Origin of the sequence: Legionella quinlivanii (genome assembly GCF_003265995.1) — a bacterium.
In the GTDB taxonomy this organism is placed as follows: Bacteria; Pseudomonadota; Gammaproteobacteria; order Legionellales; family Legionellaceae; genus Legionella_C; species Legionella_C quinlivanii_A.
This window is the reverse complement of the sequence record NZ_MVJN01000007.1, coordinates 173,014-230,684: the sequence shown is the minus strand read 5'-3', so window position 1 is coordinate 230,684 and position 57,671 is coordinate 173,014. Positions and strand designations below refer to the sequence as shown.

Below are 57,671 nucleotides of genomic sequence, written 5' to 3'. Positions count from 1 at the left end.
TCTCGCCTCTTTGATGCGCTTTTGCGAGGGCTGTTCCGTCTTTTCCTGCGACTGTTCTTCTTCGGCCATCAGCGTAACATCCCTTTTATGAGTAAAATGCCCTGTTCAATGCTATCGCTCATTTGGTCAAAAAGGCCGGGTAAACTAAAGCGAATCACTATAAATCCCATCAATAAAGTGATAGGAAAGCCAATTGAAAATAAATTAAGCTGTGGCGCCACCCGGCTCATCACACCAAAGGCAAGGCTGACTAATAATAAGGAAAGAATTGCGGGAAGAGAAACCAGAACAGACTCTTTCAGCATCCAGGCAGAAAATCCCAGTATCGAAGCCAACTCAGTCACTCCTACATCAAATTGACCTATTGGCTTTATTTTGAAACTCTCAAGAAATAAGTCGAAAAGCGCCAGATGACCATTTAAAGTCAAAAATAAAAGACTAACCATCATTAGATATAGCTGACTCACCAAAGGCACACTGGCTTTACTGGCCGGATCAACCATTACCGCGAAACCCAATCCGGCCTGCATGGCAATAATCTGGCCACCCACAATAAAAATCTGAAAAACCAATTGCAGCGCGAACCCCATAAGCAATCCGAGCAATATCTCATTCATCAGAAAAAATATATGCTCTAGTCTGAAGTATAAAAAAGACATGGATTCAGGGATAAAGGGCATGGCGATGAACGCCAGAGCGAAAGCAAAAATAATACGAATGCTTCGGGGTAATAATACAGACGAAATTAAAGGCATTGACAGGAATAATCCGGATATGCGAGCCAGCGGCCAGACTATCTGACTTAGATACAGGATAATGGTCTGATGAGAAATGGCCATATCAGTCCAGTAAATAAGGAATATTACCGAATAAACTCTCGGTATAATTCAACATGGTCTTTAAAAGCCAGGGTCCGGCGATAACCATCACCAGAAAGGTAACCAGCAGTTTGGGGATGAAGCTTAAACTGGCTTCATTGATTTGCGTGGCGGCCTGAAACATGGCAACAATCAGGCCCACAACCAATCCAGGAACTATTAGAACCAGCAATAGTAAAATCATTAAATACACCGCTTCACTGAATAAGGATAAAACGGAATCTGCTGTCATGATTTCTCCTAGCTCACCGCAAAACTCGAGGCCAATGAACCTAGCACCAGAGTCCAGCCATCGACCATTACAAACAGCATTATTTTAAATGGTAATGAAATAATTAAGGGGGATAGCATCATCATACCCATTGCCATTAGCACTGAAGCCACCACCATATCGATAATCAAAAAAGGGAGAAATAGAATAAATCCGATTTGAAACGCCGTTTTTAATTCGCTGGTTATGAAAGCAGGAATAACAATTTGCATGGGAATGTCGGATACATTCGCGACCTGGCTGTTGCCAAATTTTTCAAATAAGGCCAAATCGTTTTTACGGGTTTGCCGAAGCATGAACTGTTTTAAGGGCTGCTCTCCCAGATTCAGAGCCTGGGGAAAGTCAATTTGTTCCTTGATATAAGGTTGAATTGCATTTTGGTTTATTTGATTAAAAACAGGCCACATAACAAAAAAAGTGAGAAAAAGAGAGATTCCTATTAATATCTGGTTTGTCGGTGTTTGCCCAAGCCCGATTGCCTGACGCAGCATTGAAAGAACGATGATGATTCGGGTAAATGAAGTCATCGCCATTAACAATCCGGGAATTACGCTCAATAGGGTCATTAACAATATAATCTGTAAATTGACACTATAGGTTTCACCGTTTGCTGATGGACTCACTGTTACGGCTGGAAGCGATAAATTCGCCGCCAGAACAATTGAGGGGAATAACAATAAAATCAGGACATACAACAAACTGCGTCGTTTCATTGAGACTTCGTCCTTAAAGCTTGTTTGAAAAATTCAGTGAACCGCGTCTCGGCCTGCTTCTCAAAGCCCGGAGGCAGCTCTTCGCCAAAGTCACATAATGTCGTGATGTTATGGCTGGTGACCCCTAAAAGCAGATAGCGTGTACCCGCGCGTACCAGTAGAACTCTCTCTCGTGGGCCCAGGTTAGCAGAGTAAATCACTTCCAGATTGATGTGTTTGCCGGTTCCTAATCGGCTTGTCTGCTTCATAAGCCAGAACAAACCCAAAATAAAGATAATAACAAACAATAAACCCATGAGAATTCTGAAGAAATCGCCACCGTTTAGACTTGACCCTTCAGAACCCGCTGCATAAGCCGTATTGCTTAAAAATAAATACAGATACAATCCCTTGTTTGCTAGCTTCATCTTAATCGCTTGATTCTTTCTGCCTTGCTTACTATATCCGTCAGACGGACCCCGAATTTGTCGTTCACCACAACAACTTCACCATGAGCAACCAGAGTTCCATTGACCAGTACATCAAGCGGCTCCCCTGCCATGCGATCCAGAGCGACAATGCCCCCCTGATTAAGTTGTAATAAATTTCGGATTGACATTTTAGTTCGGCCGATTTCTACGGTGACCGTCACTGGAATATCCAGAATCATTTCCATTTTTTCATTCTCAGTATTGCCTGTTGCATCCTGAGTTAACTTGGCTGTGACGACCTCTGTATTCTCACTCATAACCACCTCTAGTAACTTATTTTTTTTGTTATTTTTAAAGCTCGCTTATCATTCACTTTCCCTACAGTAGCAACAAAAGCAGGCGTCCCTTCTATATCGACTGTCACTTCTTCATTCATTTCCAGGGTTAAAAAATCTCCTGCTTTCCACTCCATTACCTTGCCTAAAGTGCTTGTGGTTTGCGCCATAACTGAACTAATAGTTAACTCCACCTCCATTAACTCTTCTTTAAGAGACATAATCCAGTTCGGATCAATATCTTCATCAGGTCTTGCAGCTCCAAGTTCCAGTTGCTGTTTGATAGGCTCCACCATTGAATAAGGTAAAATGAAGGCAAAAGTCCCCTGTTCCTTGCCAAAATCAAGGCTGAACTTGCTGACTAGCAATAATTCATCCGGTTCACCGATGTGCACTAATTGCGGATTGGTTTCGTCATTGACCCGGAGGGGTTCGAGGTGAATAATCGGTGCCCAGGCTTGCTCGATATTGCGCACCAGTTTACCGATCACAATATCCATCACTCGCAATTCTGCGGCTGTGAAATCTGTTTTATCGGTTTGTGCACAAAATTGCGAACTGCCGCCAAAATAATAATCGACCAAATCATACACAAAGGTACTGTCAAAGACGATCAGCGCCTTACCACGTAAAGGCTTAAATCGATAAATAGTCATTAAACTGGGATTGGGCAAAGCACTTAGATATTCACGGTGTTTCACTACCGCCATCGGCTCTTGCTTAATGTGAATTTCTTTGGCCATCAAAAGATAAATATCATTGGCAAAATAACGCGCAGCCCGATCATGGATTTTATCAAGAACCGGAAGCTCACCACGAACGATACGTTCCTGGCTTGCAAAATTGAGGACTTCAATATGCTCAGTTTTAGTAGCGGTTGGCGACGGGGGGAGGTCATTCTCTGTATTGATCTCGTCTTCTGCAGAATCCGAATTATCGCTGTTTACAGCGCCTAACAAGGCATCAATTTCTTCTTGCGATAATACATCCTTCTCAACCATGAGTAATCCTGCATCCAATCTGCTTCAATACGATAAACCATTGCTTAGCAATTTATATGCCAACTTTAATCATGGTGGCAGACGTACCTGAACAGGATTTAATTATTTATCAGTCAAAAAATTGACTAATCATCTGCCTCATCCTGACACTTATCTTCCGCAGCCGACTGGCATTTGTCATTGCAATCCGTATCAGAAGATGTCATACAGACTGAATCCAGGCAGTCCTGAGTATAGCGCTCAATACACATTTGTTTATCGTATTTCTCAGAACCAATAACCACTGTCGGTAAATCAGCTGCATAAATAGAAACTGGAATCATTATCCAAAGTCCCATCAACGCCGATTTCACTATTAACTTTAACAATTCCATGACTTTTCCTTTTGATGTACTTCCAGTATCGATGCAATATCCTTTGATTAAAAATTATAGCATCAGGAGTTCATGATGATCTGCTTGCATTCATTTCGGCTATTTAATACACCAAATTCATTTTGCCAAGGCGCTGATTTCAAAATACAATTGTCAATGCCTGGGAAAGATGACACACTTGAATTTTCGATTGATAAAACTAGCAATGCAGCCTAAATTAATGCCCTTTGGCAACTTTGCCCATAATCTTGAGACCCAATCGAAATGCTATCGTCCGGATAGTGAAAAACAAATAGAAAAAATACTGATACCTGCGAAAGAATCGATTTTGGCACGCGGCGCTGGAACCAGTTATAATGACTGCTGCCTCAATGATCAACAGTCCATTCTTGATACCAGGCGGCTTAATCACTTTCTTTCTTTTGACGCTGCAAGCGGCCTGTTAGTTTGTCAGGGCGGCGTTACTTTTGCCGATTTATTCAAGGTTGACACGCGCTTTATCCCACCAGTAATTCCCGGCACGCTTCGCGCCACTTTAGCGGGAGGCATTGCTAATGATGTTCATGGAAAAAATAATCCGAAAGAAGCGGCTTTGGGGCAGCATATCGAATGGATAGAATTACAATGTCATCAGGAGTCAATACACTGTAGCCCCAGGGACAACGCTGACTTGTTTTATGCAACCATTGCCGGCCTGGGACTGACAGGAATTATCAAACGTGTCGGGCTGAAGCTTAAGAAAGCGTCGCAGTTTGTAAAATCCGAAAATGAGAAATATCAGAGCTGGGATGAACTGGTTGAAAGAATGCTGAAATTGGCAGATAGCAGTGATTATCAAGCCGCCTGGCTCGATTTTCTTAACCCGGAGCATGCCATACTTTCTCATGCCAGCTATCATGAGGGTTTAAACAGGCAGGAAGCGGCTCCTGTTAATATTCCACCGATTCCTTTTCGCCTGATTAACCGTCTGGGAATGAAAGTATTTAATCAGCTTTATTTTCGTTATACCAGCTCTTCTCCACAAGTCAGCCCTATCCAGATATTCAATAATCCGCTAGATAGAATCAGTAACTGGAATCGCCTCTATGGGAAAAAAGGCTTAATTCAATTCCAGGCCGTCGTTGGAGCTGATTTGATTAAGGAATGCCTTGAGCAATGTCTGCTGCTTGGCCGTAAACATCATGCACTGCCTGCGCTGGCAGTCTTAAAATATTTAAATCATACTGGAACGGGCTTGCTGTCATTCACTCAGCCAGGCTTTACCATTGCCATTGATTTTGTGAACCAACCGCAAGCCCGCCAAACAATTAAAAATTTGAATCAATGGATCACGCAGCATCAGGGCAAAGTGTACCTGGCAAAAGATTTGTTATTAACATCAGAGCAGTTCAGATGCCAATACCCTAATAGCGGACAATTCATCAAACTGCTTGAAACCCTGCCTAATCACCCCTGTTCTGATTTAGGTCGACGATTAGGGATTTGTATATGAATAAAACGACCTGGGTCATTAGCGGGGCCAGTTCGGCAATCGCCAGAGAGTTCGGTCATCTAGCAGCAAGTAAGGGGCATCCTTTAATTTTAATTGCACGTGATGCGGCCGAACTTAAAATTATGGCTGCCGATTATGCGCTGCGCTATAAAATCCCTTGCCAGACCATAGTGTTTGACTTCGCCAATGACAGCAAAACCTTGTGCCATCAGTTGTTCTCACGTCAGGAGAATTTGTCGCTATTTTTAGCTCATAGTTTAATTATTGAAAATCACGATCTTAATGAATCAGATATTGGTTTAGTCATTAAAGTCAATATTACAAGCAGCTGTGAACTAATTCATGGGTATCTTAAAAAAGAACAGAGTGACCACCAGCTTATTTTTTTAAGCTCAGTCGCTGCCAGCCGTGGACGCAGTAAAAATAGTTTATATGGTGCCAGCAAATCAGCTATCGAAACTTATCTGCAGGGGCTACAGCAATCTGCTTCACCGACGCAAACACTGACTATCATGCGCCTCGGCTTTATTGATACGACGCAAACGTTCGGAAAGCCCGGTATTTTTTATGCGTCCTCTCCAAAAGACTGCGCCAAAGCCTGCTTTAAAGCATTAGACAGAAAAAAAAGGCTAAGCTACCATCCATTTTTCTGGCGATATATCATGGCAATCATCTCTAATTTGCCCTTTTTTATTTACAAAAAAATGAAAATGTAAAAAGCATCAAATCGTCAACGTCATCCTGAACGCAGTGAAGAATCTCAAACTGCTTAGAGCTGAGCCAGATTCAGGAGATCCTTCACTGCGTTCAGGATGACGTACCAGGGAACAGGATGACGTACCGGGTGAGTTACTCCGAACTTTTATTTGAATTGCGGCCCATCCTGAAGCTGATGACTCCCTGAATTAGCTAATTGCCATAAATGAGTTGCCGCTTTAGCATGCTTCAAACTCTCATTGAAAAAGCCGGGCTTTCTATCTGCGAGTTGCTCCAGATGGTTGTCTGCACGATGTGTTCGATATTCACAGTATGCTTGTCGAAAAAAGGGTTCCTGGATATGTAAACGAAAGTATTTTTTTGCCTCCTCGCTGCCATAACTAACAGCCAGATCAAGCCAATCAAAACCGGCATTCATATCGACTTCAAACTTTTCAGGGAGGTCCACTTTAAGATCCGGATTAATTTGCATTTCCAGCCGCTGTCTGTCACCAAAACCAATTAAAGCGATTTTAAACTGTGCCCCGCTGCATTGCGGTATTCCATTGTGCGTTTCATTGACATGTTTCGCTTCAGCCAACAGCTCTGCACAAAAATGGTCATATGAAATGCTCTGACTTATCTGTTCAGATTTCACAGCAATCGCTGATTTTTTTTTCTGCGACCTAAGATTAAAGTCTCTTTTCTCGCTGGCTCTTTCTGAACTGGGCATGCTCCATCCTTGCTATTGACAGTTAATCCACTCAACTGTCAATTTACTTCAAAATACGAATGGGAGGCAATATCGTATTGATCACTCCAAAGAACTGCAGGATATAAATAATCAAAACAATTAGTACCAGAATGTTCAAAAGAGATTTAATCGCTGCAGGCATTGGAATAAACACATTGATTAACCACATTACCAGTCCGAACACAATAATGACTGCAATTAAATTAAGAAGTTCATGCATGATGGCTGCTCTTTTAGTGCTAATAATTTGATTATAGTATGGTTTTATCATTCTGGCATAATTAGTAATTCTTGTGTTTATTTCTCTTCTGTATCGCCTGTTACTCAGGTTTATCCGGCCCGCCATTGGATGAGCTACACTTATAAAAAGGTGTAAAAACAGGATAACAAAGGTGAGTTAATGGAGAGATCCCCAAAACATATCGGACATCATTCACCGACTAAGCAATCAGCCACTTTCTCGCCCAGATATGCAGCCTTACTTCAAATTGAACGAAGAGTCTTTGAACTGATTCTTAGCACAGCTCCCCTTTCGACATTATTGGAAACGATAGCTTTAGGCATTGAAGAAATCGCTAAAGAAGCAAAGGTATCAATTCTGTTGTTAGACAAAGACGGCGTCCATATCCGTCAGGGTTCTGCTCCTCATTTACCTGCTATCTACACCCAAACTATAGAAGGAATGCAAATTGGTCCCAACCAGCTTTGTTCAGGTGCCGCAATGTATTTAAAGAAGCGAGTCATCGTACCAGATATCAGCAGCAGTGCTTTTTGGGATCATTACGTCGAACTTGCCGAAGAAAATCATTTAAAAGCCTGCTGGTCCACGCCAGTGATTGACAGTCATGGAAAAGTAATTGCTGCTTTCGCTCTTTATTACGAGCATTGCTATGAACCCACAGAGAATGATTTTGAGCTGATTGATCATGCGGGTTATTTAGTAAGAATCTGCATTGAACTGAATGAAAAAAGCAATGCCCTGCAAACAAGCGAGTCAAGATTTCGCCATGCTTTCCAGGATGCCGCAACAGGAATTGCTATTACCGATTTAAACGGTTTTTTTTTACAGGTCAACGCCGCCTACTGCGAGATGCTCGGTTACTCGGAGGAAGAGTTATATAAAATGACATTTATGGATGTCACTCATCCCGATGATAAGAGCCTAAGTTGGGAACACTGCCGCAGCTTGCTCGCCGAACAAAGGGGCCAAACTTTTGAAAAGCGTTATATAACGAAAACTAATCAGGTAATTTGGACACGGTTAAGCATTTCTGCTCCACGTGATGAAACCGGAAAACCTATCAATTTTATCGCAGTATGCGAAGATATCACCCAGAAAAAACTGATGCTGAACGAGCTTGAAAAAAATCAATCCTTTCTTCGTATGGCTTCACTGATTAGCCGTATTGGGGCCTGGTCAGTAAGACTTCCGGAACAAAGTTTTATCTGGTCAGAGGAAGCAGAGCTCATTCATGAAGTGACTGACTCTTTCAACCCTACACTTGGTAATTTAATTACACTGTATCCCGAGGAGTATCGGCAAAAGCTCCTCAATGCATTTGATCAATGCATGAATAAAGGGCTCGCTTTTCAACTCGAATTACCTTTTCTCAGTCCGAAAAAAAATCAGCTCTGGATAAAAATCATGGGCGAATCTGTGCGGGATAAATCAGAACAAATTATTAAAGTTCAGGGTGCTTTCCAAGATATTACTGAACAAAAAAAACTGGAAGAAGTGCGTCAGGAAACTGAACAGCGCTTTCGTCAGCTCACTGAAAATATTCAGGAGGTTTTTTGGTTGACCAATGCGGCTCATGATCAGATTTTATACATCAGTCCGGCCTACGAACGCATTTGGGGGCGATCTTGTCAGGGTCTTTATGAAAACCCCCGACAATGGCTCGAAGCCATATATGAAGAAGATCGATGTAAAATGTTATCCTTACTCGAAGATTTAAACCACGGCTATAATGAGGAATACCGTATTATCAGACCTGACGGCGAAATGCGCTGGATTCTTGATCGTTCGTTTCATATTTATGATAGTAATGGTCAGCTTTACAGGGTTGCGGGAGTCGCTCAGGATATCACGGAAAGAAAAGAAGCAGAACAATCTCTTCGAGAAAGCGAAGAGCGATTTCGTTTACTATCTGATGCGACCAATGATGCCATCTGGGATCTTAATCTTTTAAATAATAAGATCTGGTGGAATGAGGGCTTTGAAATCCTTTTCGGATATCAGCGTAAAGAAATTGTCCCCAATATCAATTCCTGGATGAATTATATTCATCCAGATGATTTCAATCGGGTAATTCAAGGTGTTTTCAAAGTAATTAATGAGGGGAAAACACATTGGAATGCTGAGTATCGCTTCCGCCGGAAAGACGGCACCTATGCTAAAGTATTCGACCGAGGCAATGTAATAAGGGATGATCGCGGCAAAGCAGTACGTATGATTGGAGGCATGACAGACTTAACCGAGCGTTATGAGCTCGAAGAACAACTTCGCCAATCGCAGCGTCTTGAGTCCCTGGGCCAGTTAACCGGTGGAGTTTCGCATGATTTCAATAATATGCTTACCATAATTATGGGTAATGCCGAATTACTGACCGAGCAATTGACTGCTAACCCGATGCTTAATGAAATGGCAGAAATGATATACAGCGCCGCCCAGCGGGGAGCGGAGCTGACTAAACGCTTACTGGCGTTTGCAAGGCGTCAGGCCCTGGAACCCAAAGTGATTGAATTAAATGTTCTTGTGGAAAACATGTTGGGGCTGCTGAAAAGAACAATTGGCGACCACATTGAGTTAAAATTAAAAAAAGAACCTCAATTATGGCCTGCTTTGGTTGACCCGGCGCAACTTGAAAATGCAATTTTAAATCTTTGTTTAAATTCCCGTGATGCCATGCCGAATGGAGGACAGCTAATTATTGAAACTAAAAACTCAGAATTGGATGATACCTATGCGGATACCCATACTGAAATCAGCCCAGGCCCCTATGCTGAAATTTTAATCTCGGATACTGGCTGCGGGATTGCACCCGAACATCTTAAAAAAGTGTTTGAGCCCTTTTTTTCCACGAAGCCCAAAGAAAAAGGCACGGGGCTCGGACTAAGCATGGTATTTGGGTTTATTAAGCAATCAGGCGGACACATCAATATTTATTCAGAGCCAGGAAAAGGCACTACTGTAGGGCTTTATTTACCCAAAGCCGATCATGTCGTTATTCCAGAGGAAGAATCTAAAATTAAACCCATACTCCCAGGACATGAAAAAATCCTTTTGGTCGAGGACAACGAAAAAGTACGTCTTTATGCTTCCGAACAATTGCGCGCCGCCGGCTATAAGGTCGAAGTTGCAGATAATGGACTTAGCGCTCTTGAAATTCTGAAGACAAGAGATGATTTTGAGTTGCTTTTTACGGATATAATAATGGAAGGAGGACTAAGCGGAACAGAGCTAGCCATTTTGGCTCAAAAATTAAGACCCAATTTAAAAGTGCTGTACACCTCGGGTTATCCTGAAGATATTATACTCCATCAAGGGCAATTGACACCCGGCGTTCATTTATTAAACAAGCCATATCGGCGTGTGGATTTATTAAACAAGATCAGGGATACATTGAATAGCGAATGACAAGGAAGACCAGGATGAGTAATCGTTTATTAATTCTGGATGATGATGTAATGATCTGTAAAACCATTCAAAACATTGCACGGTTTACAGACATCGAAGCTGAATATACAACAAATCCAGCGACATTTCTGGATCAGGTTCAGACCTGGGAACCAGAATTTCTCGCTATCGATTTGATTATGCCTGAAATGGACGGTATTCAGGTCATGACTGAGTTGGCAAGACATCACTGCACATCCAAGATACTTATAACCAGCGGAGTGGGCAGTCGGGTATTGGATGCTGCCCAGAGAACAGCTTATGAGCACGGTCTCAATGTAGTGGCAGTACTTCCCAAACCTTTTTCATTAACTGATCTTAGAAAATTATTAACTCAGCTAAACACCTCAGTCAAAAAACCACCGTCACACTACTTCGGTTTAATTGATAAAAATCCAGAACTTCTACTAAAAAGTGATTTATCCAATGCGCTGGAGCAAAAAGAGATTTATGTGGTTTATCAGCCCAAGATCGACTGTAAAACTCAGGAATTAAAAGGATTTGAAGTATTAAGCCGCTGGGTCAACACCCGATTTGGCATTGTACAGCCCGATCGCTTCATACCCTTTGCTGAATCCTGTCACCTGATTGATGGCATTACCTATGAAGTATTGGATCAGGCTTTGCACTGGTTTAGCGAAATCACCTCAGGTCCTGTATATAAACAATACCTTCCAGAAAAAACAATTAAAAACCTAAAGCTATCTGTTAATATTTCGACTTCCTCCCTGAAAAACACCGCACTGTTTGAGCAATTAAGTAAAAACATCAAAAAGCTTGGACTCGAGCCTAATTGTTTGATTCTGGAACTGACAGAAACCGCAGCGATGGAAGATCCGGTTGCGTCTCTGGAAATTCTGACACGTCTGAGAATGCAGGGTTTTGAATTATCCATCGATGATTTCGGAACAGGCTTTTCCTCCATGTTGCAACTGGTTCGCCTGCCTTTCTCGGAAATCAAAATTGATAAATCCTTTGTCATTAATGCAAAACACTCTCTGGAATCCAAAGTTGTGATCAAATCGATAGTGGATTTAGGGAAAAGTCTGGGCTTACAAACCACCGCGGAAGGACTCGAAGATAAGGATACGCTCAGCTATTTATGCGAGATAGGTTGCGATCAGGCCCAGGGTTACTACATTTCCCATCCTTTGGTAGCCAAGGAAATACTTGAATGGATCAAGAGCCGATCAATCCAATTTTCAACAAATTGACCAAATTATGCAAAGATAGCAAAAAATATTGATTTAAATTTAAAAGCTGCTATCTTATACAATACGTTTGAGCCCGAAGGATGACTCAGTGACGAAAACGCCCGATTTTTTTGACTTCTCCCTTCTCTCCAGGGATGATATCGCTCGGCTCCTGAATCAATTTAATATCCGCCTGACTGTCGACGAAGCACTTACCATACAAAACGACTTTTTAAAACGCCCCCCTACTTATGCAGAATGTATCTTGTGGTCCATCCAGGGCTCGGAACATTGCTCTTATAAAAGCAGCAGAATACACCTGAAACAATTTGTCACAGACGGCCCTCATGTCATACTCGGTCCAAAAGAAGATGCCGGTATTATTTCCGTCGCCATCGATAAGCAAGGCAAACGCTATGGCATTGTGATGAGTCATGAATCGCATAATCATCCCTCTCAACTCGTTCCCTATGAAGGTGCTGCAACCGGAGTGGGAGGTAATGTACGGGATGTATGCTGTATGGGGGCTGAAGTGATTGCCGTGGCAGACAGTCTGCGATTCGGGGCCATCGACCGCGCGAAAACCAAATGGATTCAGGAAGGTGTAGTCCGGGGAATTGCAGGCTATGCCAATCCATTGGGGATCCCGAATCTCGCAGGTGATGTCGCTTATGACGAAGGTTATAATGAAAATTGCCTGGTTACCCTGGTGACTTTAGGTGTGGTGCGCGAGGATCAGATCATTCATTCCCACGCTCCTGCTGATGCAAAAGACTACGTGTTTATTCTGGTTGGAAAGCCGACAGATAATAGTGGTTTTGGCGGCGCAGCATTTGCCTCATCGACCTTAGACAGCGAACAGGAAAATGAGAATAAGGGTGCAGTACAAGAGCCTAATGCCTTTTTGCAGCGCCATATTCTGAAAGCCAATTATGCTATGTTTGAACAGTTGAGAAACGATAATCTGATTGCTCATGTCGGATTTAAAGATCTTGGAGCAGGTGGAATTGCCTGTGCCAGTGTTGAGCTGGCTGATGCCGCTGGTTTCGGTGCTGAAATTGATCTTGAAAAAGTCCCCACGAGTATAGCTGATTTACTGCCGGCAGTTATCTTGTGCTCTGAAACACAGGAACGCTTTATGTGGGTGGTTCCCGAGTCTCTCGCTGACCGATTCCTGCAACATTACAATATCCGTTTTGCTCTGCCCGATATTTGCGACGGCGCTCAGGCGACCATCATAGGGAGACTGCGTTCAGACGATCAATATATCGTTAACTATAACAATCAAACGATAGTTCAGGCAAAGGCCGGAGATATCACCCAAGGGATCCTGTACTCAAGACCCTATGAAAAGAAACAACGCGAATTCGATAGTTCTGAAACCACCCCGCCATCTGACTTCAATACCGCGCTGATTGAGCTATTAACGCATGAAAATATCGCATGTCGGGAGCCTGTTTATGAAACTTACGACAAACAGGTTCAGGGTCGCACCTGGCTGGAGCGCGGTGAAGCTGCCGCAGGTGTTTTGACCCCCTTTAACGAAGATAAATACCCGGTTGAAATTCGTAAAACAGGCGTTGCCCTTTCAGTTGCTCAAAACCCTGCCTATTGTAAAATTGATGCCTACTGGGGTGCGGTCAATGCTGTTGTGGAAGCCGCGCGCAACATTGTTGCAACTGGTGCATGGCCTGTTGCTCTGACCGATTGCCTATGCTTTGGCAATCCGGAAAAACCAGAGCAAATGGCAGAGCTTATTGAAGCTATACAAGGTATTGTTGATGCTTCAAAAGCAATTCCAGTTATTGATTATCCTCAGTTTAGCCTGCCGATTATATCGGGGAATGTCTCGCTTTATAACGAATCAACCAAAAGCTCTATCCCACCCAGCCCCATTATCAGTTGCGCCGGCGCCATGCCCGATGCTGGCAAGGCCTTAACACATTCCTTCCAACAAGCCGGTTCGATCCTGATTCTGGTGGGTGCACGGCGTGACGAATGCGGGGGCAGTGTTTACTTTCAAACGCAGCTTAAACTGGGTAATAGTTTACCCAAACCTGATCTGGAAAAAATTGGTCAGGAGTTTATTGCAGTCTATCAGGCTATTCAGCAGAGCCTGATCCTCTCGGCATCGGTAATTTCCCGAGGCGGCATTGCGACTGCATTGGCGCAGATGAGCTTTAGACTTGGCATCGGTGCTGAGGTGCATTTAACAGATCCGCTTGCCGCCGATAAGTTGCTATTTGCAGAAGCCGGTGGTTTTATCCTGGAAGTATCCCCTGATGATCTTGAGGCTATTCTTAATTTATTTGCTGAATATCAAGTTAATCCTCAGGTTATTGGTAAAACTACCCAGGCGTCCTGCATAAAAATTAACTCTCTGATTAATCTGGCTGTCGAAGACGCTCGTTCGGCCTGGACTAATGGTTTACGCAAAAGGCTTTTATCATGACAAGCATCGATTATAAAACAGCAGGTGTGGATGTAGAGGCAGGCAATCAGGCCGTTAAGCGTATCAAAAATGCAGTTGAAAGTACTTTTTCCAAACAGGTTTTAACCGGTATCGGCAATTTCGCCTCCATGTATGATTTAAAATCTCTGCTGGAACATTATAGGCATCCTGTGCTGGTACAAAGCATCGATGGCGTAGGAACCAAAATGATGGTCGCCAGAATGATGCAAAAATTTGACACTATTGGTATGGATTTGGTGAGTGCTACTGCCAACGACATTATTGTTTTAGGCGCCAAACCGCTGACCTTGCTGGATTACATTGCCAACGACAAATTAAATCCTTTAATTATTGAGGATATTATCAAAGGCATGGTGAATGCATGCCGTGATAATGATATTTCACTGGTCGGTGGCGAGATGGCAGAAATGCCGGGAACCTATTGTCCAGGCGAGCTTGATCTTGTGGGTATTATTACTGGCGTTGTAGAAAAAGACAAAGCGATTTTAGGACAAACTATCTGTGAAGGCGATATTGTCGCCTGTTTTGCCTCAAGCGGGCTTCATACGAATGGCTACACTCTGGCCAGGAAATTATTTTTTGATGTCGCCGCTTATGATGTGAACTCTCATTTACAGGATTTTGATCAAAGCCTTGGTGAAGAGCTGCTGACTCCGCATATCAACTATACCAAACCGATTCTGCATCTGCTTGATAATAATATGCCCATAAAAGGAATGGCACATATTACGGGTGGCGGCTTGCTTGAGAATATTCCACGGGTGTTGCCGGCTGGCTGTGCTGCACAAATAAATAAAAATAAGATACCCCAACTCCCCCTGTTCAATCTGTTGCGACGCATTAGCCGTTTAGATGATCGAGAACTCTATCGCACGTTCAACATGGGTGCGGGGATGGTTTTGGTTTTTGCGCCTGAAGCACAAACAGCGATTACCAAAACCTTAAAGGCATTTCCTGATTTCCCCCTGTATGAAATCGGACGTATAACTAACGGTAACAGAGAGGTCACTCTACTATGATCCGCATCGGCCTGATTCAATTCCCTGGTTCAAACTGTGAACGGGAAACTGCTCTGGCAATCAAACGGGCCAAAATGGAGCCCGTAGAATTTTTGTGGAATGAGCCGTTGCATAAGCTGGAAACCCTGGATGGTTATGTATTAATAGGCGGCTTTTCCTATGAAGATCGTTCGCGGGCAGGAATTATCGCAGCACTTGATCCTGTTTTGAATGACATAAAAAAGCAAAGTTTAAAAGGAAAACCCGTTTTAGGAATTTGTAATGGCGCACAAATTCTCGTCGAATCAGGCATGATCCCTGGCTATGGGGAAATCGCGCTTACTGAGAATAAACGTATACAGGAAGGTAAGATTCTTGGCACAGGGTTCTACAACAGCTGGGTCAATATGCGTTTGGCTGATAATTATCAACACAATGCCTTTACCCGTTTTCTCGATTCAAAAACCATCATTCATTTACCAGTTGCACATGCTGAAGGCCGGTTTATCATGCCTGAATCCATATTACAGTATCTGCAGGAAAATGGCTTATGCCTTTTTCGCTACTGCGACGAACAGGGCCAAATCATCGATCATTTCCCCATTAATCCCAATGGCTCACTACACAATATTGCCGCCATTTCAAATGAAGCAGGTAATGTGATGGCAATGATGCCTCATCCCGAGAGAACAGAAAATGGCGATGCAATTTTTCATTCAATGCGTGAATATATCAGCGAAGGCAGTAAACCTAACACAAACTATAGCACGCGGCCTGTTCCTGAAATTTCCATTCAAGCTTATCAGCCTCAAAGAGGCTCTAAAGAATATCTAATCCAGCTGAATATCACAGATAATGAAGCTCTTACTGTTCAAAAAACCCTCGAAAAAATGGGGTTTCCCGTTAAAGTCAGACGCTTTGATCATTGGGAAATTATTAGCGAATCGGCCAGTCAGCTCGAGCGCGTCCAATCAAGCGGTGTTTTATTTTGCGAACGGAAAGAACAAATTTATAAACCTGCGTCCTATACTGAACAAAATAACAGTTTCTCCTGTCTGGTACGAACTAAAGAGGATTTGATAGGTCAGCAAGCCAAACAGACGCTCGATGCTCAACATGATACAGATACAGGACTTAAGATAAGGCATGGAGTAGTCTGGCAGTTTCACAGCGATACACTGCCTGTCAGTCAGTTTGTTAAAGATATTTTATCAACTAACATATTAGGGAACCGGTATGCTCACGAATACTTCAACTATGACTTCCCGTTATCTGGAAGAGATACGCGCTGAACAAGCTTATCTTCTGGATCAGACTAACCTGCCAGTAGGTGAGAAATACACAGGTAAAGTCAGGGATTCTTACGATTTGGGTGAATATCTTTTGCTGATTACCACTGATCGACTGACCGCCTTCGACAGACCTCTCGCTCTTATCCCCTGCAAAGGACAAGTACTCAACCTAACCAGTGCCTGGTGGTTTGAGCAAACCAAAGACATCGTTCCCAACCATCTCGTCGCCATTCCAGATCCCAATGCAGTCATTGCAAAAAAATGCCAGGTATTTCCTATTGAATTTGTAATGCGAGGCTATATTACTGGCACCACCGATACCTCTCTCTGGACTCAATACAACAAAGGAGTCCGAAATTATTGCGGTATATCCTTTCCAGAAGGCCTGAAAAAGAACCAGATATTGGAAGAAGCAGTTCTGACTCCGACCACCAAGGAAAAAGTTCATGATAGGCCAATCTCTCCACAAGAGATTATTTCCGAAGGCTGGATGAAAGAAGAACATTGGCAACAGGCCAGCGTTTTAGCGAAGAAATTATATGCCAGAGGCGTTGAAATTGCGCGCCAGCATGGATTAATACTGGTTGATACCAAATATGAATTTGGTCTGGATTCTTCAGGCAAGGTCATTGTAGTGGATGAAATTCATACCCCGGACTCAAGTCGTTACTGGTTGGCCAATACCTATGAGCAACGTGTTGCTGAGGGTCTTGAGCCGGAAAACATTGATAAGGAATTTTTGCGTCTGTGGTTTGCCAAAAACTGTGATCCTTATAAAGATAATGATTTGCCAAAAGCGCCCCAGGAATTAGTCGAGCAGCTGTCTCTACGATACATCCAATTGTATGAAATGATCACTGGCCGCCCATTTGAGTTCCAAAAACATCATGAAACAGCAGAAAAACGCATATTGCATAATATCGCTGATTATATAAGGTAGTCGATTATGTGTGGGATTGTCGGAATTATCAGCCAGGAACCCGTAGCCAACGAGTTATTTGACAGCCTGATTCACCTGCAGCATCGCGGTCAGGATGCGGCGGGAATTTTAACCTGTGACGAGCGTTTCTATTCACGCCAGGGCTTAGGCCTGGTTCGAGAGATTTTTAATCAGAAAAACGTCAGCAGTCTCCTTGGAAACATTGGCATTGGGCATACCCGCTATCCCACAGCGGGTGGTTATACCAATACCGACATTCAGCCTCTCTGGATTGGCAGCCCGCGCGGCATCGCTATGGCACACAATGGCAATCTCACTAATTACCAGGAATTAGCCGAGCAAATTCGGTTTAAACAAAAACGCCATCTTAATTCATCACTGGATTCGGAAGTACTTCTGCTCACACTGGCTGATCAGTTGGCAAATTCTTATTTTGACGAAGATGATGAGCGCTTTTTTGAAGTGCTTTGCAGAGCGGTGGAATTCATCTCCTATTATGTGAAAGGCGCTTATTCCATTGTTAGCGTGGTCATTGGAAAAGGGCTGGTTTGTTTCCGCGACCCTCATGGCATTAGACCCCTTGTCTGGGGCTCTCGTGAGGGCCTGTTCGGTAAAACCGATTACATCTTCGCTTCTGAAACCACGCCGTTTTATGCGCTGGGTTTTAAAGAGGAAGGCGATGTATTGCCTGGAGAGGTTGTTTACGTCAGTCAATCGGGGCAGATGTTTCGCCGTGTTATCAATAAAAGAGAAACAGAATTCAGGCCCTGCGTCTTTGAATATGTCTATTTCTCCCGACCCGACGCTACAATAAATCATATCAATGTTTACCGCGCCCGCTTACGGATGGGCCAAAATTTATGTAAGCAATGGAAGGCCCAATACCCTGATATTATTCCTGATGTAGTCGTGCCCGTTCCCTTTACTGCGAATACAGCCGCATTGTCTTTCGCCCGGGAGATGGGCGTTCGTTATACCGAGGCACTTTATAAAAATCCTTTTATTGGCCGCACATTCATAATGCCTAATGTGAAAGCACGCAAGCGTAATATTCGCTACAAACTAACTCCTTTACGAACCGAAATACAAAATAAATCGGTCCTCATTGTTGACGATAGTATTGTTCGCGGCGCTACCTCTCGTGAAATTGTAAAAATGATAAAAGAAATGGGGGCAAAGAAAATTTATCTGGTGTCCACTTGCCCTCCGATTAAATATCCCTGTTTTTATGGTATTGATATTCCCAGCTCTCAGGAGCTGATAGCGTCCAACAAATCTGAAGAAGAAATAGCCAATGAAATCGGTGTGGATATTTTACTGTATCAATCATCTGAAGATTTAATAGAGGCAGTCACCCGACGCGGCGATCACAACATCAAAAAACCCTGTATGTCCTGTATGGATGGTGAATACTTTTGCAAATCAATTACACCGGAAAAAATAAAAGCGCTTGAGTTACAACGGGCTAAGGATAAGGCGAAGAAGTGAGCAGGGGAAATTAAAGAGACTGCTTTATTGTCATCCCCGCGCAGGCGGGGATCCATGCCTGAGCAGGCACTGTGCCTAATGAAAAAATGGATTCCCGCCTGCGCGGGAATGAGATTGATAAAGAACATTGTTATAAATATCAAAAAATAGGAAAAAATTGCTGTGAAAATACTGATTATCGGTTCAGGTGCCCGTGAGCACGCTATTGTTAGAGCCTTGCATCGCTCACCCCAACAACCTTTAATATATTGCATTGGTTCTTCAGTCAATGCGGGTATCAGGCAATTGACTCAGGACTATCTGGCAGGCGATATAACTGATTGCGGTCAGGTTACTCATCAGGCACATGAATGGGCCATTGATCTATGTATCATTGGACCAGAGGCCCCTTTGGAAATGGGACTTGCCGATGCGCTCTGGCAGATTGGCATTGCGACTATTGGCCCTAAACAAAGTCTGGCCCGTATTGAAACCAGCAAAGAGTTCGCAAGAAACCTGATGCAAAAATATCATATTCCAGGTTTGCCCGTTTACAGAACATTTAATTCAATGTCAGGTATAGAGTCCTTTCTTGATTCTTTAAACAATAATTATGTCATCAAAGCCAATGGGCTCATGGGTGGTAAAGGGGTCAAGCTCTTTGGAGAGCATCTTCACTCCAAAGAGGAAGCGCTGTCCTTCTGTGACGAAATTCTCGCAAAAAACCAATCCATTATTATTGAGGAGAAACTGGAAGGCCAGGAATTCTCATTTATGTGCTTTGCAGACGGTGTCCGCTTGTTTCCGATGCCGCTGGTTCAGGATCATAAGCGAGCCTTTGCAGGTGACGAAGGCCCCAATACCGGGGGAATGGGAAGCTATTCCGACGCCAATCACAGTCTGCCCTTTCTATCCAAAAACGAAGTTCAAACCGCTCTGGCCATTAATAATGCGGTATATCATGCATTAACATCAGAATGCCAGGATAAATATATTGGCTTTTTGTACGGGAGCTTTATTGCGACAGCAGAAGGGGTCTATGTGATTGAATTCAATGCGCGCATGGGAGATCCTGAGGCCTTAAACGTTTTATCGATACTTGAAAGCGATTTTGTAACCCTTTGCGCCGCTATGGTTACAGGAAGACTGGATCTGACCGATATTCATTTTGCTAATAAAGCGACTGTTTGCAAATACGCGGTACCTGAAGGCTATCCGGATAAGCCTTTAAATAATTTTGAAATTGATATTCATTCCGTCACTAATCCCAATAATCTCTATCTTGGCGCAGTGAATCAGATCAATGATCGAACCGTCGCTACAGGCTCCCGAACAGCCGCTTATGTAGGCATTGCAAATACCATCTATGAGGCAGAAGTTCTTGCTGAAGCTGAAATTTCCCGAGTCGGCGGCTCCCTTTATCACCGCAAAGATATAGGAACTGCAGCCTTGATTGAACAGCGTATCAGTCACATGCAAAGGTTGAAAGCTCAATGATAAACCTGGCAGTCCTCGGTTCAACAAGAGGCAGCAATTTGCTGCCTCTTATCGCTGCCAGTAAAGATGGCCGTATGAAGGCAAAAATCAAATTGGTATTGAGCAATAAAAATGATGCCCTGATTCTTCAAAAAGCAAAGGATAATGGGATACCGAACTATTTTTTAAGCCCGGCGGGGATGAGCCGTGAAACTTATGATGAGCAAATATCTGATTTACTGCAATCCCATTCCATTGATTTAATCGTTTTAACCGGTTACATGCGAATTTTATCGGCTAAATTTGTAAGAGCATGGCCTAATCAAATTATAAACGTACATCCCTCCCTGTTACCCGATTTTTCGGGTTTAATGGATCTGGAGGTACACAAGGCAGTTCTTGCCGCAGGCAAGCGTGTTTCTGGCTGCACTGTCCACTATGTCAGCGAAGAAGTGGATGAGGGACCGATTATTTGTCAGCTCAAATGTCCCGTGCTTCCCTATGATACGCCTGAATTATTGAAAACCAGGCTGCAGACATTGGAAGCAAAGGCATTGATACGAGCTATAAATGCGCATACATTAAATATGCAAGCAGAGTGTTTATAGAACATGCCCTCCCCGCGAAGGCGGGGATCCATCTATAATTTGGCACAGTGCCAAGGTAGAAATGGATTCCCGCCTTCGCGGGAATGACACAGTTCAATAAGCTCTCTGCTAAAATTGTGTTTTAACAATTAAAAAAAGGATCGATATGTCAACTCCACTAGTTGCTGTTCTCATGGGCTCCAAATCGGATTGGACAATTATGGAAGAAGCAAGCAAAACACTTGAAGGCTTGCTTATACCGCATGAAGTCCGGGCGCTCTCCGCGCATCGCACCCCTGATGCCTTGTTCAGTTATCTTAAAGAAGCAGAGGAAAGCGGTGTTGAGGTATTTATTGCTGCGGCCGGAGGAGCTGCCCATTTACCCGGGGTAGTCGCTTCCAAAACGCTATTGCCGGTTTTAGGTGTGCCTATGCCCTCTTCCACCTTCACCGACGGTCTTGACGCCCTGCTTTCTATTGTACAAATGCCAGCGGGTATCCCAGTAGGAACTTTAGCAGTCGGTAAAGCCGGTGCAGTCAATGCGGCCATCCTGGCGGCGTCAATTCTGGGTAATAAATATCCGGAATATCGAAAAGCTGTTCAGAAGCACAGAGATGAGCAAGCGCGAAAAGTATTGGATAACTCAATCATACGTTGATCGAGCTAAGCCCGGTTGCAGAACAACCGGGCTCTGGATTATCCATTCGTTGTTTCATCATCAGAATAAGGAAGAATGGTCACGCCTGTACCTATGGTCATGAATTGCTCGTTCAGCCACTTGGCTGCACTTGGGAACACTCGTACGCAGCCATGACTTGAGTTGCCATAAGGCACTTCATATCCTGCATGAATTGTAAACCCGCGATAGAAGTACATACAGTAAGGCATTTTTGCCCCGCCGGTTGTTTCCACTGGATACTCACCAGAAAGACAATTAATGCCTCGCTTATTATAAACGCGGAATGTACCGGTGACTGTACGGCAAGGCTGGCCGACATCTTCACAGAAGTCTTTACCTCCAGAAGCCGCCCCAGTCATAACCCGATTGCCCTCTTCATCATAAGCGGCCCATGCATAGGCTTTCGGGTCGAAAATAAATTGCTTTCTGCCTGTTGCCGTCGCTTTAACGGGAAAATGATCGCGTCCTCGTTTGTCTTTAGTATAGTGAATCGTATGGTGAACTTTTCCGGCATCATCCGTAATATAGGTTGACTCATCAAATTCAACGCAGCCGGTCAACCCCACGGAGCAGGCTAGCCCCAGCCAAAACAACTTATTCATATTTAGAAATCTCCACACAGGATTCAATTATCAATGTTTCAAACGACGGTATTTGATTCTCGAAGGACGATTGGCCTCATCACCGAGACGCCGCTTTCTGTCAGCCTCGTAATCACTGTAATTTCCTTCTACAAAGACTACCTGAGAATCCCCCTCAAAAGCCATTAAATGCGTACAAATGCGGTCCAAGAACCAGCGATCATGGGAAATAACAATGGCACAACCCGGGAAGTTAAGGATAGCTTCCTCCAGCGAGCGCAGGGTTTCAACATCCAGGTCATTACTGGGTTCGTCAAGAAGCAGGACGTTGCCGCCGCTTTTCAATAGTTTGGCCAGATGAACCCGATTTCGTTCTCCACCAGAAAGCTGCGATAAGCGCTTTTGCTGATCAGTACCTTTGAAATTAAAGCGCCCCACATAGGCACGGGAAGGCATTTGGAAAGATCCGACCTGCATGATATCCAAACCGTCTGAAATTTCTTCCCATACAGTCTTGCTGTCATCTAAATGATCACGGAACTGATCCACATGCGCAAGATTAACCGTCTCGCCAATACGTATCTCACCGCTGTCCGGCTGCTCTTGTCCTGTAACCATTTTAAGAAATGTGGATTTACCTGCGCCATTAGGACCAATAATACCGAGAATACCGCCTTTTGGTAGTTGGAAACTCAAGTTATCAATCAATAAACGATCGCTGTAAGCTTTTGAAATGTTATTGGCTTCAATCACCAGATCACCCAAGCGACCGCCGGGCGGAATATAAAGTTCGTTGGTTTCATTACGTTTTTGAAATTCTCTGGAGCGCATTTCTTCATAACGGGCAAGTCTTGCCTTACTTTTGGCATGTCTTCCCTTAGGTGACGTTCTGACCCATTCCAGCTCGGCTTTCAATGCACGCTCATGGCCAGCCTGCTGTTTTTCTTCCATAGCCAGTCGAGCTTCTTTCTGCTCAAGCCAGGCGCTGTAATTTCCTTTATAAGGGATACCCTCTCCTCTATCGAGCTCGAGGATCCATTCAGCCGCATTGTCGAGAAAATAACGATCATGGGTAACAGCGACTACTGTTCCCGGGAATTCTTCCAGATAGCGCTCAAGCCAGGCGACACTTTCAGCATCCAGATGGTTGGTAGGCTCATCCAGTAATAACATATCGGGACTTGAAAGCAATAATCTGCAGAGCGCTACACGTCGACGCTCACCTCCGGAAAGATTCTGGATTTTGGCATCCCAATCAGGCAAACGCAGGGCATCAGCTGCAATTTCAAGCTTTCTATCCAGATCCCAACCGCCGCAGGCTTCAATTTCGTCTTGCAGCACACCTTGCTTCTCGAGAAGACTATTCATCTCGTCATCACTCATTGGCTCGGCGAAACGCATACTGATCTCATCAAACTGAGTCAGTTTATCTTTAATAGAGGCAACCCCTTCCTCAACAACCGCCTTGACGGTTTTTTCAGGATCGAGTTCGGGCTCCTGAGCCAGATAGCCGATACGGATCCCTGGTTGCGGCCTTGCTTCTCCATCAAAATTCTGATCCTCACCAGCCATGATTTTTAGTAAGGTTGACTTTCCCGAACCATTTAAGCCCAAAACACCAATTTTGGCGCCGGGATAAAAGCTAAGGGAAATATCTTTGAGAATGGCTCGTTGATTATCTACAATCTTACTGACCCGATTCATTGTAAAAATATATTGCGACATTGTGCTCTCGTTATTATCAATTCAACTTATGACCAATCCAGAATAACCTTGCCTGATTGCCCGGAAGCCATTATCTGGAAAGCATCCTGATAAGCATCTACTGGGAAATGATGGGTTATTACCGGAGAAATATTCAGGCCGCTTTGCAACATGGCAATCATCTTATACCAGGTTTCAAACATTTCACGTCCATAGATCCCCTTGATCACAAGACCTTTGAAAATCACCTGATTCCAGTCAATGGCTGTTTCCTGAGGCGGAATCCCCAGCATGGCCACATGACCGCCATGATTCATTGCTTTCATCATGTCATTCAAAGCCATAGGGTTTCCTGACATTTCAAGGCCCACATCAAAACCTTCCTGCATCCCCAACTCTTCCATTACATCTTTAATGGCACGGTATTTCACGTTCACCGCAGCGGTAGCACCCATTTGACGAGCCAGCTCAAGACGGTGATCATTGACGTCAGTAATCACCACATGCCTTGCACCAATATGGCGTACAATAGCCACAGCCATAATTCCGATAGGACCGGCACCGGTAATCAGCACGTCCTCCCCAACGACATCAAAGGCAAGAGCACAATGCGTCGCATTCCCGAAAGGATCAAGAATAGAAGCCTGATCAGCGCTTATATCATCCGGTAAAACCAGCACATTGCTGGCAGGCATTGACAGATACTCAGCAAAACAACCCGGACGATTTACACCAACGCCCAGAGTATTACGACAGAGGTGACGCTTACCAGCACGACAATTACGGCACATCCCGCAGGTAATATGTCCTTCCCCGGATACTCTTTGTCCTGGTTTTAAACCTTGAACTTCCCGCCCTACCTCGACAATTTCGCCATAAAACTCGTGACCTATTGTCATTGGAACAGGAATAGTCGCCTGCGCCCAATCGTCCCAGGAATAAATATGGATATCAGTTCCGCAAATCGCAGTTTTATGGATTTTAATTAAAACGTCATTTACACCGTATTCTGGAACAGGAACATCCTGCATCCATATGCCAGGTTCACGCTTGGCTTTTACCAGTGATTTCATAGTTCTCCCATCGATTTGTCTTTATTTTTAAAAGTCCTCTCTCCCCTCAGGGGAGAGTTAGAGACTGCTATTAAGTTTAAGCTCAATTGTATATTAAGCTGTCCTCCCCGCGAAGGCGGGGATCCATCTCTGAACTCGCTATAATGCCAATTGAGGAATGGATTCCCGCCTGCGCGGGAATGACATAATTCCCGTAACTTAATGGCAGTGCCCCTACTCTTCTCCAACTTGGGGAGAGATGTCTTCTCTTTATTGAATGACTCCAAGCTGCTTTCCAACCTTGGCAAAGGCTTCTACGGCTCGATCCAAATGATGAGTCTCATGAGCTGCTGACATTTGCGTTCTGATTCGGGCCTTGCCTTTTGGTACAACCGGAAAAGAGAAACCAATGACATAGATTCCTTCAGCCAATAATAAATCCGCCATTTTTCCAGCGAGCGCGGCATCCCCAAGCATTACGGGAATGATTGGATGTTCGCCAGGAACCAGATCAAAACCAAGCGCCGTCATTGCCTTTCGAAAATATTGGCCATTTTGTTTTACCTTATTCGCCAATTCATTACTTCGCTCTAATTGCTCAAGAACCGCAATAGAAGAATGAGCGATTACCGGAGCAAGAGTATTTGAGAATAAATAAGGTCTTGAACGCTGTCTTAACCAGTCTATGATTACAGCATTGGCAGAAGTATAGCCGCCTGAAGCACCTCCAAGCGCTTTCCCCAGCGTGCCGGTAATGATGTCAATGCGATCAGCTACGCCGCAATACTCAGGAGTACCTCGTCCGGTTTCCCCCATGAATCCCACCGCATGAGAGTCATCCACCATGACCATGGCATCATATTTTTCGGCAAGATCGCAAATAGCAGGAAGATTGGCAATAATACCATCCATAGAGAAAACGCCATCTGTCGCAATTAACCTGAAACGGGCATTTTTGGCAGCAATCAGCTGTTGCTCCAAATCCTTCATATCATTGTTGGCATAGCGATAACGACTCGCCTTGCATAAACGCACGCCGTCGATAATGCTGGCATGATTTAAGGCATCGCTGATAATTGCGTCGTCTTCTCCGAGCATCGTTTCAAATAAGCCTGTATTCGCATCAAAACAGGATGAGTAAAGAATGGTATCTTCCATTCCGAGAAACTCACTGATTTTAGCTTCCAGCATCTTATGAGGCGTTTGCGTTCCGCAAATGAAACGAACAGAGGCCATTCCGTATCCATAGGTTTGCAGGGCTTTTTGCCCCTCTGCAATCAGCTCGGGACTGTTTGCCAGACCCAGATAGTTATTTGCGCAAAGATTAATGACCTCTTTGCCATTCACTTCGATCGCTGCTTGCTGTTGACTGCTAATGATTCGCTCGGACTTATATAAACCTTCTTTTTTCAGGTTATTTATTTCGGAATGCAAATGATCCAAAAATCGCTCAAGCACGCTGTTCTCCCAGATTTAAAAAACTGATGCAATCATAACAAATTCTCTCTTTGTTCACTAGAAGTGAAGAAAATCGATGCAGCACTCGGGGATTCTGCAAAAAAGAATGAATTATTATGCGGATAATAATCGCGCCCGCTGGTAAATCTTGCTAAAATGCCAGTAACGTTTTAACCTAGGAGCTTCTGAAATTTCAGGCGCGGCATTGTATCACGCCAAATCTCAGCAAGGCCTAAGTCACTTAAGTAGATGGTAAGATTCAATGATTAGTCAAAACGCTCGAATAAATATGGTCAAACAGCAATTAAGAACAGGTGATGTCTTAAATGAAAACATCCTGGCTCTGTATGACAAATTTCCTCGTCATGAATTTGTACCTAAAAATATGCAGGAATTTGCCTACTCCGATATGCAAATCCCATTGCCTCATGGTCAGCGCATGCTCACGCCGCTCGAAGAGGGCAAAATTTTACAGACTTTAAAGCTGAGCGGAAATGAGACCGTTCTTGAAGTCGGAACAGGCACTGGTTTCTTCAGCGCCTTGCTGAGCCAGCTTTGTAAAAAAGTAATTTCAATTGATTATTATGCAGACTTTACCAATATGGCTAAAAAAAACCTGCAAACACATCATGTGAAAAATGTCGAGTTAATCACTGGCGATGCGAGCCGCGGCTGGTTGGATAAAGCGCCCTATGAAGTGATTGTATTTACAGGCGCTATCGAAAAAATAACTGAGACCCTGCGTCTTCAGCTCCTGCCAGGTGGAAAGTTAATTACTATTGTAGGAAGAGATCCGGTAATGCAATGTCAGTTACATACTCTTGATCACAATAATCAATGGCATGAAACCTTCCTGTTTGATACTAATATTCCTCCATTGGTAGACAGATTAAAACCCAAAGAATTTGTTTTCTAGGACTTGCTCAATGAAAAAAACGCTTCTAAGCTGTCTTTTGAGTGTGGGTTTATGCACAATATCCTATTCTGCTGATTTGATGGATATTTACCATCAGGCATTGGAAAATGATCCCATTTTCAAAGAAGCCTACAGCACTTACATGTCCAGTAATGAAGCGCTTCCCCAGGCGCGCGCAGCTCTTTACCCTCAGTTGACAACGACTGCTCAGCTTGCCAGGAACGTGGAAGATGTAAGGAGCCAGAGCGCGAACATTGAGCAAACTTATAACAGTAATCAATGGCAGGTCACTGCATCTCAGGCGGTATTCAATTATCAGGCCTGGGCCAAAGTTCAGCAGGCGAAAGCATCCGTTAAAGCAGCGCAAGCAACTTTTAATAATGCAGCTCAGGATTTAATTCTGCGTACCGCTAAAGCTTATTTTGATGTGCTGTTGGCCAAAGATACGCTTAATTTTGCGGAAGCTAAAAAGCGGGCCAACAAGAGACAGCTTGATCAGGCTGAGCAGCGATTTAAGGTAGGTCTGGATGCTATCACTTCGGTATATGAGGCTAAAGCTGCTTATGATCAGTCCGTGGCAGAAGTAATCAGTGCGCGAAATAATCAAATTAACCAGAATGAGAATTTACGCAAACTGACCAACCATGTTTATGAATTTCTTGCTCCACTGCGCGACAGCCGCATTCCACTGATTAAACCTGAACCGGATAATGTGAATGAATGGATCAATCTGGGTCTGAATCAGAACTATAATTTATTTGCTGCCAAATATAATCTGCTCTCATCACGTGAGAATATTAAAGCTCAGGCTGCAGGTAATTGGCCTACGCTTACTATCCAGGGTAACAGCAGTCAAACACATAATGCAGCAGGCAATGGTTCTTTTTTCATTCCAGCACGGCAAAGCAATTCAAATCTTGCGCTGGCCTTGAATTTCCCTGCTTTTCAAGGTGGTCTGGTTCAGTCTCAAACCCGCCAGGCGCAATTTGACTTCCAAACAGCCAGTGAGCAGCTAGAAAGAACGTATCGCGATGTAGAAGTTAATAGCCGTATTGCATTTAATACGATTGTTGACGGAATCAGTAAAGTTAAGGCCGACCGACAAACGGTGATTTCAACCCAGAACTCTCTGGAAAGTACTGAAGCACAGTTTCAGGTGGGAACCCGTACAATGGTTGACGTGGTGAATGCACAGCAACGTCTGTTTGAAGCGCAGCGGCAGCTTGCCAGTGATCAGTATGATTTGATCAACGCCTTACTGAATTTAAAGTATCTTGCTGGTACTTTGAACGCCAACGACATTGAGGAAGTTAATGCCTGGCTGGCCACAACACGAATAAGCACATTTCCCCCTAACCCGGGGCCAGTTCGACGCCATCCTTAGTTTGGAAGCATTAAGCTTTATTTAATTACTAGTTCGACAGGCTATGATGCGCTTAGCCTTCAACAAAACTTGACTTTAGGTTGTATATTATTATGTCATCGACACCCACATTTATCGAAAAAAAACTCTTACATTACACTGGTAAGGCAATTGCAGACTTCAACATGATTCAGCGTGGCGATCGAGTCATGGTATGTTTATCAGGTGGCAAAGATTCTTTCACCTTATTAACTTTACTGCACAGTTTAAAACGCCGTTCAAATCATAAATTTGATCTTTTCGCCTTTACACTTGACCAGGCCCAGCCGGGCTGGGATGATCGGGCGCTACATGCCTGGCTTCAAGAAAAAGAGATCCCCTATGAAATTTTAACCCGTGATACTTACAGCATCGTCAAAGAGAAAATACCAGAAGGCAAAACTTACTGTTCTCTTTGTTCAAGACTGAGACGGGGTATTATTTATCGTTATGCCGAAGAGAATGGCTTTACTAAAATCGCTCTGGGCCATCACCGCGATGATTTGATTCGCACCTTAATGATGTCCATATTGTACAATGGCGACATACGTTCCATGCCGCCAAAGCTTTTAAGTGATAATAAGAAACATATTGTCATAAGACCCTTAGCCTATGTTCAGGAAAAAGATATCATCACTTTTGCCAATGAGCAGGCTTTCCCGATTATCCCCTGCACGCTTTGCGGTTCTCAGGAAAATCTGGCAAGAAAAAAAATAGGCAGATTGATTGATCAGCTTGCTGAAGAAAACCCGAAAATTCCCAGTAACATTTTGCATGCCCTGCAAAGCGTTAAACCCAGTCAATTGATGGATCAGGATTTATGGCAATTCAAGAATCTTGAATCGGAACTGCTAACAGCTCATTCAACAGGGGAAACGGTAATTGATGAGGAAGCGATTGCTGAGTTGGAGAGTATTTAGTAATGGTTTTGTCATTCCTGCGAAGATGGATCCCGCCTTTGCGGGGAGTTGTTGCGTAAATGAAAATGGGTACATAAAAAATCGTCTTTGCGAGCGTCAGCGAAGCAATCCAGCTCCTTGCTTTGTTCAAGCCTCGAGCTGGATTGCTTCACTTTGTTCGCAAAGACAACAGGTTTGCTGCTTGGTTCTGTTACACAACAATGCCTCGCGGGGATGACAGTGTGATATACAATCGAAACTAACTTAATGCAGGTCCCCCCTCCTCAATCTTCTGCTCTAAAAACTGATTCGCTGAGTCCCATACTGAATAGAAAAAACCAAAGATACAATCAGAAACTGACCAGAGCTTTGCCCGCATGGCAAAATTATTGAGAAGCGCCTGATCCTTTTCTAATAACTCCAATATTGGCAACTGATATAAGCCAGCCATAAAAGCCTCAATATTGAATACCACTCCACTCGCGAGAGAATCATTATACAATCCAAGCATCGTCGAATCTAAATTGACTATTTGCTTATTCTCATGTGTTTGCAACTGTCCGGCACAGCTGCGAATTATTTGCTGGTAAAACGGGCAATTCTGCTCCTCACGTAATAACCATAACATAAGACGATAGTAAGCAATTTTTACATCCGGCTCCGAGATGCTGCATTGCAAATTCCAAAAGCCCTCAATAATCTCAAATCTGGTATCAGACGATAAATCACTGGCTTTCAGTTGAGAGAACAGTGTGGCCATTTTCAAAATATCTCTGTTTCCCATGGCATTCTCAACTTCAGGCCAGAGCTGTCTGATACGCTGGTCACGTTTGAGGTGTACAGCCATTGTTCTGTAGCATTCTAAAGTATCCTCATCCTCATTAATCAGAAGTTGATGCAAATTCTCAGAGGCCAGCGACGCTCCATTAATTTCAATATCGATTAAGTTATTATTTTGAGTTACCACCCTGGTCAACATGGAGAGACACATCTTATCCATTCGGCAGTTATACAAAGAGAGATTTTGAATTCCTGAGCGTTCAGACAACATCTCTGCAAGTTTTTCTCCAGACTGCATGTGAAAATTTGTATGCCTGAATTCCAGATCCGTAATGGTATTTGAACTTTTGAAAAAAGCAGTCAAAACAATAATACTTCGTTCACTCAGAGAGCCCAGAATTACTTTTTTCAGATTCCGAGCGTTTTTAATGACTCGAATTATGGCTAAGGCTGTCTCGTATTCAATTGCGGGTTGACCCTGTAAAACCAGCGTCTTGAGCTGGGGAGATCTTTTTTCAAGGCATCGGAGGCTATTAGCATTAACGATGTCACCTGTCAGATGTAGCTCCGTATTTTTTCTGGTGAAGAACTCAGCCAGCTCCTCAAACAAATCCCCCTCAATATGACAATGTTCAATGATAAGTGAATTAATATTGCGGTTTTTTCCGAGAAAATATGCAATATGCCTGACATGATTTTTCGTAAGATAAAGTTGAGATAATTTAATATGAGTGCCAGACTGAATCAGCAAGTCCTGGAAATGGCTTAAAGGCAACAACTGCATAGCGGAAACCAAATGTGTAAAGCAGAGCCTAAACTCTCAAACGTCTAAATTTATGTCAAGTTAAGAAATATTTCTTTTTTGTAAAGAAAAGGGTTAACAAAATGTGCAAACTGCGCTAACATTGGGGAAAATCACTAAATCTCTGTAGCATTATGACTGAAAACATTATCAACAACATGAGAAAACTACGGGTTTATCGATCTCGAAGTTTTAAATTTGATGTGGTTGCCGCCATCGTAGTGTTCCTGGTAGCAATTCCACTTTGCCTTGGAATTGCCCTTGCATCAGGGGCCCCTCTTTTTGCGGGACTGTTAAGCGGAATAATCGGGGGAGTTGTAGTTGGCAGCCTGAGCGGCTCTCAGGTGAGCGTGAGCGGTCCGGCGGCTGGTATGGCCGCGGTGGTGCTGGCAGCCATCACACAGCTGGGTGATTATAATATTTTCCTGTTAGCACTGGTTCTTGCCGGCATGTTACAAGTGTTAGTAGGCACTTTTAAAGCTGGATTTGTTGCAGATTATGTGCCGTCCAATGTGGTTCAAGGCCTGCTTTGTGCAATTGGTATCTTGCTCATTGTCAAGCAAATCCCTTTTACATTTACTTTATCTACTGAGTCAAAGGAATTACAGGCCCATTTACTGGAAACAACAGAAAGCCTTTCATTTAGCCCCCTGTCAGACTTAAGTTATCATATTAATACCGGCGCCATCATCATCTCTGTGATTTCTCTGGCTATAATGTTCTATTTTGAAAAAACTAAAACCCAATGGCTTAAGGGAATTCCAGCTCCGATTGTTGTCGTTCTGGCCGGTATTTTACTCAATGAACTGTTCATTACGCTTGGCTCTACCCTTGCTCAAAATAATCCTCATCTGGTAAACATACCCAAACATGATGGCTTTGCAGATTTCTTCAATCAATTGCAATTTCCTGATTGGTCTGCTTGGAAGAATCCAAAGGTTTACCTTTATGCTTTTATTATTGCAACTGTTGCCTCTCTGGAAAGTCTTCTTAATGTCAAGGCAGGTGAAAAGCTTGATACCAAGCATCGCTATTGCTCAAAAGATCAGGAGTTAATTGCCCAGGGTGTTGGTAATTTTACCGCAGGCCTGGTCGGAGCAATTCCAATTACTTCCGTTATCGTTCGCACCTCGGTTAATGTGCAGGCCGGTTCAAAAACCAAAATGTCGGCAATTCTCCATGGTGTGTTCCTGTTGCTGGCTGTGATGCTTATTCCAGGATGGTTAAACAAGATTCCTCTATCCTCTTTAGCAGTTATATTGATTTATACTGGCTATAAACTCACTAAACCCGCTATTTATAAATCGATCTATGAGCAGGGAATGGATCGCTTTATTCCTTTCATCGCGACAGTAATCAGTATCGTCGCATTTAACTTACTGGCAGGAATAAGCATTGGTCTTGCAATAAGCTTATTCTATATTCTTAAAACTAACAGCCAGGCCAGACTGGACATCGTGAAAGAAAACTATCCTAACGGCGTAGTCAACCGTCTGGTACTTCCTCAGCAGATTTCTTTCCTGAATAAGGCCTCGCTGATAAGTGAGCTCAATTCTATTCCACGCAACTCTCAGTTGATTATCGATGCTCGCTATACCAATTATATCGATAAAGAAATTATTGAGCAGATTAAAGAGTTTAAGGATGAGCAAGCGCCTCTGAAACAGATATCGCTCAATCTTATGGGGTTCAAGGAGCATTATGATATTCACAATTACATCGATTTCATCAATGTAACTACCTATGACGTGCTGGCCACACTTGAACCAGTCGAAGTCTTGAACCTGCTGCGTGAAGGAAACCAGCGCTTTCTTAAAGACACGCGTATTCACCGTAATCCTAAAATTGACATCAAACAAACAGCCAAAACGCAGCATCCAATGGCCGTTGTTCTCGGCTGTATTGACTCACGTGTTCCGGTTGAAACAATCTTTGATATGAGTTTTGGAGATCTCTTCTGCGTTCGTGTCGCAGGGAATGTGGTTAATGATGACGTGCTGGCAAGTATTGAGTACGCTTGTCACGTAGTAGGCGCCAAACTGATTGTTGTTCTTGGCCACACACGCTGCGGAGCGATTGGGGCTGCCTGTGATAATGTCGAAAAAGGACATATTACCGAATTGCTCGCAAAAATTAAACCAGCGGTAAATGCTGAAACTGAAACGACAGAAAATCGTACGAGTCAGAATGAGCAATTTGTAGGCCATGTCACATCGCTTAATATTGCGAACACCCTGCAGCAAATTTATCAGGATAGCGAAATCCTAAGAATTATGCTGGATCAAAATGAAATTGGCATTGTGGGTGCTCTTTACGATGTTGAAAGCGGCCGTGCAAGTTTCGGAGATTATACTCATGAATTATCGCAAGTGTGCCGAAATACCGCGAATGCTCTCGGCGATAAGATGAAAAACCTGGTGAACAGTAAGTAATTAAATTAGCAGGCCGCTTCGTAGAACCGGCCTGCTGAGTCAAGCAGTTTCAGAAAACCCGGTTTCAACCGGGTTTTGCTTTAGATGCTGCCAAGCCATTTCAGGCCAATATAAGGTCCATTAAACGCGACATTGGTTTCCTCGGCAAGATCAACAGAATGCTGGGCATTAAAATAATTAACCCACATATAACCTGCATCGGCAGTCAATACACCACTTCCGCATAAATGATTGTATTTAATACCTGTTTTGGCTTCCAGTTCAGGAACTGTAGTCCATTTACTGGATGAAATATACAGCCTTGTTGCTGCTGACTGTCCGTTGGCGTCACTATCACCAACTAATAAAGCAGCTGCTCCATTGGCGTAAATGGCAAACGCATCATTGAAGTTGTAGGCCATGTCCATACCGATCCGAGGTCCAAATCCTTTAAACTCTAAATTGAATGGATGGACTGCTCCGGTCACGCCATTAGAATTCCGTATGTCATGCTCAAGACGCAAGTACTGAAAACCAGCATGAAAACGAATATCTTTATATTCTCCAAAATCAACATGTTGGCCAAATTCAAAGTTCACTGCATCCCATTTCGGCTCAATCCATGTAGAGTAAGGGATATTGGCTTCAAACGTTGAACTATACACGGTGAAAGAACGGCGAGTGCTTTGATTATAATGATACCAGTTCACATTGATATCATTACCGGTGTTAAAATGGTAAGAGCCTTCAAGTTTAAAACCCCAATCCCATTCCGGTTCAAATTCATTCCGAATTTGACGATCGCCATTTAGTGAATAGCCGACATAAACAGCATTGGCGCTATAACTTGGTTTTAAATACAAGGCCTGAACCCCAAAATCCCAGGCGCTGGATGGGCAGGGCACGGTCACATTACCTGGTTGGCAGACAGGCCCCATTGTCCCCGCAAACCCTGCACTGCTTACTGACACTAAAACCGCTAAAGCAGTTTTTTTTAAATCTAACATGCATTTCTCCATATGACATTTTTATCAATTCGTTCTGATTTCTTTAAAAAAATCGGAAGCATGTTAGCATATTTTTCAAAAAATTAATGGTGAATTAGCGAACACCGAAAAACTACGGTTATTTTTTGATCAATTGACTTGTATAATTGCGTTATCTTAATAAGCAGAGACACCATGAAATATATTATCAGTGAATCAAAGCATGCTATCAGCCTGAATGAAATTAATCATCTGACTGAACTGGTAGGCTGGGGCAAGAATTTCTTTTCATCACCTGACAAATGGCAGGTTGTACTTAGTGCTTCCAGCCATATCGCTTATATCAAAGAGCAGAACGAGTTGATCGCTTTTGGACGAATTTTGGAAGACGGACAAATGTGTATGTTTTATGACATATGCGTTCATCCCCAGTATCAAAGACAGAAAATTGGCAGTCTAATTATGAACCATCTGATTAATAAAATTAAAGGACGCGATTTTGTCTCTGTCGGTTTATTTGTTTGGCAAGGCAATGCCAGCGCTAAGGATTTTTATCGGACCTTTGGATTTGAATTATCAACGGCTATGGAACTTAAAAGCGAGATGAAGCCGGTATGATTAAAGAGAGTAAAACCATGAATAGCATGATAAAACAGCTCAAAAAACACCCTCTTGTTTCGCATTCTGAAAAAATACAGACATTATGCAAGCCATTGCAGCACCTCAATATCAGCACTTTTTCACACATCAGAAGTTACAATGAAAATGATTTTTCTTTACTCTGTAATCATCCTGATTTTGTACAGAACTATGCAAAAAAAGAGTATTACAAAGGAGATCCCTGCGTGCAGATCAAGTCTGAATCCATTGATTTTGGGCAGTATATCGTCTGGGATATGCTTGATTGCCGCGGCCTAACTGACGCCATGCTGCAGGATTCAGCTCATTATAATTTCAGACATGTCTTTACCCTGGTCAAACAATCTACTGAGTATTCCGACTATTATCATTTTGGCACTCATCTGAGCAATATCGGTATTCATCAAACCTATATCAATAATCTGGATCTGCTTGAGCGTTTTACTCAGTATTTTGAGGTAAAAGTTCGTGAGGATGAAGATTTGTGTAGTGCCTATAACCAGCGTTTTTCTTTTGAAAAAAACAATACAGAAGTTGACAGGATTCCTGACTGCCATAGAGCATTTTTTCTAGACTCCCTCTCCGGTGCTGATAACATGCCTTTGAGTTTGAAAGAAATCGAATGCGCTCAATTGCTGATTAACGGAAAAACTACAAAGGAAATCGCCTTTGCCATGAACCTTTCACCAAGAACCATAGAAGACAAGATTGAATCATTGAAATCCAAATACAGAGTAAGAAATAAAACCGAGCTGATTATAAAGCTGCTGGACAATCGAAGTTACTAAGGTTTTCCGTAAGTCTTCATCAAACTGTGTCATGCCATGTCATCTCGAACGCAGTGAGAGATCTCCGAATGCTGGCACAAACCAAGATTGAGGAGATCTCTCACTGTGTTCGAGTTGACGGCGCTCCTGTGAGTAATGACACAGTTTATGAACTCTCTCGGTTTTCCCAGCTATTTCGGGAAAACCTTGTGATGAGAATAACAACTAACGCAGTGCAATTCTGATTTGACCCAATCTTGAATTTTCATCCGCATTATCAATAGCTTCCTGCGCTTGGTCAGAATTCAATTTAGCTCCATTCTTGGTTCGGCTGAAAAATCCGCTACGATCGAGAGAGTATTGATGTAGCTCTCGAACCAATTTGATGTTGTTGATGTCATCCTTGTATGTTTCAGCCAACTCTGCCGCTTTTTTAGATCGACAATTAGGTTTTGCTCTGATGTGCTGCTCAATCAACTCACGGGTCAATGTCGCGTGCTGCTCAAGAAAGCTTGCAGATTTAAGCCATGAGGATTGGCCTTTATATAAAGCCTGATAAATCTTTTTGAATGCTTCAACAAAACGTGCATCTTCTTCCTGTTTGCCTTGGCTGCTATCGGCAGATTTTTCACCTAATGGATTATCTTTCTTTTCAGGCTCAGGAGCTAACTCTTTTGGTACTTTTGCTGCCTCACGCAGAACTTCCAGATCGTCTGGTTTTAATCGATTGGCCTCTTTTGCAGCTTCATAAGCCGCCACATAACCGCAGGCCTCGGGATTGGCTGGCTTAATTTTGGCAAATAAAGGCAATAAATCCCATCGATCACAATGGATGGCCAGTTCAATGGGGGTACGACCCTGGTATTTGTGTCGTAATGCCCAGGTATCGTCCGCCCTTCTATTAATTTGATTTGCAATTAGCGCTGTGAGAAAGTCATCCTGTTTTTTTAGAATGGCAATATGAAATGAGTTAAGCTTATCTTCTTTTGGTCCAAAATGCCAAGCGAGCTGTGCTCCTTTTTGTGCCAAATCGATAGCTAGTTGCCACTTTTCATTATCTGCAGCATAAAGCATTGCTATACCGTATTGAAAGCTGTCTTCTGGATCAGTGCTATGCTGTGTCAGTAATTCTACAGTACTCAAATCTTTACAATGAACGGCAAGCTGTAACGCAGTCATTCCGTCATCATCCTGTCTGGCTGTTCTAACTCGCAAGTTGGCTTCTTGCGCCAGCTTAGCGATTTCTTCTTGTCTATTTCTAAGAATTGCCAAATGTAAAAGACTTATCTCTCTGCTGCCGTCTTCATTGCTTATTAACCATTGAGTCTTTGGGTGTACTGTATTGAGTATTTTGTGTGCCAGTTCAACCTGACCCGCAGTGCGTGCACGAATAATGACTTCTGCCAATTGCTGAGGATCATTGGGAGTATTGAACTCATTCAATAATGCATCAACCAGATACCATTTTTGACTCATTGCAGCGAGGAAAATAGGACTGCTTTCACGAAGTGTAGCCTGATTACAGTTTTGTTCTACAACACCCAGCTGATTAAGTGTTTGAATTTGTTGTATTGCTTCTGCCTGTGCCTCCAGATCGTCGCTATCAGTCGCATCTGCAACGGCACAATGCAGAATAGTCCAGCCTTTTTCCTGCTCTGAACGTGATACATTGTCAATTTTTAAAAGATTAATAGCCAAATCCATATTGCCGGTTCGGGCTGCAAGAATTGCCTCACGTCCCAATAGCTTCGCGTCCTCTGCGCTAATTGCGGCAACGGCTAACAAAGCTCGGACTTTATCCCATTCCCTTCTTGAAGCAAAATAAACAATAGGCGTTTGATTTTCTGAATTTTTCTGGATGAGTTCTGTTTTATCAACCAGACCTTGCAGCATAATCTGCAACTCTTCAATTGTTTGTGCATCAAATAAACTCATTAATTTCTCCGCTAAATAGAAACGCTTGTTTATCTCTCAAGGAATGGGTAAGAGACTATTTTGTGCCTCATTTTTACACACAGCCAACATTTAATCAACACGGAGTAAATTAATTAGAACCCTTAATCCGCTACGCGCCTTGTACGAGGCATCCACAAGCTTCTCAATCAAGAACTAAGATCTTTAATAATTTGGCTGGACTCCATGGTTAAATAGATGCGATAGCCCTCCGAATCCGACTCTAGTTCAAGCATTTCCTGGATGCCTCGGACAAGCCCTGAGGAATCCCTCATTTTTTATATAGTCAGCGGATGACTTAACAATTGCCCAAACAGGTCTATTATCGTGTCGTTCCCGCGTAGGCGGGAATCTATTTCTCAAGGTAATTCCTAACTTTGTTTGCAAGATGGATTTCCGCCTACGCGGAAACGACACTATTTAAAGTCATTTTGACCTGATAAGCTACGTATTTTTAGAATGAAAAAACGAGGGGAGCCCTCAGGGACAAGCCGAGGCACGTAGGGGAGAGAGGGTATGAATTAATTGGTAGGAAGACTCAGATCTATCTATACCCAAATCTCAAAGAGTGTTATGGTTTTAGCATGTAGTTATGGATGAAGTTTTCACAAGGAGTGAATGTGTTTTCTCAGGCTGCAAGGAGTGACTCCGCCATTTTAGATACACGCCAGCAACAGACCAATAACATCGTGCTCATTACCTTCTGGAGCCAGTTTGCTGTCTATGCTTTAAATACCATTCTGATTTTATTCCTCACCCGACCCTTTCTCGAGCATGGTCTCGGATACAGCCATGCCCAGGCTTATGCCTTTATCGGTGTATCGCAGGCTACGGGTTATCTGATGCCTATATTAGGCGGATTTATGGCGGATCAGGTATTAGGGATCAGGCGCTCAATTTTATTAGGTGGTTTTTTACTTGCTTTAGCCTATTTATTTGTAATGCTCAGCGGATACTCACTCAACGAACATGGGGATAAGCTGTTCATCATGGCTTATGCCCTTGTACCAGTAACTAATTCCCTATTAATGGGCACTGCTTCAAGCATGGTTTCTCATATTTACAGCGATAATGCCATTAAGGCCAAATCGGCAATGACCTATTACTATATGGCAATCAATGTCGGCGCCTTGCTGGCAACGATGATTGCGCCTGCGCTGCTTGATAGCCGCTATGGGCCCTTGTCGGTACTCACTTTGGCTTTCGCTGGAAAATCGATTGCTGCATTGAATTTTGCTAAAAAGTACAGGCTCTATGATAACGTGATTTATGGTCAGGACGCCAAACCCTTCAGCCGAAAAATGGCGGGACGATTAGCAGCCTATATCGCGGGTATCTATTTATTCACCCTCTTTGCTTATTCGCATGTTCAATTATCAATAATTCTGATTAGTATCGGCTGCGGCTTAGGCATTCTCTGGTTTTTAATCAAGACCCTGAAATTGTCATCTACTGCGCGCATAAAACAAATGGTCGCCGTTTTGCTGATTATAGAAGCAATCATATTTTTTGTAATTTACAATCAGATGAACAGCACGCTGGTACTTTTTGCCAAGAGTAACTCTGATCTTCAGCTGCTGGGCCTTAAAATATCGCCTGCTCATTATCAAATACTTAATCCCCTGCTGATCATTTTGCTGGGCACTCAGCTCCCGCGTTTTTACCGCCGCATTCCGCGATTTACAATCCCCTATCAATTTGCCAGCGGAACCATACTTGCTGGAATCGCGCTGTTAATTATGGCATTGGCAGGTAGCGTGTCCTCTAATGGGCTTGTAAATGGTAATTTTATTGGTTTGACTTATGTTCTTATCACATTAGCAGAGCTTTGGGTAAGCGCTATTGGACTTAGTATGATAGGACTCTATTGTGACAGCAAGGATCTGGCATTTGCGATGGGCGTCTGGTATCTGGCCAGTTCGCTGTCAAATACCATTGCAGGAAAACTGGCAGGTTTTGTCGCAGTGCCTAAGGATATCCTGGCAATCGACTCACTGCCCATTTATCAAAACTACTATCTCGGCTTTGGAATATCCGCCATTATTCTTGGATTAGTCATGTGGTTCCTGGCGCATCTGATCCAGGGAAATTTAAAGCGGCGGAATATTGAATTGCTGTGATTTTTTGTTTTTAATCAAAATCTCAAAGACAGGCAACTCAAACCACCATCCAGCTTGCGGAATTCACTGCAGTCGATTTCCACAAGCTTGTAACCAAGACTTTTTAAGCGGAGATTAATCATTGAAAATCCGCTGGGTATCAGTACATAGTCGTTCACTACAATGCAATTAGCGGCATAGGCCTCGGAGGGGTCAATAATAATTTGCTTTAAAGACTCCCACTCCGGGTGATTTATTAACTCCCCACTGACTAATAAATTTCCCTTGCCCAGATAGGATACCCCGGTTTTCAGATGTAAAAACTCGGTTAAGGGTATGACTGAAGCAGTGTACCCATGATTGTGTAAGAGGGTAATTAATTGCCTGGCCCCTTCCATATTGGTCCGCTTCGATAATCCAATATAGAAATGATCTTCAACTCTAAGCACATCACCGGCATCCAATGTTCCCGGAGCCTGAATTTTAACAATATTGGCAGCGTAAAAGCGGCGGATACTCTCTTCGAGAAGACTAACCTCCCCTTGCCGACTCTCGGCTCCGGGCCTCGCCAACACAGCGATACGTTCGGTTAATAACGCAGGATCTTCCACAAAGCAGGAATCAGGAAATCCCTCTTCAGGAGGCAAAACCAGCACTTCAACACCGCAGTTTTCGAGTGCATTGATATATTGCTGATGCTGAAGAAGTGCCAGATGGTAATCAGGAAGGCCTAAATCTGCGCTTGAAATACCTTGAACCATCGATTTGGCAGGAGTGCGAACAATTGCTCGTCTGAACATGGAATTCCCTTTCTTGTGATAAATCTATAATCCCAGGTTATCTTTTTTAAATACGCGATCTGCGCGATAACTGGAGCGAACCATAGGACCCGAGGCGACTTCAAAAAACCCTTTAGCCAGCCCAATTTCTCGAAACTCTAAAAATTTTTCAGGAGTAACGTATCGAATAACAGGCAAATGGTTTTTAGTTGGTTGCAGATATTGACCCAAAGTTAAGATATCGACATTTTGTGCCCGTAAATCATCCATCGCTTGAATGATTTCCTCATCGGTTTCCCCTAAACCCAGCATGAGACTGGTTTTGGTTAGCACATCGGGTCGATAGCGCTTTGCAAAAGCAAGCACATCCAGAGTCTGCCAGTAGCCCGCACGAATATCACGTACCGGATGAGTTAAGCGCTCTACCGTTTCAACATTCTGCGCGAACACATCCACACCACTGTCCAGTAGTATGGCGACATGCTCTTCGACCCCCTGAAAATCAGGGGTAAGTGCTTCTACCTTCGTTCTGGGGCAACGCTGTTTAATGGCGCGGATAGTGTCCGCGTAATGTCTGGCTCCGCCATCAGGAAGATCGTCACGATCTACAGAGGTCAAAACAACATAATCCAGATTCATCAGTGCGACGGTATTGGCCGAATTTTCAGGCTCCTGAGCATCAAGCCAGCCACGCGGGTTCCCCGTATCCACAGAACAAAAACGACAGGCGCGGGTACAAACAGCTCCCATGAGCATGATAGTAGCCGTTCCATGAGACCAGCATTCCGCAATATTAGGACATTTGGCTTCTTCGCAGACAGTCGCTAAACGGTGTTTTTCAACCTGTTGTTTTACCTGATGGTAGGCAGGACTGGTATTATTAACAATCCGAAGCCATTTGGGTTTAGGTAACCGGGGCGCTTCCTCTTCAGCCGATTTGATGCCGTCTTTAATCGCGACGATACCTTGAGAGGTTTTGTATTTTTTGCCGCTCTCTATAACAACAGGAATATCCTTCAGTTTACTCATACCACCGCTACCTGAAAATTAAATCTTCTGATAATCCCAAATCACCAGGCGCAGATCAAGTGAATTTTTGCTTTCCAGCAAATATCAAACGCTTTATAAAAACTGCCGGCTATTCCTGGTTGTTTCTTTTCTTTATAAATTCACGTAATAATCTGGCGTGAGAACCATCACAAAATGGAGGATCTTTTGTTTCTTTACAATGACAAAAGTACACTGTATCCGTAAGCGGCGCCTGGTAGAGCACTCTTTCCTTACAATCCCCTTTATCACAAAATGGTGGCGTCTTTGTTTCCTTGCAACCACACCATTCATATGTCTGCCCCTCTTCTACATCCCAGGCAATGGGGAAATAAGGAGGAGGCCCTGCATCTTCAGCATCCATTTAGCGCACTCTATAGTATTTTAAGATTTGGGCCACAATAACTGCCAATACTACTGCAGCCAGCATATAAACTGCACTCGCTATGATATAAGGATAGACAATCAGGGTAATACCGACCAGCGATAAGAAGGAATAAGCAAAATATTTAATAAATTGCTCATAACGCAAAGCACGCTTCATGCGGGTTACTCCATACATAAAAATTGTGGAAAGCCCCAGGAAAAACAGATAAAGGAAGTTATAAAGAACAAGCAGTAACTGTTGCTTAATGCTATCGTATCCTTGTGCTCCGAGCCATTGTTTAAAAATCAAACCGATGTTGGGAGAACATCCCAGTTGATAGACTTGCGCCACTAAAGCGGTGAAAAATACCACCCCGAACAAGGCCACGGCTTCAATTGATTTATTCGTATATTTATAATACGCAAACCCGATTAATGCTCCACCCACTAATATCACGGGAATCCTTAACCAGGGCAACAGGCTATAAAAATGGAGGATATGGCTTTGCTGAATAAAATGCACCACTCCGGCAGTCAATAAAAATAATCCGGCAATTGTTAATCTCTGATAGGTATCTTTACTTGCTACCAGGAATGCAAACAATAGCATCACCAGAATAGAGGCACAGGGATTTAAGGCATCGATTGCAGCCATTAAGGGAATCAATATGCGGGGTGAAGACGATGCTCCCTGTTCGATACTGGCTTCCATCATACTGGTGGTCGCCATAGTACCCAGAATCGAAGAGGTGTTTTTAGTCAGCTGGCCCCGCTTTTCAATCTGTTGTCGGCAAAGCTCCAAACCCTGCATAATCGCTTTTCCGCTGTTAGCCGCTTCGTTAAATCCAACCCATTTTGAATTACAGAAGAAAACCGCTGGTACGGAAAAGTCAGTTGAATCTTGCTGACTAAGGTATTGATTGAAAAGCTCAAGGGATGCTTTGTCCCGATCAATATAATGTCGCTCCACCTTCAACCATTTGTTTTGGGGCTCAATTGATTTGAAGTAGGCATCTTCTTTCTGACAGTGAGGACAGGTGGAAGACAAAAAGAGGTCGACCTTGATTGTCACCTTATTATTCGCATCCAGTTCGTACCACTGGCTATCGCTATCTTTGGCCCATGCAAGTGTAATAAAAAAGGAGAAGATGAAGCTGAGTATCCACTGACAGTGCTTAGGCATTGGCTCTTCCATTATCAATTAAAGGTTACTGTATTAACAGTGCCTTAAAAGTGTAATGGAGAGAAGTTTGAGTTTCAATTAATACGTATGAATATAATTTTCCAGGTGCTCAATAGTTCTTGCTTTATCTTCGAGCAAGTGAAATAGCAAATCACCAATTGACAAAATAGCGGTTAGTTCACCATTTTCGGTGATTAACACATGCCTTCGCTTGGTTTCTGTGATCACTTCCATCGCTTTTTCGATCGGATCATTAACAGTAAGGATACTCACGTTTTTCCAGGCGACATCAATCGCAGGCGTTTTATCAGGAGGCAAATTTCTAAACAGGCATTCGCGGATAATATCGCGCTCACTCACCAGACCCAACAGGCTTTGATCATCGCGAACCACCAAAGCACCAATATCCCCTGTGGTCATCATGTCCACGCACTGTGTCACCGTTAAATCCGGTTTAATAAATATAATTTCTCGTCTCGGATGCGGCAAAGCCGAGTATATAAGATGAGCCATAGCAAACTCCCTGCAGAACCTTGTTAAGGGGGCATATGTTCAAATATAGCACAGGAAATTATGGTTTTTTTTAAATTAGTGAAACTTTAGATTAGGGCAGCCTGATTGGCTTGCAATAAAGCTACCCTTAAACAGAAGCAATTTTGGATTAGCTAACCACTCGCCATGAACCATCGGCTTGACGGCATGCTCTGCCGTAAATTTCCTGAGTTTTGCCGCCAATTAAAGCGCGGGTTGTATATTCACGACAAGGTTGTGAGTTCGTGTAATAGGTTTTCTGCGGGGTAACGGTGTAAGTGTTACCGCTGTCAGGATTACGCCATACCACTGCTTTTCCGCTCGGAGAACTTTCCAGAGCACGTTGCATTTCCAGACGATCAAGCCTATCCATAGTACGGCCAATATTCCCGCCCAAATAAGCACCTAACAAAGCACCGCCTGCAGCTGCTGCGACCTTACCTGAACCACCGCCAAACTGGCTGCCGATCAGTCCGCCCACTACACCGCCGGTCACTGTGCCTACACCTTCATTTGTGACTTGAGCACAGCCTGAAAGCAGGACAGATAAAGATAATGAGGCTAACATAATTTTTTTCATGTATTCACCTTTGATAGGTTGTAAAAACGATGGCCATTTTACCCTAGATTCGTCCATAGGTCTATTTGTTTCCGATTTGTTACAGCTTATCCCTTCGCACCCGCGGCGAAAGCTGGCAAATTAGCTCATAGGGAATAGTTCCGGCTGCATCGGCAATGGTTTCAACCGGAATATGGATCCCCCATAATTCCACAGCGTCACCAACGGCGGCCTCTGGTACATGAGTTAAATCAACCGTCAACATATCCATCGATACACGTCCAACGATCGGTGCCTGATAACCATTGATCCAAACCGGAGTGTTAGCGGCAATGTGGCGAGGATATCCATCCCCGTAACCGACGGCCACCACACCGATCACAGAAGGCTTTGCAGTTTCCCACTCCCCGCCATAGCCTACCCGCACGCCTGCTGGGTAATGCTGGACCGCGGTGAGGGAAGACAGGAAACGCATCACCGGTATCAGCCCCAACTCCTGCCCCGAGGAATGTTTGAACGGAGAAATACCGTAAAGCATGATGCCTGGCCGCACGACCTCTGCGTGACTATCAGGTATAGAGAGAATCGCTGCTGAATTGCCAATGCTTTTTACCAGTGGAAATTCAGGCAAACGCAAATCAAAAAATCGCCCTAATTGCTCCTGGTTCGCCGGATTATTTAACTCATCGGCACAGGCAAGATGGGTTATAAGACCAATTTGTCGATCAACCCAGGGGCAGGCGTGCAAAGCATTTAATACGCCATACACATCGCCCATTGCAAAACCCAGACGATGCATTCCGGTATTGACTTTTACCCATACACGCACTGGTTTGGGCAGCGCCTGAGCCAGCAGCCATTCCAACTGATAAGGCTGGTGTATAACCACCTGCAAATTATGCTCAACCACCAGCGCCAGCTCATCCTGATTAAAAAAACCCTGAAATAAAATACAATCGGTACAGGCACCTAGCGCCTTAATCGCTAAAGCTTCTTCAATGCAAGCCACTCCAAAACCATCCACATGGCCCTCAAGCACAGGAATGACCGATGGCAGCCCGCAACCATAGGCATTCGCTTTCACCATTGCGATAATTTGTCTGCCGGGAGCATGGCGTTTGACTTGCTGTACATTATGCAGCAGGGCTGTCGCATCAATTTGTACTTTTGTCGGCCTTGTCACTAGTCCATCCCCTGATAACCGGTATACGCCAGATCTTCAAAGCGAGTGTATTTACCAAGAAAGGCTACTCTCACCTTACCAATTGGACCGTTTCTTTGCTTGGCGATAATAATTTCGGCCGTTCCTTTATCCGGGCTGTCTTCGTTGTAAACTTCATCCCGATAAATGAAACAGATTAAGTCCGCGTCCTGCTCAATCGCACCCGACTCCCGCAAGTCAGACATAACCGGACGTTTATCCTGACGCTGCTCAAGGCTTCGGTTTAACTGGGATAAAGCAATAACCGGCACATTCAATTCTTTTGCCAGCGCTTTTAAGCTTCGCGAAATTTCTGAAATTTCTGCTGTTCTGTTTTCCGCCTTGAATCCTGGCACTTTCATCAACTGAAGATAATCCACAACAATTAATCCAAGCTGGCCATGCTCTTTTGCCAGGCGTCTTGCTCTCGCTCTCATTTCGGAAGGGCTAAGCGCCGCCGTATCATCGATAAATAAGGGGGCTTCAGATAGTAAGTGAACTGCGGAGGTCACTCGCGGCCAATCATCCTCTTCCAGTTTTCCGGTCCGGATTCGATGCTGATCAATTCGGCCAAGCGAGGACATCATCCTCATAGCCAGTGAATCCGAGGGCATTTCCATTGAAAACACCAGAACATTTTTCTTTCCCTGGATTGCGATATTTTCAGCCATATTCATAACCAGAGTGGTTTTACCCATGGAAGGGCGTCCCGCAACAATGATCAGATCAGAGGGCTGAAGACCGGATGTCATTTCATCCAGATCACTCAAACCAGTTGCCATCCCGGTGATTGCATCGCCATTGTGATAAAGCGCATCAATTTTTTCAATCGCTTTGGTAATGATCGTTTTAATGCTCTCTGGTCCGCCATTGCCCCCTGTCTGCTCAGCAATAGCGAACACCCTGGTCTCAGCCAGATCCAGAAGTTCACTGACTTCACGACCAACGGGATTGTATGCAGAGTCCGCTATTTCACCCGCGATATTAATCAATTGTCTTTGAACTGACTTCTCTCTGACAATATCAGCATAGGCAGAGATATTGGCCACGCTGGGCGTATTGTTGGCTAATTCAAAAAGATAGGTTTCACCGCCTGCATTATCCAGTTCATTTCGGGATTTTAAATTATCGAGCAAGGTAACTACATCAAAAGGCTGTTCGCGTTTGGAGAGTTCAACAATGCTGCGAAATAAAATTCGATGTTCGGAACGGTAGAAATCTTCTTCACATAATTTGGTACTGACCTTATCCCAGGCCTGATTATCAAGCATCAGCCCACCAATAATAGACTGCTCAGCCTCTGCTGAGTGTGGCGGCCTCTTCAAGGTATCGACAGGAGGAGTATTTTTGCGAGATTTTGCCTCAAGCATATCAAAACCTGATAATAAAAAATCCCTATTGTAATCCCCAAAATAAAAAAAGGCACACAATTGTGTGCCTTTTATGCAAAAAAGTTCAGGTTATCTGACCCAAACCTGAGTGCGTCCCAAAGCAGAAACCCCTACATAACCACGAACATAGAGTTTATTGCCTTGTAATGTCATTTTGGCACGATATACTTTTCCAGATTTGGGATCAAGAATCGAACCGCCACTCCACTCACCATTACCCTGATCTTTTAAGCCCCATACAAAGGTCAAACCTTTAATGGGTTTTCCTTTAAATCCACCTGGGCATTTTGAGCAAATACCAGTATCACCAGCTTGTGGATAAACTTTCACTATGGTGCCGCTTAATGTTCCACCAGAAACATTAATCCGCACAACCGCTCTTTTTTGGCCTGTCGCATCATCGATAGTGGTCCATGTTCCCGCTGGAGTTGCACCGGCAAAGGCAAGAGGAGCAAGCAGGGTTAATAAGGCAGAGGTAAGCAACACTTTCCATTGTTTCATTTGGGATTTCTCCTTAGGTTCTGACATAAAAAGCATAGGCCATGATTTGTCAGTTTTCAATTATTGTTTGAAAAATCAATTTGCAAACGATTCACTATTCCGCCAAAGGGGCAAAAAACTGCTCAATATCGTTTACGGTAAGATGCTGTAGAGAACCTGTTTGCTCTCCTAAAACCCCTTCAATCAGCTGCTTTTTCTTTTCCTGCATGGCCAAAATCACTTCCTCAACTGTGCCAGCAGAAATCAGCTTGTAGACGAAAACCGGATTTTTCTGACCTATACGATGACTTCGATCGGTAGCCTGCTCCTCAGCTGCCGGATTCCACCAGGGATCATAGTGGATAACCGTATCCGCGCGCGTCAGATTTAAACCGGTTCCTCCCGCCTTCAAACTAATGAGAAACAAGGGAATGTTACCTTCCTGAAATGTATTAACCAATTGATGACGATTGACCGTTTGTCCGGTTAATTTCAAATACTGAAGTTGATTGGCTTTGAGCCTTTCCTCAATTAACTCAAGCATTGATGTGAATTGGGAAAAAATTAAAATACGTCGCCCTTCCTCAATAAGATTAACCACCAAATCCATCAGAACATCCAGTTTGGCTGAAGTTCCATGCGCAATTTTTGCCTCAGGAATCGATAACAAGCGCGGATCACAGCAAACCTGACGCAGTTTCAATAAAGCATCCAGCAATACGATATGGCTTTTTCCCATTCCCTGACGAGCAATAGCTTCTCTGACTTTCTGCTCCATAGTAATACGAATGGCCTCATATAAATCCCGCTGAGCATCTGCCAGTTCAATTAACTGTACTACTTCAGTTTTATCAGGTAATTCACGAGCAACCTGATTTTTACTGCGGCGCAGCATGAAGGGCTGTACACGATTAGCCAGCAAGATTCTCCGCTCCTGATCCGCATTCTTTTCAATAGGAATTTTAAAAAATCGACGAAACTGACGAGCATCCCCCAATAATCCTGGCATCAGAAAATGAAACAGCGACCATAATTCGCCCAAATGATTCTCCAGTGGAGTACCGGATAAACAGAGTCTATGCCGGGCTTGAATTTGCTGAATAATCTGAGTCGTCTTGGTTTTAGCGTTCTTGATAAATTGAGCTTCATCAAGAATCAGATAATAAAAAGGATAATTGACGAAACGTGCTTTATCCCGTTGAATTAAACCGTAAGTGGAAACGATGACATCGTATTGATCAAACTCGTCCTGATGTCGGTTGGATCCATGAAACACCAGAACTTTAAGTTCCGGGGTAAACCGTTTGGCTTCTGCTTCCCAGTTGCCCATAAGACTGGTTGGCGCCACGATCAGACTGGCGTGCTGCAACCGTCCCTGTTCTTTCTCCAGCTGCAAATGAGCCAGAGTCTGCACTGTTTTACCAAGCCCCATATCATCAGCCAAAATCCCGCCAAATCGGGATTCCCGCAAAAACTGCAGCCAGCCTAAGCCTTCTGCCTGATAGTCCCGAAGCTGGGCATTCAAGCCTTTAGGAGGTGATATTTCAGGAATCGATTGCTGACCCAGTAACTGAGTCAGCTGGGAACGAAGCTGCTCTCCCCCCTTCCAGCGCAATGCTGTGGCAGCCAGCGCCAGCTCTGTTTCCTGCATCAGAATCAGCTGGTAGCGTTTTATCTGTAACTGATTCTGGTTGTCTATAAATCGGGAACCATATTGCATAATAAAGCGAATAAGCGGCTTAATTCTTCCCATTGGCAACTGAAGTTTCTTTCCTTGGGCCAGAGGGAGTCTTATCAGACGCTCATCCGGGATGTTCTCAAGTTCACTGAGATTTAAGCCGGAAATTAATTCGACAACCAGGGGCACAATATTAACTGACTTGCCTTCAACCAGAATACCCAACTGGTAGGAAAAAAAATCTTCTCCTGATTCCTGTAATTCCGAATACCATTCGACATCATCAGCTGAAACCAGTTCCTCATAAACAAAATGCCTGAACTCTACTGTCCAGCCTTTTGACTTTAACAGGGGAATCACCTGGGTGAACAAACGTCCTAAATCTTGCTCTGACTGGAAATGAACTAAAATATTGCTGATTTCAAGCGCCTGCTCGCAATTTAATTTTTCCCAAACGCTCGCATGACGAGTGGGCAATATCTGACTGATTTCCTGAGTATATTGTTTTTCCTGCAACAGATTTCTTGAAAGATCTATCAGCTTGCCGGAATCCTCATAGATTAAACTGGTATTGGTCGCACTGCCATGAACCCTGAGCGCATTGTCGTATTCAAAGAAGATTTCCCTGATAAACAGAAAATGCGAATCCTCCTCTGATAAACTCGTTGAGTCCGTGCTTCGCGGCATATCTAATGGAAGCGCATCAAACTGGATGACAGGTTTGGGTGTGCCTTTTCTCTGAATACGTTCAGCAAAAGCAAGGGGGGCTGGCAGCATGGGAGTAAACTGATGTCTTATTTCATCTATCCTGTCGACTTCATCCATGGCAAGCGGCCCAATCTCAAGAATAGTTTTTAGCTGGCTTGGTTGATAGGGAGTATGTAAGACACCCAGCTCGGCTTCTGCATTCAAAAAATACCAGGGCTTGTCGAGCAGCAATGGGGATAACAAATGAGCGTTTTTGTCCTCCATTACAAGATGCTGCTGTCCCTGTTGATTTAAATGCCAACGCAAAACCAGTTCCCGCGGCTCACCAAGACTCAAGGACTGGGCGAGAGACTCCTGAAAGAGATAGGCGCGGTTAGTCCGCAGGATCTGCTCAAGGAGTTCGCTATTTCGCAGCGAAAGTTTGTCAAATGAGCCTGCAATGGTGGATTTCGACAGCAAAGTATTGATGATATTTTCATCCTCTGCCCTGCAATATTGTTTTTTGCTTTGGGTAAAACTGTTAAATACAGTGAATTTACCATAGGTTCCATGTCGTTTCAGGCGTTTGGCTAAAGCCAGATGGATTAAAACACGATGATCCCATTGCTTTTTTTGTATCTCAAGAAGATACAAAATGTCATGGGTGTATGAGCGAGGCTTACTATCAACCTCCTGTGCTCTGATAGTTTGAAGCCAACTGGAAAGTGATTGTTCTTTCTGTCCATTGACCTGGGGCGCCAAAATTTTCAGATTTTCTTTAATTTGCAAGGCAAAAAAGCTGGCAGCAGCATGTTTGCAATTGTTGGCTTGTGCACAATTGCAACGAGCAGGCTTATGGGGCCAGGCCTTTAAATCAGCATACACATCATAAATCTGACCGCTTTTTCCTTTAACCCGGGCTTTTAGCAAACCATCGCTGAGCCGAATATTCAGAACATAATTTTTTTGCTGATATTCTTCGCCTTGCATTAGCACGGCAGGAGAAAAAATTTCAGCCATCCGTGATAAAGCATCTTTCAGCATAATTGGGTATACTTAGGAGTAAACGTTAAATTATAGCAAATAGATTCACAGCTGAATATCTATCCCATTAACTTATTTAATATGTACATCAATGAACAATTCCATAACAATACTGATGGCGCAAATTAATCCAACGGTGGGTTCTATCGCCGCTAATGCAAAAAAAATAATAGCTATTATTGAGAAGTATCAGGACAGTCATGATCTGATTCTTTTTCCTGAATTGTGCCTGACAGGCTATCCCCCGGAAGATTTACTCTTGAGGCCCGCCTTTCTCGAGGAAATTAATCAGGCGGTCAGTGAAATTTCAAAGCAGGTAACTGACTGCCATGTGATTCTCGGTTTTCCCAGTCTAATCGATAACTATTGCTACAATTCCGCAGGGGTTTTTTATCAGGGCAAACAAAAAGCGCTTTATCATAAACAAATATTACCTAATTACGGCGTATTCGATGAAAAGCGCTATTTCAAAGCAGGCCCATCTCAGCGCTGTCTTTTTGAAATCAGAGATTACCGGTTCGGTTTATGTATTTGTGAAGATTTATGGCAGCCAGGCCCGGTTGAACAATTAGTTAATAGCGAAATTGATGCGCTTCTGTGCATTAATGCCTCCCCTTTTGATTATACCAAGCAGGAAAAGCGTGAAAAGTTATTGAGCAGCCATGTTCAGCATGGCTTTCCCATTTTCTATGTGAATCTGGTCGGCGGCCAGGATGAACTTGTTTTTGATGGTCAATCCCTTGTGATGGGTACGGATGGCTCTACCTGCGTCCGTCTTCCCGCCTTTCTCGAAACAGTAAGTACCGTTGAGTTTTCAAAGCAACAAATTAAAGGTGAACTTAACCCGCTGCAAGCGAAAGAAGAGCAAATTTATAATGCTTTAAAACTGGGCACAAAGGACTATATTGAAAAAAATGGTTTCCCCGGTGTTTTGCTTGGTCTTTCTGGCGGAATCGATTCCGCACTGACGCTGGCTATTGCTGTAGACGCATTAGGCGCTGACCGGGTCACAGCAATTCTGATGCCTTCTCGTTACACGGCAGACATGAGTAATCAGGATGCCTTAATTCAATTGCAGGCTATGAAGGTCAAAGGTGAAACACTTTCCATTGAACCTGTATTTAACAGCTTCCTGCAAACGCTAGACCCCTTGTTTGCTAATAAGCCGAAAGACACGACAGAAGAAAACATTCAGGCAAGAATTCGGGGCGTTCTGTTAATGGCTTTATCTAATAAAACCGGCAATATGGTATTAACCACCAGCAATAAAAGCGAAAGCGCCGTGGGTTATGCCACACTTTATGGCGACATGGCAGGTGGATTTTCAGTTTTGAAAGATGTATTAAAAACTCAAGTCTATGATTTGGCACGTTACCGCAACAGTATTTCTCCGGTAATACCTCAGCGTGTTCTGGAAAGAGCGCCATCAGCGGAGCTAGCGCCCAATCAGACTGATCAGGACAGCTTGCCTGATTATCCCACCCTGGATGGAATCATTCAGGGCTATATGGAGAATAATTTGTCGGCTGCCGATCTGATACAACAAGGTTATCCAGAAGCGGATGTACGCAGAGTGATTCGTCTTATCAAAAGAAATGAGTACAAAAGACGACAGGCAGCACCAGGAGTCAAAGTGAGCATTCGCTCGTTTGGCCGAGACTGGCGCTACCCGATTACCTCAGGATATTAAATATACCTGGCTTTGCCAGCAATCTAGTGCCCCGGACATAAGCCCGAGGCAGACAGAGGGAGGAATGAGCCTAACAGGTTCTCTCTATTTTTGAGTTATTGTCAGCATTTTCGTCCTCTGAACCAGGAGCTTTCTCGCCTTTAGATAATAGAAAATTAAACTGGGATACTCTTGCCGGCTTCAGCTTTTCTGGAGGTGGTGGCGGAGGTGGCGGTGGAGCTAATTTTATTGCTTCATCTGATTTAGAGGATTCTATAGAAACGGTTATAACCTCATTGGGCTCAAGAGATTGCTCAGATATTTCTGAACTTGCAGCCTGTTCTTTTTTAAACAAGCCGAAGTTAATCTTGGAAACTCTTGCCGGATCCAGCTTTTTGGGAAGGGATGGCGGTCGAGCCAATGTTGCTGCTTCATCGTTCTGAGAAACCTCATCAGGAACTGCGGCTTCCTGCTTGATTTCAGCGGAAGTTCCAGCTTGTTTTGACTTGTTTAAAAACCATTTTTCAACCTCCAAATAGTCTTCTCGCTTTAAAGCCTTTTTGACAGATACTTTCGCTAAAAGCAGTTCAAAATTATCCTGCTCTTCCTTTGTAACCACATGATCACTTGTTTGCCAGGATTCAATAATCTCTTTGATATCGGGATAAGTCGACCAGTCCACAGGAAAACAACGGTTGAAAGTATCGAAGTAAAATAACTTCCAATCTGTTTTCGATAAAACGAAAGAACAAATTGGAAACTCCGTGTAAATACTATTTTCTTCTCCGATAAATTGATCCATTAATTTACAAGAACTGGTTTTAGCGGCATTGGCAACTTTGCGTGACTTGTCTGCCTTGCTATCGACAACCGCTGATTCAACCGTTGAACTCACTACACCCTTCAATGCTTCAGGCGAATGCCTTAGATTGCGAATTTGATTTTCCAGTATTGATTGCACAGTTTTGCTTTTACTCGCTTCAACTAAACGACGAATCTTGACTGCTTGCAAAAACACTTTAATTTTCTGAGGATCGGAGGCGCTTGAATCACTCTCTTTTTTTAAACAATCTTCCAGGAGAGGATGTTGTGCCAAAGGAACACTATGCGGTTCTAATGCCAATGTATCGTACCAGTCAATTGCAGCCTCAGAAGTCAGTTTTTTACCAATAATATTCCCAATGGTTTGCAGTTGATTGCTGGATAACTTAGCGATTAGCAAGCCTTTTTTAAATGTGCTTGAAGCACCGGGATTTAATGATTCAATCAGGGTTGAAGCCGCAGGATACTCTTGTAAAGACTCACCCCGACGATGATACAGCAGTTTTCCTGAGCCAGTAATGATGCAGGCGGTATGAAGTCTTTGTAAAAATTGCTCCGTTACCGAGGCCTCATCTGGAAATAAGTACAATGGAATACCATTATGAAAAACATAGGTGGTCGATAAATTTTTTGTATCGGTAAGATCTGGATTAATCTGTAAATTAATTTTCTCCAGCTGTTCCTGAACCAACCGGTTCACTGCCATTTTCAAATGATAAAATTTGGAAGTATTCATTGGAGGAATTTCGGCCACTCTGGGTCCTGTAATTTCTCTCAGCATTTCATTAGTCAATGCCCGATAGCTGGCGTGTCCCTGGTTATCATAAGAGCTGAGCTGCCACTTGGCAGGAATCAGCACCGTATGTCTTTTCTTAACAGCCGTAAATTCCAGCAAATTATTTAAAATTTCCTTCTGTGGATCTTCAGGTAAATTGTCCTGTTCCAATGCCGTGCATAATAATTCCCAGTTGCTGTCTGAATTAAAATCTTTCCTGGTAATAACCGCTTTCATCATAGGCACTTCAGGAATAAAATTGGTCACTGACTCCAGGATATCTTTCTCAGATCGACGCAGCTCATCAAGAAGTACACGGCTTTTTTCTTTAGGCTCCAGGTTAATGCGCTCAAGAGCGTTCCCTTTTATTACAAGTTCGCTCTTTAATCTTTCCAGTCCATTTTTTATAAATTCCAATCGTTTTATTTCAAGCCTGCCATCCTGCTGGCGCTGCAAATAAAACAACCGGTTATCCGCTGTCAAAATGTAGGCGAAATTTAAGTTTTCATACGCTGAGTCTTCAGGAGTCGGTCTTGATGATTGCAGAATCAGACAGCATTCACTGTTTTTTCTACTGACCGTATAGTGAATCGTGTCATTTTCAGCTTTCTTCAGATAGAGACAACGATACTCAGGCTTCAAATCAGCTGATTGAATACCCAGGGTATAGTTTTTAGCAGGTGTGGCCTGTGCCAGACGTTTTAAACAGAAACTATGTTTATCAGGATGCTTACTGGCAAACTCCTTTGCCTCACCCTGCTCTTTAAACAGGTAAATGTTAATACTGTCATCCAGGCTTTGTTTGCAACACATGTTTATTTTATTGTAAGCATCTCCGCGCTCAGGCACTTTTCCTTTTAAACTATTTAAAATATCGGAAAAATCTTTGGTGATTGGTAAGAAATTCAGAGAGCCCTGCAGGTCCATCCAGAATAGTTGCCAGGTAGGGTCCGGTTTAATTAAAAAGATATGATGTAGAGGATTTTTTAATTGATATTCCCGTGCTTTAATCAGAACCTCATCAGTCTTCTTAGCTGTATCCCAAAATACCATCACATCGGGTACTTGCGAAGAAGTGATCTCTTTCTTTTTCTCGAGTTCTTTTCGTGCTGCAGACGCTTTTTGCTCGGCCGCTTTTTTTATCTCCGTTGCACTTTCAATATACTCATTTAAGCCCTTCCTTAAGGGAACAAGAACATGGTCTCGCAAATCATCATTACTTACATCCTGGTATTCATCATTTTTTGCCATGTAACAGCGAATGGCAGCAATAAGCAAACGGGTATTTGCAGAGTTTTTCTCCCAGGATCCTGTGCCAATGAATTTATAAAAGTTTTCAAGATAAGAACTCATATCATTGAAAACTGCGGCCTCAGCAACCGCATTATCAAAATCCTTTTCTCTATCTTTTAATTTTCCCTTTGCCAGATATTCCTTTTTAGCTTCAAGTAAAATGCTGTCTAAGTTATGCGAAATGAAGGGTATTAATTTCTTTGCAAGCCTGTCAGGGTTCCTTTGTATGTCCTTTTTTTCCATTTTTGTTTTCATTTCTGTCCCTAAAATTTTCGATCATCCATCTAGCATCTTAACGCAATATATAATGATTACAAGGAGAACTTTCGTTCAGTTTGGCTCCTATTTTGAACAATCTGCTATCGAATTTAACCCGCTCAAGATTCAACTGATAAAGTTAATTGCTTACTACTTGCAAAATAAAAGTAAAGCGCTAACATGTGGTTGCTTCAAAACAATAATAACAAGGGAAGCCATGAGAACTGTATTTTTTTCGGCCGCATTAATGGCCTCCGGCGCAGCCTGCGCAGCTGTTCCTATTGATGGCTGGTATGCAAGTGTATTTGGCGGTTTTACCAGTGTTCAGGACAACATCAGCGTCAGCAGTCAAGGCTGGCACCGCTCCAAAGCGGGCTATGACAATAATTATAATGTCGGAGGCCGCCTTGGCTATAAATGTACGCCTTTACGATACGAAGGCGAGCTCACATATCTGACGGCTGACCTCGATCATTTCTATATTGATGACATCCGCCAGACCGGTATTACCGGTGATACCAATGCGATTCTCGCTATGGCCAATGTGTATTATGACTTCCCAGACATGGTTCCCGGCATACAACCTTTCCTTGGAGTGGGCATTGGCTATGCTTATGTTAATGTCGATTTAAACAGCACAGGTCCCTTGGGCGTTACTCGTTATAGCGGCTCAAATAGTGTATTTGCCTATCAGGGAACTGGCGGTTTTACCTATAATTTCAGTGAGATCTACTCTGTTGACATCGCTTACCGCTACATTGGCACCCAAAGACCGGATGAACTTGGCAAAGTCTATCAGGCCCATCTTGGTACAGTCGGTGTGACTTACCGCTTTGACGGCTCCAGATATAAATAGTAAGGATTTCTCATGAATCATTTTTGTCGATTAAGTCTGGCTGGATTATTACTGTCTGGCAGTACGGGATTTGCGGCTGTAAATCCTTTACCTGGTTGGTATGTGGGTTTGTTTGGCGGCGGCGGGTATACTCAGCCCATTAAATTCAATGTAGCGCCCAATTTATTGCTGACTGGAACTTATCCCTACTATATTAGCCCGACTAATCTCGATCTTAGCTATAAAGGAATGGGGAACGCGGGTGGCCAGGTAGGATACCGCTGCAGCAAATTTCGATTTGAAGGCGAGGTGGTATACAACTATAGCGGCTATAAAAAATTGCAGGTACAAAATGCTACTTTTGGAACCTATACAGTTCCCAGCTACAGCCACAGCTATGTCTTTCATCTGAATGGGCAAACCTCGATGGTCTCCGGCCTGGTAAATGTCTACTATGATTTCTTCACACCCGATGGCGATGTCACCTGGATGCCTTATGTTGGATTAGGTATTGGCTATTCCTATATTGAAAATAACATCAAGTTTTATTATAACAATCAGCAGGTGTTTCCTGTCACTGGCTCGGAATTAGGCAAAGAGAATGGCTCATCCTCTATTGCACAGGCTATTCTCGGGGTGAGTTATCTGTTGGATGACTATACCAGCGTAGGTACTGATCTTCGTTACATGCGCACCGGAAATGTCACCCTGATTCCTAAAGGCCGCTTTGGCGTGGCCAATGCAGTGGAAGAGCGTATGACCATGGTCGCCTGGAATGTTAACTTCAACTTTACTTTTGACCAACCCTCTAGCTGATAACTTGATATTGGGACATATACAGGATTCATTATGCGCTATCTGATTGCTCCTTCCATTCTCTCCGCTGATATGACACGCCTCGGCGATGAAGTATCGG

At 43.5% G+C, this 57,671-nt stretch carries 51 protein-coding genes (2 of these 51 only partly in view); 23 read left to right on the top strand and 28 right to left on the bottom strand.

Annotated elements, in window-relative coordinates:
- The 8 genes from flhB to B1207_RS10780 form a co-directional block, all read right to left on the bottom strand.
- Positions 1-69, bottom strand: the 5' portion of a protein-coding gene (flhB, locus tag B1207_RS10815; protein ID WP_112219983.1) for a flagellar biosynthesis protein FlhB. Its footprint begins 1,074 nt before the window's first position; only the first 69 of its 1,143 coding nucleotides appear in the window; the start codon lies at positions 67-69; the stop codon falls past the left edge of the window.
- A complete protein-coding gene (gene fliR / locus B1207_RS10810) occupies positions 69-839 on the bottom strand; it encodes a flagellar biosynthetic protein FliR (RefSeq protein WP_112219982.1) in 771 nt (256 codons plus the stop codon). Before fliR ends, flhB begins: the two co-directional genes overlap by 1 nt.
- 1 nt (position 840) lies before the next feature.
- Positions 841-1,110 carry a flagellar biosynthesis protein FliQ gene (gene fliQ / locus B1207_RS10805; RefSeq protein WP_112219981.1) on the bottom strand — a complete coding sequence of 90 codons (270 nt, stop codon included), beginning with the start codon at positions 1,108-1,110 and terminating at the stop codon, positions 841-843.
- An 8-nt stretch (positions 1,111-1,118) separates the two neighbouring features.
- Positions 1,119-1,862 (bottom strand): flagellar type III secretion system pore protein FliP, encoded by a 744-nt coding sequence (gene fliP, locus B1207_RS10800; RefSeq protein ID WP_112219980.1) that lies wholly within the window; start codon positions 1,860-1,862, stop codon positions 1,119-1,121.
- Entirely contained in the window at positions 1,859-2,269 is a 411-nt protein-coding gene (fliO, locus tag B1207_RS10795; protein ID WP_112219979.1) for a flagellar biosynthetic protein FliO, read from the bottom strand. The genes fliP and fliO overlap by 4 nt, the downstream gene beginning before the upstream one ends.
- Positions 2,266-2,589: a flagellar motor switch protein FliN gene (gene fliN / locus B1207_RS10790; RefSeq protein ID WP_058508704.1), complete on the bottom strand. Its 324-nt coding sequence runs from the start codon at positions 2,587-2,589 to the stop codon at positions 2,266-2,268. The genes fliO and fliN overlap by 4 nt, the downstream gene beginning before the upstream one ends.
- Positions 2,590-2,597: 8 nt before the next feature.
- The gene (gene fliM / locus B1207_RS10785; protein WP_112219978.1) at positions 2,598-3,608 is read right to left on the bottom strand and encodes a flagellar motor switch protein FliM; all 1,011 of its coding nucleotides are present in this window, start codon (positions 3,606-3,608) and stop codon (positions 2,598-2,600) included.
- Between the two features lie 125 nt (positions 3,609-3,733).
- Positions 3,734-3,982 (bottom strand): hypothetical protein, encoded by a 249-nt coding sequence (locus tag B1207_RS10780; RefSeq protein WP_112219977.1) that lies wholly within the window; start codon positions 3,980-3,982, stop codon positions 3,734-3,736.
- Positions 3,983-4,187: 205 nt separating this feature from the next.
- Between B1207_RS10780 and B1207_RS10775 the strand changes: the two genes are divergently transcribed.
- Both B1207_RS10775 and B1207_RS10770 read left to right on the top strand, forming a co-directional pair.
- A complete protein-coding gene (locus tag B1207_RS10775; protein WP_112219976.1) occupies positions 4,188-5,474 on the top strand; it encodes an FAD-binding oxidoreductase in 1,287 nt (428 codons plus the stop codon).
- The gene (locus B1207_RS10770; protein ID WP_112219975.1) at positions 5,471-6,190 is read left to right on the top strand and encodes an SDR family NAD(P)-dependent oxidoreductase; all 720 of its coding nucleotides are present in this window, start codon (positions 5,471-5,473) and stop codon (positions 6,188-6,190) included. Before B1207_RS10775 ends, B1207_RS10770 begins: the two co-directional genes overlap by 4 nt.
- 146 nt (positions 6,191-6,336) lie before the next feature.
- Here B1207_RS10770 and B1207_RS10765 read toward each other — a convergent pair whose 3' ends face one another.
- Entirely contained in the window at positions 6,337-6,903 is a 567-nt protein-coding gene (locus B1207_RS10765) for a hypothetical protein (RefSeq protein WP_112219974.1), read from the bottom strand.
- Positions 6,904-6,946: 43 nt separating this feature from the next.
- Complete coding sequence (locus B1207_RS10760; RefSeq protein ID WP_058508722.1) at positions 6,947-7,144, bottom strand: Thivi_2564 family membrane protein; 198 nt, start codon at positions 7,142-7,144, stop codon at positions 6,947-6,949.
- A gap of 180 nt (positions 7,145-7,324) precedes the next feature.
- On the opposite strand from B1207_RS10760, the gene B1207_RS10755 reads away from it, so the two are divergent.
- From B1207_RS10755 to purE, 10 genes are all read left to right on the top strand, one after another.
- Positions 7,325-10,564, top strand: a complete 3,240-nt coding sequence (locus B1207_RS10755) for a PAS domain S-box protein (protein ID WP_112219973.1) — start codon at positions 7,325-7,327, stop codon at positions 10,562-10,564.
- Positions 10,565-10,578: 14 nt separating this feature from the next.
- Complete coding sequence (locus B1207_RS10750) at positions 10,579-11,817, top strand: EAL domain-containing response regulator (protein WP_172458280.1); 1,239 nt, start codon at positions 10,579-10,581, stop codon at positions 11,815-11,817.
- An 88-nt stretch (positions 11,818-11,905) separates the two neighbouring features.
- Positions 11,906-14,248: a phosphoribosylformylglycinamidine synthase subunit PurL gene (gene purL, locus B1207_RS10745; protein ID WP_112219971.1), complete on the top strand. Its 2,343-nt coding sequence runs from the start codon at positions 11,906-11,908 to the stop codon at positions 14,246-14,248.
- Positions 14,245-15,288: a phosphoribosylformylglycinamidine cyclo-ligase gene (purM, locus tag B1207_RS10740; protein WP_112219970.1), complete on the top strand. Its 1,044-nt coding sequence runs from the start codon at positions 14,245-14,247 to the stop codon at positions 15,286-15,288. Before purL ends, purM begins: the two co-directional genes overlap by 4 nt.
- Entirely contained in the window at positions 15,285-16,559 is a 1,275-nt protein-coding gene (purQ, locus tag B1207_RS10735) for a phosphoribosylformylglycinamidine synthase I (RefSeq protein WP_112219969.1), read from the top strand. The genes purM and purQ overlap by 4 nt, the downstream gene beginning before the upstream one ends.
- On the top strand, positions 16,504-17,499 hold the full coding sequence (locus B1207_RS10730) for a phosphoribosylaminoimidazolesuccinocarboxamide synthase (RefSeq protein WP_112219968.1): 996 nt from the start codon (positions 16,504-16,506) through the stop codon (positions 17,497-17,499). The genes purQ and B1207_RS10730 overlap by 56 nt, the downstream gene beginning before the upstream one ends.
- Positions 17,500-17,505: 6 nt before the next feature.
- Positions 17,506-18,987 (top strand): amidophosphoribosyltransferase, encoded by a 1,482-nt coding sequence (gene purF, locus B1207_RS10725; RefSeq protein WP_112219967.1) that lies wholly within the window; start codon positions 17,506-17,508, stop codon positions 18,985-18,987.
- A 162-nt stretch (positions 18,988-19,149) separates the two neighbouring features.
- A complete protein-coding gene (gene purD / locus B1207_RS10720; protein WP_112219966.1) occupies positions 19,150-20,463 on the top strand; it encodes a phosphoribosylamine--glycine ligase in 1,314 nt (437 codons plus the stop codon).
- Positions 20,460-21,050, top strand: coding sequence for a phosphoribosylglycinamide formyltransferase (purN, locus tag B1207_RS10715; RefSeq protein ID WP_112219965.1), 591 nt, complete (start codon positions 20,460-20,462; stop codon positions 21,048-21,050). The genes purD and purN overlap by 4 nt, the downstream gene beginning before the upstream one ends.
- Before the next feature lie 145 nt (positions 21,051-21,195).
- A complete protein-coding gene (gene purE / locus B1207_RS10710) occupies positions 21,196-21,687 on the top strand; it encodes a 5-(carboxyamino)imidazole ribonucleotide mutase (RefSeq protein WP_112219964.1) in 492 nt (163 codons plus the stop codon).
- Between the two features lie 38 nt (positions 21,688-21,725).
- Here purE and B1207_RS10705 read toward each other — a convergent pair whose 3' ends face one another.
- The 4 genes from B1207_RS10705 to B1207_RS10685 all read right to left on the bottom strand — a co-directional run bounded on the left by B1207_RS10705 (position 21,726) and on the right by B1207_RS10685 (position 26,503).
- Complete coding sequence (locus B1207_RS10705) at positions 21,726-22,310, bottom strand: L,D-transpeptidase (RefSeq protein ID WP_112219963.1); 585 nt, start codon at positions 22,308-22,310, stop codon at positions 21,726-21,728.
- A 30-nt stretch (positions 22,311-22,340) separates the two neighbouring features.
- Positions 22,341-24,014, bottom strand: a complete 1,674-nt coding sequence (gene ettA, locus B1207_RS10700) for an energy-dependent translational throttle protein EttA (RefSeq protein ID WP_112219962.1) — start codon at positions 24,012-24,014, stop codon at positions 22,341-22,343.
- A 26-nt stretch (positions 24,015-24,040) separates the two neighbouring features.
- Positions 24,041-25,066, bottom strand: a complete 1,026-nt coding sequence (gene tdh, locus B1207_RS10695; RefSeq protein ID WP_112219961.1) for an L-threonine 3-dehydrogenase — start codon at positions 25,064-25,066, stop codon at positions 24,041-24,043.
- 249 nt (positions 25,067-25,315) lie between these two features.
- The gene (locus B1207_RS10685; RefSeq protein ID WP_112219959.1) at positions 25,316-26,503 is read right to left on the bottom strand and encodes a glycine C-acetyltransferase; all 1,188 of its coding nucleotides are present in this window, start codon (positions 26,501-26,503) and stop codon (positions 25,316-25,318) included.
- A gap of 262 nt (positions 26,504-26,765) precedes the next feature.
- Here B1207_RS10685 and B1207_RS10680 point away from each other — a divergent pair, with 262 nt between their 5' ends.
- The 3 genes from B1207_RS10680 to ttcA all read left to right on the top strand — a co-directional run bounded on the left by B1207_RS10680 (position 26,766) and on the right by ttcA (position 29,741).
- Positions 26,766-27,419 (top strand): protein-L-isoaspartate O-methyltransferase family protein, encoded by a 654-nt coding sequence (locus tag B1207_RS10680; protein WP_112219958.1) that lies wholly within the window; start codon positions 26,766-26,768, stop codon positions 27,417-27,419.
- Between the two features lie 10 nt (positions 27,420-27,429).
- The gene (locus B1207_RS10675) at positions 27,430-28,803 is read left to right on the top strand and encodes a TolC family outer membrane protein (protein ID WP_112219957.1); all 1,374 of its coding nucleotides are present in this window, start codon (positions 27,430-27,432) and stop codon (positions 28,801-28,803) included.
- Positions 28,804-28,895: 92 nt separating this feature from the next.
- Positions 28,896-29,741 carry a tRNA 2-thiocytidine(32) synthetase TtcA gene (gene ttcA / locus B1207_RS10670; RefSeq protein WP_112219956.1) on the top strand — a complete coding sequence of 282 codons (846 nt, stop codon included), beginning with the start codon at positions 28,896-28,898 and terminating at the stop codon, positions 29,739-29,741.
- Positions 29,742-29,979: 238 nt separating this feature from the next.
- Here ttcA and B1207_RS10665 read toward each other — a convergent pair whose 3' ends face one another.
- The gene (locus tag B1207_RS10665) at positions 29,980-31,284 is read right to left on the bottom strand and encodes a hypothetical protein (RefSeq protein ID WP_112219955.1); all 1,305 of its coding nucleotides are present in this window, start codon (positions 31,282-31,284) and stop codon (positions 29,980-29,982) included.
- A 152-nt stretch (positions 31,285-31,436) separates the two neighbouring features.
- Here B1207_RS10665 and B1207_RS10660 point away from each other — a divergent pair, with 152 nt between their 5' ends.
- A complete protein-coding gene (locus B1207_RS10660) occupies positions 31,437-33,734 on the top strand; it encodes a bifunctional SulP family inorganic anion transporter/carbonic anhydrase (RefSeq protein ID WP_112219954.1) in 2,298 nt (765 codons plus the stop codon).
- An 80-nt stretch (positions 33,735-33,814) separates the two neighbouring features.
- On the opposite strand, the gene B1207_RS10655 is transcribed toward B1207_RS10660, so the two are convergent.
- Positions 33,815-34,720, bottom strand: coding sequence for an Lpg1974 family pore-forming outer membrane protein (locus tag B1207_RS10655; RefSeq protein ID WP_112219953.1), 906 nt, complete (start codon positions 34,718-34,720; stop codon positions 33,815-33,817).
- 174 nt (positions 34,721-34,894) lie between these two features.
- Here B1207_RS10655 and B1207_RS10650 point away from each other — a divergent pair, with 174 nt between their 5' ends.
- Both B1207_RS10650 and B1207_RS10645 read left to right on the top strand, forming a co-directional pair.
- Entirely contained in the window at positions 34,895-35,317 is a 423-nt protein-coding gene (locus tag B1207_RS10650; RefSeq protein WP_112219952.1) for a GNAT family N-acetyltransferase, read from the top strand.
- On the top strand, positions 35,314-36,126 hold the full coding sequence (locus B1207_RS10645; protein ID WP_112219951.1) for a helix-turn-helix transcriptional regulator: 813 nt from the start codon (positions 35,314-35,316) through the stop codon (positions 36,124-36,126). The genes B1207_RS10650 and B1207_RS10645 overlap by 4 nt, the downstream gene beginning before the upstream one ends.
- A 204-nt stretch (positions 36,127-36,330) precedes the next feature.
- Here the strand turns inward: B1207_RS10645 and B1207_RS10640 are convergent, their stop codons facing one another.
- Positions 36,331-38,040, bottom strand: coding sequence for an ankyrin repeat domain-containing protein (locus B1207_RS10640; RefSeq protein WP_112219950.1), 1,710 nt, complete (start codon positions 38,038-38,040; stop codon positions 36,331-36,333).
- Between the two features lie 614 nt (positions 38,041-38,654).
- On the opposite strand from B1207_RS10640, the gene B1207_RS10635 reads away from it, so the two are divergent.
- Complete coding sequence (locus B1207_RS10635) at positions 38,655-40,178, top strand: peptide MFS transporter (RefSeq protein ID WP_112219949.1); 1,524 nt, start codon at positions 38,655-38,657, stop codon at positions 40,176-40,178.
- A gap of 14 nt (positions 40,179-40,192) precedes the next feature.
- Here B1207_RS10635 and B1207_RS10630 read toward each other — a convergent pair whose 3' ends face one another.
- The 10 genes from B1207_RS10630 to B1207_RS10585 all read right to left on the bottom strand — a co-directional run bounded on the left by B1207_RS10630 (position 40,193) and on the right by B1207_RS10585 (position 51,103).
- Positions 40,193-40,957, bottom strand: a complete 765-nt coding sequence (locus B1207_RS10630) for a dimethylarginine dimethylaminohydrolase family protein (RefSeq protein WP_112219948.1) — start codon at positions 40,955-40,957, stop codon at positions 40,193-40,195.
- Positions 40,958-40,981: 24 nt separating this feature from the next.
- Positions 40,982-41,965 carry a lipoyl synthase gene (gene lipA, locus B1207_RS10625; protein ID WP_112219947.1) on the bottom strand — a complete coding sequence of 328 codons (984 nt, stop codon included), beginning with the start codon at positions 41,963-41,965 and terminating at the stop codon, positions 40,982-40,984.
- 109 nt (positions 41,966-42,074) lie between these two features.
- Positions 42,075-42,347, bottom strand: a complete 273-nt coding sequence (locus B1207_RS10620) for a CDGSH iron-sulfur domain-containing protein (RefSeq protein WP_112219946.1) — start codon at positions 42,345-42,347, stop codon at positions 42,075-42,077.
- The gene (locus B1207_RS10615; protein ID WP_112219945.1) at positions 42,348-43,532 is read right to left on the bottom strand and encodes a hypothetical protein; all 1,185 of its coding nucleotides are present in this window, start codon (positions 43,530-43,532) and stop codon (positions 42,348-42,350) included. It lies immediately after the preceding gene.
- 78 nt (positions 43,533-43,610) lie between these two features.
- Entirely contained in the window at positions 43,611-44,045 is a 435-nt protein-coding gene (locus B1207_RS10610; protein ID WP_112219944.1) for a CBS domain-containing protein, read from the bottom strand.
- Between the two features lie 148 nt (positions 44,046-44,193).
- The gene (locus tag B1207_RS10605) at positions 44,194-44,643 is read right to left on the bottom strand and encodes an RT0821/Lpp0805 family surface protein (RefSeq protein ID WP_112219943.1); all 450 of its coding nucleotides are present in this window, start codon (positions 44,641-44,643) and stop codon (positions 44,194-44,196) included.
- A gap of 79 nt (positions 44,644-44,722) precedes the next feature.
- The gene (gene alr / locus B1207_RS10600; RefSeq protein ID WP_112219942.1) at positions 44,723-45,805 is read right to left on the bottom strand and encodes an alanine racemase; all 1,083 of its coding nucleotides are present in this window, start codon (positions 45,803-45,805) and stop codon (positions 44,723-44,725) included.
- Complete coding sequence (dnaB, locus tag B1207_RS10595; RefSeq protein ID WP_112220012.1) at positions 45,805-47,193, bottom strand: replicative DNA helicase; 1,389 nt, start codon at positions 47,191-47,193, stop codon at positions 45,805-45,807. Before dnaB ends, alr begins: the two co-directional genes overlap by 1 nt.
- Before the next feature lie 90 nt (positions 47,194-47,283).
- On the bottom strand, positions 47,284-47,715 hold the full coding sequence (locus B1207_RS10590) for a DUF2147 domain-containing protein (protein ID WP_112219941.1): 432 nt from the start codon (positions 47,713-47,715) through the stop codon (positions 47,284-47,286).
- Positions 47,716-47,809: 94 nt separating this feature from the next.
- Positions 47,810-51,103, bottom strand: coding sequence for a DEAD/DEAH box helicase (locus B1207_RS10585; RefSeq protein WP_112219940.1), 3,294 nt, complete (start codon positions 51,101-51,103; stop codon positions 47,810-47,812).
- A gap of 91 nt (positions 51,104-51,194) precedes the next feature.
- On the opposite strand from B1207_RS10585, the gene B1207_RS10580 reads away from it, so the two are divergent.
- Positions 51,195-52,793, top strand: coding sequence for an NAD+ synthase (locus tag B1207_RS10580; protein WP_112219939.1), 1,599 nt, complete (start codon positions 51,195-51,197; stop codon positions 52,791-52,793).
- Between the two features lie 70 nt (positions 52,794-52,863).
- On the opposite strand, the gene B1207_RS10575 is transcribed toward B1207_RS10580, so the two are convergent.
- Positions 52,864-55,917, bottom strand: a complete 3,054-nt coding sequence (locus B1207_RS10575) for a hypothetical protein (RefSeq protein ID WP_112219938.1) — start codon at positions 55,915-55,917, stop codon at positions 52,864-52,866.
- Between the two features lie 220 nt (positions 55,918-56,137).
- On the opposite strand from B1207_RS10575, the gene B1207_RS10570 reads away from it, so the two are divergent.
- The 3 genes in view from B1207_RS10570 to rpe are tightly spaced (at most 33 nt apart) and all read left to right on the top strand, a layout consistent with a single transcriptional unit that may run on beyond the window.
- Entirely contained in the window at positions 56,138-56,776 is a 639-nt protein-coding gene (locus B1207_RS10570; protein WP_112220011.1) for an outer membrane protein, read from the top strand.
- A 12-nt stretch (positions 56,777-56,788) separates the two neighbouring features.
- On the top strand, positions 56,789-57,571 hold the full coding sequence (locus B1207_RS10565) for an outer membrane protein (protein ID WP_112219937.1): 783 nt from the start codon (positions 56,789-56,791) through the stop codon (positions 57,569-57,571).
- 33 nt (positions 57,572-57,604) lie between these two features.
- On the top strand, positions 57,605-57,671 hold the 5' portion of the coding sequence (rpe, locus tag B1207_RS10560) for a ribulose-phosphate 3-epimerase (protein WP_112219936.1). Its footprint extends 590 nt past the window's final position; 67 of the gene's 657 nt are visible here — the first part of the coding sequence; it begins with the start codon at positions 57,605-57,607; the stop codon falls past the right edge of the window.

Coding starts and splice junctions, on each gene's coding strand:
- ttcA (WP_112219956.1), top strand. CDS start 28,896: ATGTCATCGACACCCACATTTATCGAAAAAAAACTCTTACATTACACT.
- B1207_RS10605 (WP_112219943.1), bottom strand. CDS start 44,643: ATGAAAAAAATTATGTTAGCCTCATTATCTTTATCTGTCCTGCTTTCA.
- B1207_RS10780 (WP_112219977.1), bottom strand. CDS start 3,982: ATGGAATTGTTAAAGTTAATAGTGAAATCGGCGTTGATGGGACTTTGG.
- dnaB (WP_112220012.1), bottom strand. CDS start 47,193: ATGCTTGAGGCAAAATCTCGCAAAAATACTCCTCCTGTCGATACCTTG.
- B1207_RS10705 (WP_112219963.1), bottom strand. CDS start 22,310: ATGAATAAGTTGTTTTGGCTGGGGCTAGCCTGCTCCGTGGGGTTGACC.
- B1207_RS10590 (WP_112219941.1), bottom strand. CDS start 47,715: ATGAAACAATGGAAAGTGTTGCTTACCTCTGCCTTATTAACCCTGCTT.
- fliM (WP_112219978.1), bottom strand. CDS start 3,608: ATGGTTGAGAAGGATGTATTATCGCAAGAAGAAATTGATGCCTTGTTA.
- B1207_RS10750 (WP_172458280.1), top strand. CDS start 10,579: ATGAGTAATCGTTTATTAATTCTGGATGATGATGTAATGATCTGTAAA.
- lipA (WP_112219947.1), bottom strand. CDS start 41,965: ATGAGTAAACTGAAGGATATTCCTGTTGTTATAGAGAGCGGCAAAAAA.
- B1207_RS10675 (WP_112219957.1), top strand. CDS start 27,430: ATGAAAAAAACGCTTCTAAGCTGTCTTTTGAGTGTGGGTTTATGCACA.
- B1207_RS10755 (WP_112219973.1), top strand. CDS start 7,325: ATGGAGAGATCCCCAAAACATATCGGACATCATTCACCGACTAAGCAA.
- B1207_RS10650 (WP_112219952.1), top strand. CDS start 34,895: ATGAAATATATTATCAGTGAATCAAAGCATGCTATCAGCCTGAATGAA.
- tdh (WP_112219961.1), bottom strand. CDS start 25,066: ATGAAATCACTGGTAAAAGCCAAGCGTGAACCTGGCATATGGATGCAG.
- B1207_RS10640 (WP_112219950.1), bottom strand. CDS start 38,040: ATGAGTTTATTTGATGCACAAACAATTGAAGAGTTGCAGATTATGCTG.
- B1207_RS10575 (WP_112219938.1), bottom strand. CDS start 55,917: ATGAAAACAAAAATGGAAAAAAAGGACATACAAAGGAACCCTGACAGG.
- fliO (WP_112219979.1), bottom strand. CDS start 2,269: ATGAAGCTAGCAAACAAGGGATTGTATCTGTATTTATTTTTAAGCAAT.
- fliQ (WP_112219981.1), bottom strand. CDS start 1,110: ATGACAGCAGATTCCGTTTTATCCTTATTCAGTGAAGCGGTGTATTTA.
- B1207_RS10665 (WP_112219955.1), bottom strand. CDS start 31,284: ATGCAGTTGTTGCCTTTAAGCCATTTCCAGGACTTGCTGATTCAGTCT.
- fliR (WP_112219982.1), bottom strand. CDS start 839: ATGGCCATTTCTCATCAGACCATTATCCTGTATCTAAGTCAGATAGTC.
- B1207_RS10570 (WP_112220011.1), top strand. CDS start 56,138: ATGAGAACTGTATTTTTTTCGGCCGCATTAATGGCCTCCGGCGCAGCC.
- B1207_RS10615 (WP_112219945.1), bottom strand. CDS start 43,532: ATGCCTAAGCACTGTCAGTGGATACTCAGCTTCATCTTCTCCTTTTTT.
- purN (WP_112219965.1), top strand. CDS start 20,460: ATGATAAACCTGGCAGTCCTCGGTTCAACAAGAGGCAGCAATTTGCTG.
- purE (WP_112219964.1), top strand. CDS start 21,196: ATGTCAACTCCACTAGTTGCTGTTCTCATGGGCTCCAAATCGGATTGG.
- B1207_RS10775 (WP_112219976.1), top strand. CDS start 4,188: ATGCAGCCTAAATTAATGCCCTTTGGCAACTTTGCCCATAATCTTGAG.
- B1207_RS10580 (WP_112219939.1), top strand. CDS start 51,195: ATGAACAATTCCATAACAATACTGATGGCGCAAATTAATCCAACGGTG.
- ettA (WP_112219962.1), bottom strand. CDS start 24,014: ATGTCGCAATATATTTTTACAATGAATCGGGTCAGTAAGATTGTAGAT.
- B1207_RS10680 (WP_112219958.1), top strand. CDS start 26,766: ATGATTAGTCAAAACGCTCGAATAAATATGGTCAAACAGCAATTAAGA.
- B1207_RS10620 (WP_112219946.1), bottom strand. CDS start 42,347: ATGGATGCTGAAGATGCAGGGCCTCCTCCTTATTTCCCCATTGCCTGG.
- B1207_RS10630 (WP_112219948.1), bottom strand. CDS start 40,957: ATGTTCAGACGAGCAATTGTTCGCACTCCTGCCAAATCGATGGTTCAA.
- B1207_RS10645 (WP_112219951.1), top strand. CDS start 35,314: ATGATTAAAGAGAGTAAAACCATGAATAGCATGATAAAACAGCTCAAA.
- purM (WP_112219970.1), top strand. CDS start 14,245: ATGACAAGCATCGATTATAAAACAGCAGGTGTGGATGTAGAGGCAGGC.
- B1207_RS10760 (WP_058508722.1), bottom strand. CDS start 7,144: ATGCATGAACTTCTTAATTTAATTGCAGTCATTATTGTGTTCGGACTG.
- B1207_RS10610 (WP_112219944.1), bottom strand. CDS start 44,045: ATGGCTCATCTTATATACTCGGCTTTGCCGCATCCGAGACGAGAAATT.
- purQ (WP_112219969.1), top strand. CDS start 15,285: ATGATCCGCATCGGCCTGATTCAATTCCCTGGTTCAAACTGTGAACGG.
- fliN (WP_058508704.1), bottom strand. CDS start 2,589: ATGAGTGAGAATACAGAGGTCGTCACAGCCAAGTTAACTCAGGATGCA.
- B1207_RS10585 (WP_112219940.1), bottom strand. CDS start 51,103: ATGCTGAAAGATGCTTTATCACGGATGGCTGAAATTTTTTCTCCTGCC.
- B1207_RS10730 (WP_112219968.1), top strand. CDS start 16,504: ATGCTCACGAATACTTCAACTATGACTTCCCGTTATCTGGAAGAGATA.
- B1207_RS10635 (WP_112219949.1), top strand. CDS start 38,655: ATGAAGTTTTCACAAGGAGTGAATGTGTTTTCTCAGGCTGCAAGGAGT.
- B1207_RS10565 (WP_112219937.1), top strand. CDS start 56,789: ATGAATCATTTTTGTCGATTAAGTCTGGCTGGATTATTACTGTCTGGC.
- fliP (WP_112219980.1), bottom strand. CDS start 1,862: ATGAAACGACGCAGTTTGTTGTATGTCCTGATTTTATTGTTATTCCCC.
- B1207_RS10660 (WP_112219954.1), top strand. CDS start 31,437: ATGACTGAAAACATTATCAACAACATGAGAAAACTACGGGTTTATCGA.
- purF (WP_112219967.1), top strand. CDS start 17,506: ATGTGTGGGATTGTCGGAATTATCAGCCAGGAACCCGTAGCCAACGAG.
- B1207_RS10770 (WP_112219975.1), top strand. CDS start 5,471: ATGAATAAAACGACCTGGGTCATTAGCGGGGCCAGTTCGGCAATCGCC.
- B1207_RS10655 (WP_112219953.1), bottom strand. CDS start 34,720: ATGTTAGATTTAAAAAAAACTGCTTTAGCGGTTTTAGTGTCAGTAAGC.
- B1207_RS10765 (WP_112219974.1), bottom strand. CDS start 6,903: ATGCCCAGTTCAGAAAGAGCCAGCGAGAAAAGAGACTTTAATCTTAGG.